Consider the following 50,773-nt stretch of genomic DNA (forward strand, 5'->3'; position numbering starts at 1 on the left):
GCCCCGGTGCGGGGCCCGGCGCCGGACGGGGAGCCAGGGCTGCCAGCCGTCTTGTGGCTATCGCCACCGCGCGGGCCGAGATGTCACCGCCGAGGACGCGCGCTCCGCGATCGGCGGCACCGACCAGCAGGGCGCCGGAGCCGCAGAACGGGTCGACCACCAGGTCGCCGCGCCGGACGCCAGCGATGGCCGCCAGTTGGCGGCCCAGCTCGATCGGCTTCTCGGTCGGGTAACGGCCGGCTAAGCGCGACGCCACCGCCGGCACCGACACCAGATCGCGGCCCGCCAGGGTTCGCGAGCCCGGCTGCAGGCCGACCACCACGTACTCGACCTGATGGCGCAGGCCACTGCCCAAGCCCGGCTGCTGCTTGTCCCAGACCACCAGCCGCTGGCGCGCGAAGCCGGCGGCACGCACTGCGGCCTGCGCGGCGGGTAGTCCGGCCTCGTTGGTGAGCACCATGGCCTGGCCATCGGCGGCCATCCGGCGCCGCGCCATGCCCAGAATCCGGCCGATCTGCGGCCAGCTCAGCGACCCCCGAAACCAGTGGCGTAGGTATTCGCCGCCGTGGCGGTGGACCGTGTCGTAGGGAGGATCCGTCAGGAGTAGGAAGAGGCTGGCGGGTGCCAAGTCCCGGAGCATGTCGCGCGCTGCCAAGCGCCGGACACGCAGCCGCGAGTCCGGCGGTCCGGGGCTAGTGCGTGCTACCCTCGCCGATGGGGGAGATCCCACGTATTTCTCCCTGACTCGATCCCCGCCGGCAGCTCGGCGGCTACCGGGGGGACCGATCGTGCTAACTGAGGTTGTGGGGGTCTTGCGGTGTCCCACCTCCGTCAGGCGACGGGTTCCACCCGCGCGTCGCGCAAGGTCTCACTCGAGCCCGCGCCAACTCACCACGCAAAGTCCCCCGAGCGCGATGGAGGCGAAGCTCCGGTCTACCGATTCCTAGCCGAGGCCGCCCGGGCCGCGGGCTTCACGGAGATCACGCCGTCGCATGTCCATCTCTTCGCCAAGGCTCGGCTGATCCCGCCGACGTCGACGCGTCGCTCGGTAGGGTTCCATGGCTTCGCCACCGAACTGCGGCCGCGCGTCGTGGAGCAGCTCTTGGCGCTATGCGCCCTGCGGCGGCTGACACGATCTCGCAAGGCGCTCGCGGTCCTGCTTTGGGTCGACGGTTGGGATATCCCGATGGACATGCTCAAGGTGGCGCTCCGATCGCCGCTCCCTACTGCACGCTTGTCTCGCTCTGACCGCTCACTCGACCGTGTTGACCGCATCGCGAGACGAAACCTGCCAAGGCTCATGCGCATGCTGCGACCAGGCCGGATGGGTGGCGCTGCGCTGGATGCGGCAGCGGCCTTGGCTCCCGTGCTATGGGCGCTGGTGGACCGGATCGACTCGGTGGCGGGATCGAATCTGGAGCGCCTGGTGGGCTTGCACCGGGGCCGCACCGACGGCCTCCCTGGGGCGAAGCCGTGGCTTACCGGGCGTCCGTCATTCGCCTGGAACGCCATGCTCCGCTATGCCGTTCCATCGCGGGTGCGCCCCTACATCGCGGCGGCGGACCAAGGGACCCTCGATCGATCCCGCCTGCACGCGCGCTTCCTGATCTACGAGCTACCCGCGTTCGCGCGCGGCTTAGAAGCCCGTAAGGGCGTTGGTTTCGGTGGTCTGCGCTTCGTCGCCCAACTCGGCCCGCAACACGCGGCAATGCTGGGATGCATCGCAGTCGTGGCCGACAGCTTCCCGGCGATGTCGCGGCGCTTTGACCTCCTTATCGAAGGCGTGGCGCCGTTCGCCGAACCGCGCGACATCCTCCTGGCGCTGGCTTCGGAATACGCCTCACAACACTGCGACCAAGCCGGCTTGCTGCGCCGACATGGCCTGGACGGTCTCATTGAACGCGGGCTGGCTCGCCGCCTGGAAGGGGTGGATGACCTGCTGACCCGCGCCGAGGCTTTCGCAGCCTGAACCGATGCAGACTTGCCCTTGATGAACCGCTCGGGCTTTCTTAGCGCAGGGTCAGATCCCTAATCACGAGGGCCGGGTGAGGTTACAACGAAGACCTGCTGTGGCTCGTGGGGATACGCGCCGCGCGTGGGACGCCTTTCGAGGACTCCCTGAGCGGGTGGCCCCTGTAGGGCGGCTCGGTCCTGCCTCCAGGCCGGCGCGCACTCACGACCTCCGAGCTGTCGCGTCCCGGTGGCATGATGCCGGCATGGCCGTTGCGTTCCCCCGCCCCGCTTCACCCGCCTTAGAACCCACGGCCGGAGCTTTGCTCGTGCGCCTGGCGCTTGACCTTGGCGCCGAGGAGTGCGGCGGTCCACTGACCGAGGCGGAACGCGTCCTCCTCAACGTCGCCCGCGATCTGCCGCCGACTGAGACCGCCGCTCAGACTGAGGCCCGCCTCAGCATTACCCTCGGGAGCGATCCTCTCGGCGAGCAGCTTCTCCGCTGGCGGTCACCTGCCGACCGACGCCCGGACGGTGCGTTCTACACCCCGGCAGCCATCGTGGAGCCGATGGTGGAGTGGGCGCTCGCGCAAGCGCCGGAGCGGGTCGTGGACGCAGGCTGCGGCAGCGGCAGATTCGCCGCCGAGATTGCACGACGCCGGCCCGCGCTGCCAATCGTCGCGGTCGACCGAGACCCGTTGGCGACGCTTCTCACCCGCGCCGCGCTCGCGGTCTTGGGTGCCGAGCGCCCCGTTGTGCTGCATACCGACTACCTCGGTCTCAAGCTGCCCGCGATACCCGGCCGCACCGCTTGGATTGGGAACCCCCCGTATGTCCGACACCACGACCTTGAGCCTGAGGTCAAGCGTTGGGCTGCGACCGCCGGGGCGGCTCTCGGTCGCCCGGTCTCCAGTCTGTCCGGGCTACATGCGTACTTTTTCCTGGCCACCGCACTCTTTGTCGAGCCGGGGGACGTGGGCACCTTCGTCACCAGCGCGGAGTGGCTCGACATCGGCTACGGCGCCCTGATCCGCCAGCTCCTCATGGACGGCTTGGGCTTGGAGTCTCTCCACGTTTTGGAGCCCACAGCCGTGCCGTTTGCGGACGTAATGACGACGGCTGCGATCGCGTGCTTCCGTGCGGGTGCGCGCCCCGAACGCGTGCGCCTCGAGTCGGTGTCCGATCTCGATGCCCTTGACGGTCTAGATGGTGGCCGCGCACTCCCTCGGGAGCAGCTCGAACTGAACCATCGGTGGACCGGTCTACTCCGCCCGCACGTCGCCCCGGTGTCTGGCCCGACGCTAGGCACCATCGGCCGCGTCAGTCGAGGCGTCGTGACCGGGGCAAACGACTACTTCCTCCTCACCCGCGAACGAGCCGCCAAGCTGGGCATCCTCGAATGGTGCCGGCCTGCGATCACCTCAGCGGTGGAGGTGCTCGACGCTGGTGGGGTGGTCCGTGATGGACCTGACCGGCGCCTCCTGCTTGCGCCTCCGCGCGACGTGGACCGCACGGCTCACCCCGCCTTGGACCGCTATCTCCGGCGGGGAGAGCGCCGGCCGGCGGACGCACCGGCCATTGTTGACCGGTACATCACCTCGCACCGGATTCCGTGGTGGCACCATGGCCGGCTTCGCTCGCCGCCCATTGTGGCTTCCTACATGGCACGCCGACCGCCGGTCTTCGCCCTCAACCCCGACGGCCTTGCCCTCGTGAACATCGCTCACGGGCTCTACCCGTATCGCGAGCTGAGCGAGGAGGAGCTGGGCGCCCTCGTCCTGCACCTGAACGGGCTGCGGGAGAGCTTCCGCGGCCGCGGGCGCACCTACCACGGTGGCCTGGAGAAGTTCGAGCCGCGAGAGATGGAGGCCCTGGTCGTCCCCGACGCCGAGCGGTGGGTTCGATGACAGGGCTGGTGGCACCGTCGGCTTGGGCCGATGAGGAATTGGAGCGGCAGCGACGCGTGGCAATCGCGCAGTTCATCGAGGACCGGATGGCTGAGGGCAGTGCCAGCTATCGCGCCCACTTCGCCGCCAACGTGGTACTCATCGAGCAACTCTTCGCGGACACCGACAACCTACTCGCCTTCGCGGACGGCGCGGCGCTGGCAGCCCTGCCGCCCCTCCTCCAGGTCGCCCGCTACCTGGCCGCGCCAGCGATCAGCGGCGACGACCTAGACACGCTGGCGGGCAGAGCCATCAGTGACCGCCGACGCCTTGACCCTGAGCTGGGCCGCTTGGCGGCGGAGGTGATTTTGGCTGCGGTGGACCCGGAGCGGTTCCCGTGGCTCGTCGAGACGCGACCCCGGCCACCCACCATCGAAGAACGGGGCTTGGCGATACGGTGGACCGCAGGTCTACGGGCGGCGCAGCAGGCGCAGATGGGCCGCCGGAGCGAGTCCGCGGGTCGGCAAGAGGCGGCGGTGCGTGGCCTTCTGGAGGCGCACGGATTCGAGGAGGTGGCACGTCGCCCGATCACGGTAGGGGGCGGTCTAGAGCCGGGCGAGTTCTGTCGGGAGACGCGGGTCGTGGGCCGCAAGTGCGACGTACCCACCCGCCTCCGAGACCGCCGCTTCCTGCTGCTGGAGTGCAAGGTCAGTAACAGCCCGGTGAACAGCGTGAAGCGGCTGAACAATGACGTCCTAGTCAAGGCTGGTGTCTGGCGCCAGGCGTTCGGACGGACGGCCATCACGGCAGCCGTGCTGGCCGGCGTCTACAAGCTCACGAACCTCCGCGACGCGCAGGAGGGCGGCGTGGCCATCTTCTGGGAGCACGACCTCGCGCCTCTCGTGGACTTCCTGCAGCAGACCAGCGCCTGACCGCGGGCCGCCTCCTCGGCCGCGAATCGAAAGTGCTCTCGCCGAGCACGGGGAATCGCCAGGATAGAGAGGGCCTCGTTTGCGCGCCTGCCGCCCGCGCTGGCGCGCGCTTCAAGCTAAGCGTGCAGGACTCGTGGTAACAGCCACGTCCAGCCGCCGGTGGAGGAAAGAAACGATCGTCAAGAGTTCGAGAGCCTCTTCCTCAGTCACGATCCGGAAGCCAACCTTGGGTACATGGGCGGGGAGGTTCCGAAAGTATGAGAATGTGCCCTTCATCATCAAGACAACGCCGCGGTGCTCGCTCCTGTCGTTCTCGGTCGTCAGGGAATTCCACGCGAGCAACGGCGTGCGGTTGTCTTCTATCCCCAGTGCCTGGTCGACAAGCGCGTGGCCATCGACGGTCAGCCCAGTCCGGTCCCGCAGCTTCTGGGCGACGCTCTTTGTCGCCTCAAAGACAGCGTGGAAGTAGTTGCCTTCGAGCAGTTCCGGTCGACAAAACCGTGAGACGTCAGCGGCGATAGCCCGCCTCACCAGTTCCGAACGCAGCTTGCTGGCTCGCTGCTGAGCCTCGGTCAGAGTCGTCGCCGCTGGGACAGCCTCCAGTTTGCCGTCGTCCCGGATTTGTATCCCTGCGAACGCGAGTATCAAGTTGAGCTCGTGGCGTCGATACTCGAACAGGTCGCGATTCTCGCGATACCGCACGGGATCGAGGGCGAGCTGGATGAGCTTTCCGACGCGGCTCCCCGATTTGTCGCGCGTCTGCCCGTCTTGTAGACCAAGAAACAGCCGGTCTCGCTTCGTAATCCCGCCGGGATCTTGGAACCCACATGCCGTAAGCAGGGTTGCGATCTCGCTCCCTGTGAATCCGCCATACGTCTCGCCGAGGATCTTGCTGATCTCCATCAGCTCGTTGTCGCTGAAGGGACGGATGGTCATCGTCGCTCCCGATCAGGTGTCGCGCTCTTTCGCCCTGGGACAGTACGCTCGCCCCGTTTAGACGTGCTCTCTCCCGAGGCTATCCAGCCAAGCGAGGGCAGCGTCCTCGACGACGGATTCGGTGAGCCTATCCGTCATCGCCCTCACCCTCCGCCGTCGCGACGATGCTTATCATTCCCTTGTAGTGCACCGGATCACACTTTTCGATCAGTTCTAGCACCTCGCCCAGCACAGACCTGGTCTCGGAGAGAATCGAGGGGTCGTGCTCGGGTTCAGCGATACTCCCGGAATGGGAGTACGTATGCAGAAAGCGCAGGATGCGCGTCTTCTTCTTCGCATCGAAGTCGACCTCTTCCATTTGCTTGAACAGATCGCCCTGCATAGCTGGGTAGCGGAAGGCCAGGAAGGTTTCAACCAGCCTTCGTGCGAGGTTTGGCATCCCGTAGTACTCCTCAAGCATGACCTGTGCGTCAGCGCGATGGACCTCCGCATGGACCCGCTTGAAGAGATAGTGGTACTCGGACTCGTAGTGCTCGAGAAGGGGATCCATGGGGCCTAGTGAAGCCGTCCGCCGCCCGGCTACGGTATATGCCTTTAGCAGGTAGAAGCGGGCAGGGCGGAGATCCGGATTCTTCTTCTTCTGATTATGCAGGTGATGAAACCAGTACTTGACCAGCCGAAAGAACCCAAAGTTGTGTGTCAGAACGAACAGCTGTCCGGCTCCCTGGGTCCGTTCCTTCATGTATCCGAACGCGGAGAACAGCGAGTTCGCGTCTAGGCTCGACACCGGGTCATCGATCAAGATCACGCTATTCGCCAGGTCAAAAGACCTGTCCTGCAGAGACTTCAGGAAATAAAGGAACGCAATAGCAGTCTTCTCGCTCTCGCTGAGGTCGCCTGCCGGCTGCCCGCCTCTTGTCATCGCATAGCCGGCATCCTTGACGTCCAGGTGGAGCTCGTCGTGACCAAGATAGGAGCGAAGCTCGGCATTGAGTTCTTCGGCTGGCCGTCGGTGCTCGACAATCTCTCGCTCGATGGCCTCGATCCTAGTCTTCAGTATCGGCGGATTATTGCTCACCGCCTGCAGGGCAGACTCGGCGTCCGTCACCGCGTCGCTGAGTAGACGGTACTGTGCGAACGCCTCGGCGGCATAGGATCGCTCGAGTGCCTCGCAAGCTTCTTTGACCTTGTTCGCGAAATCGGTCGTGGTCTCGTTGTGCTTCTCGATGGCTTCATTGACGGCTTGGATAACCCGAATCAGGGCGGCGCGATCTGGGCGGGACGTACCTTGCAGCGCGCTCTCCGACGACATGCGTTCAAACGGGGACTCACGCTTGCGGAGAAGGACCTCGCGCAATACATTGAGGTAGGCCGAAGCCTCCTCGAGCATCCGGCGAGCCTGTGACGTCGCCTCCTGCAGCTCGGGTTCGAGGTGGTCGTACAGTCGGGCCGGGTCCGGGAACAGCACTGCAGCCAGACGCTCGCGCTCTGACTCTACCCGGTTCGCAAGCGCCGCGACTTCGGACTGAAAACTCGCAAAGGCCTCGTTGAAATGGGCTTCTAGCCTGTGAACGCGGGCTGCCGGCAGGGGTTGATCGCAGAACCTGCATTTGTCGGTTTTCCGATCGCCTGAGTGAAGCGCCAGACCCTTCTGGACCCACGCGCCGACTTCCCCATCTCCGACCAGCTCGTCGATGACCTGCGACACCACGGACCGTTGCAGGAGGACCTCGGCTTCGATCGCTAGACCATCGAACTCAGTTACCTGAACAGCAACCCCAGGCACGGTGTCTCTGGGCTGAGCATCTTTCTGCTTTCGCAGTTTTTCCTTGTCATCATCCGGCAGCAGGGCGGCAGCCGCCGACGCCTCGGTCTGTTGCGCGATCGTCTGCTTGAACAGCCTCTTGTCGTAATTGTTGTACTTGGGAGCGTGCGAACTGATCAGGAGTTCCTTGATAACCCTGGCCTTGTTGATGCACAAGTCGTCCAGCGCGTTTTCGGCTCTCGACTTCTCCGTCCGGACCCTCGCCACCTCCTTTTCTGCCCTGACAAGCTCATCTTTAAGCTTCTCGACCTGCTTCTGCTTCTCAACGCTGTCCTCACCGAAATAGTAGATGGGGTCCATTCTTTCGCCAGCCGCGACGATGGTGGAAGCGATGAAGTCCCGGTTGAACACTCGAACCGTCGGCAGGCGTGCAGTCACCAGATCGTGGCCTGAGACTTTCGCGCCGTCGATCTCAAACTCAACATTGCCTTGGGCGACGCCAGAACGCGTCTGAAGATGGCCGAACAAAGAGGAGAGCGTGGTCTTGCCCGAACCATTCCAGCCGTAGATCAGATTGAACTGGCCGAAGGACCGTAGATCCGCTGGCCAGGTGAATTCGCGAAAGACCCGATGCCCTTCGATCTTGCTGATGCGGGTGACCTTCACGGTTCTACCACCAGCAACCGCTCGGCATCCTTCACCCGCACCTCGCCGGAGATGACCTTGGGCAGGAGCGCGTCGCGCTTGAAGCTGCCGCAAGCGGTCGTGCCGACGCCTGAGCTGCCCTGCCTCACGTTCTGCACGCGGTCCTCATCCCACACTCCCCGGTCACCCTCTACGCCTCGCCTGGCGCAATTGGCCGGTGGACCCTGACAGTATGGTCAGGTCCGTTACCTTGCGGCGTGCCATATACAATGCTTGGTCATGGTGGCAACTATGCGTAAATGGGTCTGAGATGCCGAGGGTTGCGCCCTACTACTCCGTCTCTCCGGAAGACCGACAGGTCTACCACGACAAGAGCAACTGCCCCGATGGCGAGCGGATCTTGCCGCAGAACCGACGGTTCGGTACCGACGGCAGGGACCACTGCAAGGAATGCCCGAAGGTTTCCTGACGCTCACAGCAATTGCCGCTCGAACACGAGTTGCCATCTCGGGCCATCCGGCTCGTGTCGGCGACGTGGGACTGGCGGCCCCATCGCGTCCTGTGTCCGCCGCCAGCCGACACCCGCTAGCACCCGGGGAACGGTGGGAGTTGCGGACCTGATACGCTGCAAGGTGCACGCGGAGTACCTCTCTGCGTGCCAAGCCCCCGGACTGGTACGCAGTCGCGGGGGCACTCCAACGGGTTGGCCTACGCCGCTGCCAGGGGTCCCTCTCTCAGCGGCAGCCGGCCGGCCTCCACGAGGTGCACGAACTCAGCGACCAGCTCGGGGTCGAACTGGCTGCCGGCGTAGCGCTTCAGCTCGGCCAATGCCCACTCAACGCTGCGCGCGCTCTGGTAGGGCCGGTCGCTGGTGATGCCGTCGAAGGCGTCCGCCACCCGCACGATGCGGGCCTCGAGCGGGATACGCTCGTGGCGCAGGCCGTCGGGGTAGCCGCTGCCGTCGAAGTTCTCGTGGTGCCAGCGCGCGATGCGGCGGGCGGTCTCGAAGCCCTCGCCCGCCGACAGGATGGCCTCGCCGAAGACGGTGTGCTGGCGCATCAGCTCTCGCTCATCGGCAGTCAGCGGACCGGGCTTGAGCAGGATCCGGTCGGGGATGTGCAGCTTGCCGACGTCGTGCAGCATGGCGGCCCAGCCGATCGCCTCCGCCTCGTCGGGTGCCAGCGCAACCGCCTGCGCCAGGGCCTCGGCCAGCGAGTGCACGCGCTGGATGTGGGCGCCGGTATCGGTGTCCCTGGCCTCGGCCCCCCGCGCCAGCGCCACCATGCCCTGTCGCTCGCGCGCAGCCACCGTCCGCGCCGCGCTGCGCCAACCATCGACGTTGCGGAGGAGCTGATCGAACAGCACGCCGGCAGTCGCGCCAATGCCCACGAAGAACACGCCGCGAATGAGCCAGGCCTCGGGACCCTCGACACTGCCGGGCAACCCCAACCAGGCTGCGGTGGGGCCGAACAGGACCGCCACCAGGACACCGGCCGGCAGGGACCCGCGCAGCCCATACAGGTAGGCGGCGAGCAGGATCGGCACGTAGCCCAGGTGGTTCAACGGGTTTGGCGATCCACCGCTCAGGCGGATGATGAGGAAGCCCGACAGCGCGCTTGCCGCGATGGCGGCGGCGGTCAGCACCGCGCGCGCCACGCCCTCGCGCTGCGCATTCGTAGCGCCAGCGACCGGAGCCACGCTGGTGACCGGAACGACCTGAACGGTTGTTAGCCCCCGCATGCGGCTCACCCTAGCCACGGACGGCGCGCGCGCACACTGGGCCGATGGTCCTACGCTGGTCCTGCGATCAGGCCGCTACCAGTGCCTCAGCAACCGTGACCGCCAGCACGAGTCGGCACGTGGGTACGGCCGGGTTGACTCCTCTCGCCCCGACCAGCTCCAACTCATGCACGGGCCTCGTCAAGCCGCACGATTCGTCCTGTAGGCTGACCGCCATGCAGGCGGATGACGTCATCCGGTCCGAGCGCCTGGATCTGCCGCTCCTGTCGCTGGATCAGCTGGATCACCTGGCGGCAGGCGAAGGCGCAAGCGTCGGCGCAGATCTCCGGGCGATCCTCCCGATTCCGTGGCTCGACGAGGTTCGTTGGCTGGCCGGCATGCGCGCCCAGCAACTCAGGCTCCGGCCCGACGACGCTCCCTGGCTGTTGCGGCCGATCCTCCTGCGCACGACGGAAGGTGCCCTGCAGGCGATCGGCTATCTGAATTTCCACGCCGGCCCCGATGACCGAGGCATGGTGGAGGTCGGCTACACGCTTCTCCCCGACGCGCGAGGCCAGGGTTATGCGATCGAGGCGGTGCGCGCCGCGTTCGACTGGGCGACCAGCGTCCACGGCATTCACGTGTTCCGGGCCAGCGTGGCGCCTGACAACGAGCGCTCCCTCAACCTGATCGGCAAGCTCGGGTTCCGCCAGACAGGGGAGCAGTGGGACGCGGAAGACGGGCTGGAGCTCGTCTTCGAGCTGGAGCGCTGATGCTGTCCATCCGCGACGTGCCGGGCATTGCGGTGGGCCATGCGACCGATGCCGTCGGCGTCACCGGATGCACCGTGGTCCTGGCCGATGGCGGCGCTGTGGCAGGCGTCGAGGTGCGTGGCTCGGCCCCCGGCACCCGCGAGACCGATCTGCTGCGGCCGACCGCGCTCGTCGAGCGAATCCACGCCCTCTGCTTCGCCGGTGGATCGGCGTTCGGGCTCGCCGCCGCCGACGGCGTGATGCGCTACCTGGCCGAGCGCGGAATCGGCTTCGACACCGGGGCACGTCCGGTGCCGATCGTGCCCGCCGCGATCCTGTTCGACCTGTTTGTCGGCTCCCCGAGCGCCACGCCCGGACCCGACGACGGATACGCCGCGGCCCAGGCAGCCGAGCGTAGCGATGCACCGCTGGAGGGCCGGGTTGGCGCGGGCACGGGCGCCACGGTCGGGAAGCTGGCCGGACCGGAGCTGACCAGCCCGGGCGGCGTCGGCAGCGCGGCGATGCGCCTGCCCGATGGCTCGACGATCGGCGCGCTGGTGATCACCAACGCGGTCGGGAACGTGGTCGCCCGCGACGGCCGGATCCTGGCCGGCGTGCGCGACGAGGCGGGTGACTTCGTGGATGCATCGGCCTTGCTCCTCGCCGGTCCACCCCCGGGGCCCGTCCCGCCGTCAGGGACCAACACCACGCTGGCGGTGGTCGCGACCGATGCCACGCTCGACCGTGCGCATTGCAGCCGGCTGGCGGCTCAGGCCCACGACGCGCTGGCGCTGGCCATCTCGCCGGTGCACACGGTGCTCGACGGGGACGCGGTCTTTGCCCTGTCGACCTGCCGCTCCCCTGCGCCGGATGGCCTGGGCGGCCTGTTGAGCCTGGGTGCCGCAGCGGTAGAGACGCTGCGCACGGCGATCGAGCGCAGCGTGACGGTCGACTAGGGCTTGTCCTCCGCGATCGCAGCCTCGAAGGCGGCCTGCTCGTCGGGTGGCATGCCGTACGTGTGGCGCTCTTCCGGGTAGGCCCCCGATCGGACATCGGCGGCGAAGGCGGCCAGCGCCTCGCGGATGACCGTCGCCAGGTCCGCGTAGCGCTTCACGAAGCGCGCGGTGTGCCCCTCGGTCAGGCCCAGCAGGTCGTGGTAGACGAGCACCTGCCCGTCGACTTGCGACCCCGCGCCGATCCCGATGGTCGGAATCTCGAGCGCCTCCGTGATCCGCGCCGCGACCGGCGTGGGCACGGCCTCGAGCACGAGCGAATAGCAGCCTGCCTCCTGCAGGGCCAGCGCATCGGCCAGCATCCTGAGCGCGCGCTCGGCCGTTCGCCCCTGCGCCTTGTAGCCGCCCAGCGCCGTGGCCGACTGGGGTGTCAGGCCCAGGTGGCCCATCACCGGGATCCCGGACTCGACGATGGCCCGCACGCGGGGCAGCATCCGTCCCGCGCCCTCGAGCTTGACGGTGTCGGCGCGACCCTCCTTGACGAAGCGGACCGCATTGCGCACCGCTTCCCGATCCGAGACCTGGTACGAGCCGAACGGCATGTCGCCGACCACCAGCGGCCGCTGTACGGCCGAGGCCACGGCGCGGGTCAAGAAGAGCATCTCGTCCATGGTCACCGGGACCGTCGAGTCGTGTCCGAGGACCACCATCGCGGCGCTGTCGCCGACGAGGACGACGTCGATGCCGGCCGCCTCGGCCAACCGGGCGCCGGCGGCGTCGTAGGCGGTCACCATCGCGATCTTGGCGCCCTGGCGCTTCATCTCCGACAGCTCGGTGATGGCCAGCTTGGCGGGAACCTGGGCTTCGCCGACGTTGGTATGGCTGGTGGTCATTGGCTATGCCTCTGCGTCAAGGAGGACATTGTCTATCAGACGCGTCGATCCGACCACGACCGCTGCCGCCAGGGTCGGTCCGTCCAGGTCTGCCTCGGCCACGTAGTCGACGTGGATTCGCGGCTCAGCGTCGAGCACATCACGGGCGGCGCGCACGGCATCGTTCCCGGACCGATGCGCTGCGAGGCCCGCCTGCAGTGCCCGAGGCAGGATGAGCGCCGCTTGCCTCTCCTCCGGCGAGAGGAACACGTTTCGGCTCGATAGCGCAAGGCCATCCACGTCACGCACGGTCGGACAGGCCACGATCTCGACAGGCAGCTCCAGATCCCGGACGAGTTGCTTGGCGACCGCTACCTGCTGCGCGTCCTTGCGCCCGAAATACGCGCGCTGTGGCTTCACCAGCAGGAAGAGCTTAGTGCAGATCGTGGCGACACCGCGGAAATGCCCGGGTCTTGAGGAGCCCTCCAGGAAGGTGCCGACCTTACCGGGGTCGATCCAGGTGTCGAAGCCATCGGGATACATCTGGTCCGCATCCGGGGCAAAGAGGACATCGACGCCGGCCGCCTCGGCGCTGGCGATGTCGCGGGCCTCGTCGCGCGGGTACCGCTCCAGGTCCTCGCCTCGACCGAACTGGGCAGGGTTCACGAACAGGCTGACCACGACCTGCTCGGATCCTTCGCGCGCCGCGGCAATGAGAGAACGGTGCCCGTCATGAAGGGCGCCCATGGTTGGCACGAGGCCGATGCTGGCCGCGCGCCCAGGCCCCGGATCCAGCGCCGCGCGCAGGTCGGCGATGGTGCGGACGACTTTCACGGGCGGGTCGCCTCGGCCAGCGCCCGGTACAGCGGCACGAGGTCGGGTGCGCGCTCCTCGAGGGCATGCAGGTGCGCCTCGACCGTCGTCCAATCGCCGCGGGCGATCGGTCCGGTCAGGACGAATCCGTTCTCGATGGTGCGGGTCATCAGTGGCAGCAGGGCCTCCGGCGGCGCGTGGCTCTCCTCGAGCAGCCGCGCGGCGGCACGATGGAGGGTCACCAGGAAGTTGCTCGCCATGGCAGCGCCTGCGTGATAGAGCGGCTTGTCGGCATCGGCCAGGTCGAACGGGCGGAGGCCCAAGATCTCCGCCAGCCAGCGAGCAGTCGAGCGGGCCTCGTCGGTTTCGGCGGTTACGGCGGCCCAGGCGCCGTCGAGCTGCTCCGGCCCGCGCTCGCGCGAGAGCGTCTGGAGCGGATGCACGCTGAAACGGCGGGTATGCGGCTCCAGCGCAACCAGCGATGTGGCTCCGGAAACGTGGGCCAGCCATGGGCCGACGGGCACCTCCCGTGCGACCTCGCCAATTGCCGCATCGGGAACGGCCAGCAGCACGAGCTCCGCATCGGCCAAGGGCTCGCGACCGGCATGCACGGTCAGTCCCCGCTCGGTCAGACGCCCGGCGAGAGCGCTGCCGGCCCGCCCCGTGCCGACCACCCGGACCGTGCTGATCATGCATGGGAGTCTGCCACACTGCCCCTCGTGCGCACGCTCACGCTCACCGGGGAGCGGCGGTTGTCGAGCTGCCGTCCCGTGGAGCTAGCCCTCCAGGTAGACCTCGTCCACGAAGCACCAGCGCCAGTCCTCACCCGGCTCCATCGACTCGACTACCGGATGGCCGGCCTCGCGCGCATGGCCCGAGGCGTGCCGGCCCGGCGACTGGTCGCAGCAGCCGACGTGGCCGCAATGCAGGCATCGGCGCAGATGCAGCCAGCGCTCGCCGGCGGCCAGGCACTCCTCGCAGCAGCGGCCCCGGGCCGGGACCGGATGGACGCCGTCGAGGTGGTGGCAGATCGGTTCGGGGCTCACGCCGCGATGGTAACGGTCCGCTCCTCCGCGCCGCGCAGGACGGTCAGCGGCAGGGCGGCGTCCGCGGCCACCGAGCCCATCGCCTCGAACAGGTCGTCGGCGCTCGTCACGGAGCGCCCGGCGGCGGCCACGATCAGGTCACCCTCGGCGATCCCCGCCTCGGCGGCCGGAGAGCCGTCCTCGACCTCTCGCACCAGCAGCCCGTCGCGCTCGTCGAGCCCAACCGCGCGACGCAGCTGCCGCGCCACGTGGGCCGGGGCGAGGCCCAGGCCCAGCCGTCGCCGCTTCGGCTCCTCACCGCGACCCAGGGCCGCAACGCGGTCACGCAGCGCCGCATCGGCGGCGATCGCCTGGTAGAAGCCGCTCCCCAGCCGGTTGGTGTTGATGCCGAGCAGCTTGCCATCGCCATCGACGATCGGGCCGCCCGACGAGCCGGGCAGCAGGGGAGCGGTGTGCTCGACCGCCCCCGCCACACGACGCCCTCGTGGGCCGCGGAACTCGCGTCCGATGCCGGAGACGTAGCCGACCGTGACGCGCAGTCCGTTCCCCGCCGGGTTGCCGATCGCGACAACTGGCGAACCGATCCCAAGTGCGGCCCCGTCCCCCCACGCAATTGCCGGCGCGTCGCCGGTGTCGACCCCGATCACCGCCAGGTCGCCATCGCCATCGGCGCCGAGGACCTTGCCGTCAGCGTCGCGCCCATCGGCGAAGAAGACATGTACCTCGTCGCCATGCAGGTTGTGCGCGTTGGTCAGCACCTTGCCGGATTCGACCACCACGCCCGATCCGCCGCGCCATCGGTTGCCAATGCCGACCGTCGATGCTCCCGCCGTTGATGCGACCGATGCGATCGCCTTACCAAGCTCGTCCATGGGACCCATTGATCTCTACTCCATCTGGTAGCGTGTGACTTGCAATGCGCAAGTTACTCTTCACGGACCGTTTGTCAAGGCCGATGCCGTACGATCCCGTCATGGCAGCGCACGACTCGCCGCTGGCCGCTGCGCTCGAGCGGGTGGGGGACCGATGGAGCCTCCTGCTGGTCGAGGCGCTCCTCCCCGGGCCGCGCCGATTCAACGAGCTGTCGGAGGCCGTGACCGGGATCGCGCCGAACATCCTGGCCGACCGTTTGCGGCGCCTGGAGACGGAGCGGATCGTGTCCGCGACTCCCTACTCGGAGCGGCCGCCCCGCTTCGCCTACGCGCTCACCGACGAAGGCCAGGAGCTGGCCGGCGCCCTGCGCCTCCTCGCTGACTGGGGCTCCCGCGTCTCGCGCGAATCCGAGCCACTACGTCATGCAGCGTGCGGCACGCCAGTCGAAGCGCGCTGGTACTGCCCGACCTGCGACCGCCCGGTCGAGGGCCAAGAGGCCGAGCAGGTCCGCCGGGTGTAACGTCGGCCTTCGACGACGTAAGCCGGGTGCTGTTGCGCCGCAACGGGAGCCAGGAAGCAAGAACTATGGATAGAGAGGCTGGCGTGGGGCCTGGGTCGTCAAGATCCATTGACGACCACCGCGGCGGTTCTGCGAACTGGATCGGCTCGACACTTGTGCTGTTTTTCGCCCTTTTCCTCGCGTCGCTGTTCGTCGCGAGCCGAATCACAAGCGAGATCGGCATTGCCGATCCGGAGCGGGAGCAGTTCGCGCTGCTGCAAAGTCTCCTGTTTGGTGCGGCGATGCTCTTTATCGTCCCGTTCGTCGGGCGACGACTCGGCCAATCGCTGCTCACGTGGCCGGGAATCGTGTTCGTCCTGCCATTCGCTCTCGCCGCGCTGGCGAACTACCTGATCTTCGAGGACGTCCGCTCCGGCTCCTACTTTGAGACCGACCACGCCATGCCCGAGATCTTCATTCCCCTCGCGGTCGTCCTTCTTGCATCGGCGCGCGTGGGGCGTCGAGTCGCAGTTCACCCGACCGCTCGCCGACGCTGGTTCCTGCTCAGCGCGGTGGTCGCGGGCGCTGTGCTCATTCTCGTAGCTATGGCATTCGGCAAGGCAGCGACCGACAGCGGTGACTTCGAGCTGGACTCGCCGGCGACCATCCTGACGCTCGCCATTATCGCGGCCTATGCGGTCTCCGCCATCGTCGGTGATCGGTTGAGAGCTCGCCGTAGGTGACTGACTAGGGACTCTTGATATGTGACTAACGAGTCACATATAGTCCACCCATGGACGAGGAAGTCTTCCGAGCCCTTGCCGACCCCAGCCGGCGTGCCCTCCTCGACGCGCTTCGCGAACGCGACGGGCAGGCGCTCTCGGAACTGGAAGCGGCCCTACCGGGGATGACCCGCTTCGGTGTCATGAAGCACCTGCGCGTGCTCGCCGACGCCGGGCTGATCACGACCCGTCGTGACGGACGCCGGAAGCTTCATTTCCTCAACGCCGTGCCCATCCGGCTCATCTACGACCGCTGGGTGAGCAAATACACCGAGCCCTGGGCGGCGGCACTCACCGGCCTGAAGCACGAATTGGAGACACCGATGGAAAAGGTCTACGAGATCTACATCAAGACCACACCCGAGCGCCTGTGGCAGGCGATCACCGACCCCGATCAGCGGGCGAAGTACAACTTCGGCTCTCGCCAGACCTCCGACTGGACGCCTGGGTCCCGGTTCGAGGCCAGCCATCCCGCCTCACCGACGCTCCTCGGCGAGGGCGAGAACCTCGAGGTCGACCCGCCGCGGCGCCTCGTGCAGAGCATGCGAGCGCTCTGGAGCGAGGAGGTCAAGGACGAGGGCTTCTCGAGGGTCACCTGGGAGATCGAGCCGGTCGGCGACTCGTGCCGCCTGGTGGTCACGCATGATCAGCTGCGCGAAGGCGCTAACGAAGAGCTCTACGGCGGCTGGCCGATGATTCTCTCCGGCCTGAAGACCTGGCTGGAGACCGGTGAGCTGCTCACCACGCCCGGATCGCTGATGTACGCCGAGCCCGCGGAATCGGCTGGCTGACGATGACCGCTGACGATCGTATCCAGCTTCGTCACCCCGACCCGAGCAAGAAGACGGCCCGCCTGGCACCCGACACGTACGCGGTTGCCCGGCGGACCGTCCTCGAAATCGTGCCGGCCAGGGAGCCCGGGATCACTCTCAACGCCTACCTCGAGGCGATGGCGACGCAGCTCCCGAAGGCCGAGGGCTGGGACCGCTCACTCTCCGCGAGCTGGTACGCCATGGCCATGAAGCTCGACCTCGAGGCACGGGGCGAGCTCGAGCGAGTCAAGGCGAGGCCGCCGCAGCGACTCGTCCGCACAGGCCCCGCCGGAGGCACCGATGACCGCGCCTGAGAACGTCTACCAGGTCGAGTTCGCCACCACGCCGGAACGCCTGTGGAGGGCGCTCACCGACCGGGAGGAGACACGCAGACGGGGTCAGTGGCGACGGCCGCCATGTAGCGGCGATCCCTAGAAGGGCTTGAACACCATCAGGTACAGGATGGCGACCAGGCCGATGCCTCCGACCGTCGCGAGCTCGATGGCCCGCGGCGATGCCAGCAAAGCGGCCAGCGCCGCCGGGTCCGCCGGCGGCGGCTCCGTCCCCTTCTTGTCGTAGAGGCCGATGCTCCCGACCGCATGGCGCATCGCGTCGTGATACATCGTGCCGCGGAAGCTCATGTAGCCCCACAGCAGGACCAGGATCGCGAGCGATACCCAGATCCAGCGCTGGCCCCAGTAGTCGCCGACGAAGCCGGCGGCGATGCCGGTCGCAAGCAGGAAGATGACGGCGATGGCCGCGATCGCCACCGCCAGCTTCGACAGGTCGAGCAGCGCCGTGACGCGCGTCGGGTCCGCCTCGCTGCGGACCCGGAGGGCCACGAACATGTTGACCCCGTGTGCCAGCACGAAGACGAATGCGCCCAGAATGTGCGAGAAGACGAGCCACGGCTGCCAGTCCATCGGACCCTCCTACGGTTGCTGCTGGGCCAGGGTCGGCGCCGGCTCTCGCACCAGGTGCCAGGCCTTGAGGCCGATCGTGAACGCCAGCCAGAAGATGATGAGCGCCAGGACCGGGTGCAGCGCGGCTGCCCACGGCAGGTCGGCGCGCACGCTGGGCAGGATCGGCTGGATGAACTGGACCAGCAAGAGCGCGGTGGTCCACCACAGCATCTTCCGCCCGACCCGACCGATCGCGGCCGCGATCAGCAACAGGACCGGTACGAGGTGCAGGATCCATCCCAGGCCGATGTGGGGCTCGAAATCCATCGCGACCCCGAACAGGCCGGTCCCCGCCAGGAAGACCTGCACCAGGATTCCGGCCAGGTAGATCCAGACCAGCGCGAGGAACAGCCAACGGGCTCCGGACACCATCTCGAACCACCCTCCAGCACAGACGATCAGGGTCTCGGGGAACGCGGGCAGATAATACTGTGCCCATGTCCAGTGCCACGCCCCTTCCCGAACCCTGGGCCAGCGTTCGTCAACGGCTCCGTGAGCGCGGGTTGCGCTGGACCCCTCAGCGGCGCGCCGTGGTCGAGGCGCTGGCGGGGAGCGATGGGCACATCACTGGGACCGAGCTGATCGAACGCTGCCGTGCAATCGATCCGGCCACTATCCCGTCGACCGTGTATCGCACGCTGGATGTGCTCGAGGAGCTCGGCCTGGTGCAGCACGGGCATGGTGCCGACGGGCGGGAAGAGTTTCACGTTGGACCCGAAGGGGTGCACGGCCACCTGCATTGCGCCACCTGCGGGGGCCGCTGGGAGATTCGAGCCGGCGCCGCGCGGGCGATCATCGACGGCCTGCGCTCATCCGACGGGTTCGAGGTCGACCTCTCGCACGTGACCGTGGTCGGCCGATGTGCCGACTGTGCAGCGGCTGCCGCGGCTGGCACGTGAGCGACACGACCTTCCTGGGCCTGCCCGCCATGGGAGCCGAGCAGGCTGGCGGCGAACAGCCTAGGGTCGCGATCCTGGGGATCCCGTTCGGGGTGCCGTACCCGTCGCCTGGCCACACGGCCGGCTGCGCCGATGCACCGCAGGCCATCCGCGCTCGTTCCCGGCGCCTCGCCAACTTCGCCGATCACCACGACTTCGACCTCGATGCGCCGATGCTGGTCGGATCGCCTCCGCTGCACATCATGGATGCGGGCGACGTGGATGGCACGGCAGGGGACGGGGCGGGCAACGCGACGCGCGCCGAGTCAGCGGTTCGATCGCTGTTGGCGTCAGGCGCGATCCCGATCGTGCTGGGTGGCGACGATTCCGTCCCGATCCCGGTCCTGCGTGCCTACGCCGGCGGCAACCGACTCACCGTGCTGCAGGTTGATGCGCACCTCGACTTTCGCGACGAGGTCGCCGGCGTGCGGGACGGCTACTCCTCGACGATGCGCCGTGCGGCCGAGATGGACCACGTGGGACGGATCGTGCAGGTCGGGCTGCGCGGAGTCGGCAGCGCCCGCACCTCGGACGTGGCCGCTGCGCGCGCTGCCGGGAACCTGCTCGTCACCGCCCGCGAGCTGCGCGCGCGGGGGGCGGAATGGCTGCTCGGGGAGCTGCCGCTCGGCGCGCCGCTCTTCATCGTCTTCGACCTCGACGGACTCGATCCCTCGGTTGCGCCGGCGGTGAGTGGGGCCTCGCCCGGTGGACTCTCCTACGACGAAGCGGCGGACCTGATCGGCGGCGTGGCGGAACGCTGCACTGTCGTTGGCGCAGCCTTCACCGAGCTTGTGCCGGCGCTCGACGTCAACGGGATATCGGCCCTGGTGGTGGTGAGGATGGTGATGCGCCTGCTCGCCGGCCTCGACCGCAACCGGTGAGAGCCTAGCCGTCGACGAGGGTGCGGCTGAAGAAGTTCAGCATCCAGGCCGAAAAGTCGTCGCGGCACACCCAGACGGGCATGCCGGCCGGAGTGTTGTGGCCCGCCCCCTCGCACCAGTGCAGCTCGATCTCCACTCCCGCCGCAAGGGCATCGTCGTGGAAGGCCTGCGTGCGCGCCGGCAGATCCTCGGTGTCCGCGGTCCCGTGCGACAGCAGGACAGGCAGCCGGGTCAGCTCCGGGATCGCGTCCTGGGCATCCACCGAGCCGAGGTCGATGCCGAAGCGGAGCTGTGCAGCCAGGAAGACCGCCCAGGTGCCTGGGTAGGCCGGGTGGCCGGCGTGCTGCAGCCGCTGCTCGACCTGGTAGCGCATCCGGGTGTGCATCGAGTCGAGCGCCAGCGCCTCGACCCGTGGGTCGTCTACCACCTCGGCGACGGCGGTGGCGGCGCCCATCGAGTTGCCGAGCACCCCGATGTTGGTTGGATGCTTGGTCCGCTCCAGCCAGTCGATCATCGCGCGCAGGTCCTTCTGCTCGAGGACGCCGGCAGTGGTCTGGTCGCCGCTGCTGCGGTGGGTGTTGCGCATGTCGAAGGCGACCAGGTTGAAGGCTCCGTGCAGCCCTTCGCCGTACTCGAGGATGCCGGTCTTGGTTGCCCCGAAGCCGTGCACCAGGACCACCGTCGGCGCCGTCGGACCCGCTCCATCGGCCGAGGGGATGTACCAGCCGGCGAGGCGGATCCCGTCTTCGGTGACGACCTCGTCGCCGGCAAGCGTGCCGGTGTAGGTGCAGTTCTTCTGATCGGTGTTGCGCGTCGCCAGGAGCGCGTCATCGGCGCTGTCGTAGTTGATCGCTTCGTACGTCCACCCGAACAGCTGGTCGGGCGTCCGGCAATCCCGGTGGCTGCCACCCCCCTCCACCAACTGGCGCGAGCCCTCGTAGCCCACGTACGTGGTGTAGGCAAGCCCCGCGACGAGCAACACCCCGAGCAGGCCCAGGATCAGCCTCCGGAATGTCATTACGGGAGGCTATCGCACGTCCAGCGTGGCGTTGCGCCGCGCTGACCGCTCGAGAACGACGAAGAGCGCAAAGGCGGACGCGGCGTAGGCGACCCCGACCAGCGCCTCGATGCCGATTAGCCAGCCGACCTGACCGAGTCCTGCTCCATCCGCCGCCTGGCGGACGGCCTCGACGCCGTGGGTGAAGGGCAGGAGGTTGCCGACCACCTGCATCCAGCCCGGCAGCTCGTTCAGCGGGATGTTCACCCCGCAGAAGAGCAGGATCGCCATGGTGACCAGGTTGGCGCCGAACAGGCCGTCGCGCAGACGGAGCGAGATTGCGCCCTGCAGCGCGCCGATGGCGGTGCACGAGAAGACGGTCACCAGCAATGCGAGCCCCGCCACGAGGATGGATCCGGGCGCGAGCCGCACGCCAAGGAAGACGACCCCCAGTCCAAAGGCATACAGCGACACCAGCAGGCCATTCATGATGAACGGCATGAAGCGACCGGCGAAGACTGCCGCTCGGTTGGCGGGCGTGGCGAGCAGGGCGGGGAGCGTCCCGAACCAGCGCTCGTTGGCGATCGCCATCGTCATACCGAACACGCCTGCCAGCGCCGACACCTGGACCGCGTTGCCGATCGCAAAGTACGCCGGCGACCGGTCGGTGGCGTAGGAGCCCAGCGCGGCGAAGAAGAAGAGTTGGAAGGTCGGGCCGCCGATCACGGTGGGGATGTAGATCGACGGGCGAGCCCAGTTGAAGAGCATCCCGTAGCTCATCCGCCCGCCGTACCAGAAGACGCGCCATGCCGATCGGAGCGTCCCGGGTGCGATGCGCGAGATCGGCGTCGTCAGCGCGGTCATTGCAGCGAAAGGGTTGCGTCGCGCCTGGCCTTGGCCAGCACGAAGACGAGCGTGACGCGGGCGGCGACGTAGTAGACGACGGCCAGGACGAAGCACATCAGGATGGCCAGGATCGGCGGTGCCGTACCGATCGCGGCCCCGCGGATCGCCTCCATCCCCCAGGTCGGCGCCAGCAGCCAGCTGATCGGCTGGACCCAGAACGGGAGCGTTGCGACCGGCACGAGGAGGCCGGCAATGAGCCAGATCGGGTACTCGAGCATGTTGCTGAGCGCATTGGCGTGCCGGTACAGGACGAACGTGGTGGCGATGAGCATGCCCAGCGAGGCGAGCGAGACGATCGCCGCCAGCAGCGACAGCGGCAGGATCAGCGGATAGCTCGCCTGAATCGGCATCCCGAACAGGATGACCCCCCAGGCGAGGGTGGCCACGATCCCGTAGAACCCGAACACCACCGCCCCGAAGGTCTGGCCGACCAGGATGAAGTCGTAGCGCGTGGGAGCGTTGACCAGGAGCTCGAGTGTCCCCTCCCAGCGTTGCCAGGCGATGGCACCGCCGCAGCCGAAGATGGTAGTGCTCCAGACACCCATCATCCCCGCGCCGAGTGCCACATACAGGAGCGTGTGTCCGGCCGTTCCGCCGCCCGACTGGAACAGGAAGAAGGCAAGCGTGGCGAAGATGAGCGGCGCGATGAACGCGTTCAGGATGAAGAACTCGCTGACCAGCAGCATCCGCACGTTGAACCATGTGACGAACCAGACCAAGCGCAGCGTTCGCCCCCAGCTCATCGCACTAACCCACCTGAACAGACGCGGCCCGCGCCGCCCGCGCGTCGTCGTCGCCGGTGGTGGCGATGAGATGAACATAGGCATCCTCGAGGGTCGGCTCGCGGGCGACCACCTTCCCCACCCGCGTGTCGCCGAGGAGCGAGAGGAGGCGCTGGGTGATGTGGGCGCCACGGTCGCTCTGGACGAGGAGGATCTGGCTCTGGTCGCGCTCCTCCACGTTGACGGCGCTGACGTCGTCGTCGCGGCGCAGGCGGTCGATCGCCTCGTCGGTCACGCCGAAGGTCTCGATCTCGACGATGGTCCACTCGGCGATCGCGTCCTTCAGGTCCGCGCCCGTCCCGAGCGCGACGATGCGGCCGGCGTTGATCACCGCGATTCGATCGCAGAGGGCATCGGCCTCGAACATGTAATGGGTGGTCAGGAGCACGGTCTTGCCGGCGTCGACGAGCGACCTCACGGTCTGCCGCAGCTCACGCGCCCCCACCGGATCAAGGCCGATCGAGGGCTCGTCCATGAAGATCACCTCCGGGTCGTGCAAGAGCCCGCGCGCGATGTGGAGGCGTTGGCGCATGCCGCGGCTGTAGCCCTCCACCTTCTCGTTCTCGCGTCCCGTCAGCCCGACGAGCTCCAGCAGGGCGGCGATCCGGCCCTTCTGTTCCGACGGCTCGACTCCGTATAGCTCCGCGAAGTAGCGCAGGTTGTCGAGTCCGCTGACCCGGTCGTACAGCCCGCGGTCCCCGCCGAAGACGTAGCCGATGCGCTGGCGCACGGCGGTCGTATCGCGCACGACGTCGAAGCCCATCACGCTTGCTGTGCCTGAGGTCGGCAACAAGAGCGTGATCAGCATCTTGATCGTCGTCGTCTTGCCGGCTCCGTTCGGCCCCAGCAGGCCGAACAGCTCGCCAGGCCGTACCGCGAAGCTGATGCCCCGCACCGCCTCGACCGTCATCGGCCTGCGGCGCATGACCCCGGTATGAGTCCGGTAGGTGCGCACCAGGTCAATCGCCTCAATGGCCGGAACGTCACCCGCCGCGTCGTGCATCAGAACCAGTCCTTGCGCCTGAAGAAGATGCCAGCGCCGACCATGGCGACCGCCATCACTCCCAGCGCGAAGGGATAGCCGATGGGCCAGCTCAGCTCGGGCATGAAGTCGAAGTTCATGCCGTAGATGCCGGCGATGAGGGTCGGGACCATGAGGATCACGGTAAAGGCGGTGAGTCGCTTCATCACGGCATTGAGGTTGTTGCTGGTGACCGAGAGGTTGGCCTCCAGCGCCGATGCCAGCAGGTCACGCTGCAGGTCGAGCTGGTCGAGCACCCGGATGAGGTGGTCGTACAGGTCCTGAAAGTACGGAGCCGACGCATCGTCGACCAGGGGCAGGTCCCGCCGCAGCAGCGCGTTGGCCACGTCGCGCTGTGGAGAGATGGTGCGCCGCAGCTCGAGCAGCTCGCGCTTCAGACCCAGGATGATGCGCAGCGTGTCGCCGGTCCGTCCCCCCGCCAGGATTCGCTCCTCCAGATCCTCGATCTTGTCGGCGAGTCGATCCAGAAGGGGAAAGAAGCCATCGACGGCGGCATCGAGGATGGCGTACAGCAGCGAGCCCGGCGTCCGGGCGACGGCGTCCGGCCGCTCCCGGAAGCGCCGCTCGACCTCCTCGATGGCCGGCGACGACTGCCATCGGACACTGACGAGGTAGCCAGGTCCCGCGAAGAAGTGGAGCTCACCAAGGTCGAGAAAGCGATCGGCATCGGTCGACTCGAGGACCTCGTAGGTCACGATCATCTGCTGCTCGCCGTAGGTGTCGATCTTCGGGCGCTGCCTGCGCTTCTCGAGGTCCTCCAGGGCCAGCGGATGGACGGAGAACTCCTCGCGGAGCAGCTTCAGGTCATCGGGGGTCGGTGACGCGATGTCGAGCCAGACGACATGCTCGGGCTTCTTCCGCAGGCCATCGATGCTGTCGAAGTCCTTGGCGCTCAGCTCCTGCAGCTCGCCGCCGGGGAGTCGCGCCAGGCAGGTGCGGTTCGACGTCGTGTTCATCGGGCGTGAGTCTACTTGCCGCGGCCTTCAGATCTGCCGCGGGATGAAGGACCAGCGGTGGCCATCCCAGGAGCCATGGAGCAGCTCGCCTGCATCGCTGCGGACGAAGAGGTCGATCCGGTCCGGACCCCAGCTGCAGGCCGCCGGATCCCCGTCGATGCTGACCCCGAGCGACTCCCAGGGTTGCCAGCCGTCCGGCACGTACCAGCGATGCTGGAGCGTCCCGTCGCGCCCTCTCGCGAAGACATCGATCCGATCGGCCCCCCAGCTGCAAGCCGCGGGGCTGCCGGACAGCTCGCCTCCGTGCGCATGGCGCTCGTGCCAGGTGGCTCCGTCCCAGTAGGTGTCCCACATCTGACCATCGCTGCCGATGAAGAAGACCTGTATCTCATCCTCCGCCCAGGTCGTCACCGCCGGGCGCGACCCGACGTCGAGGCCCAACGACTCCCAGTCCTGCATTCGCTCTCCTTTCGGACTCCTGATGGGAGCGCCATGATGGCCCGCCCCCGCCTCCGCCCGCTCCGATGCAGCGCCTATGCTCCCCCCGTGGAGCAGTGGAAGACGATCATCGAGCCGTTCCGGATCAAGAGCGTCGAACCGATCCGCATGACCTCCCTCGAAGAGCGCGAGCGGCACCTCCGCGAGGCCGGGTACAACCTCTTCAACCTGCACGCGGCGGACGTGATCATCGACCTGCTGACCGACTCGGGCACAGGAGCCATGTCGGCCGAGCAGTGGGCGGGGATCCAGCGCGGCGACGAGTCATACGCCGGCTCACCGTCCTGGTTCCGCTTCCTCGAGAGCGTCCAGAGCCTCTTCCCGTTCAAGCACGTCATCCCCACCCACCAGGGCCGCGCCGCGGAGAAGATCCTCTTCTCCGTCATCGGGGGCCCCGGCAAGGCGATCCCCAGCAACACGCACTTTGATACGACACGGGCAAACGTGGAGTTCAGCGGCGCTGAGGCAGTCGACTTCGTGATCGAGGAGGGGCGTCACCCATCGGTCATCCATCCGTTCAAGGGGAACATGGACCTCGACGCCCTGGACGCATTCATCCGCGACCATGGGGTCGCGACCATCCCCGTGGTGATGGTCACCGTCACCAACAACTCGGGCGGCGGGCAGCCGGTCAGCCTCGAGAACCTGCGCGGAGTGCGCGAGATCTGCGACCGATACCACCTGCCACTCTTTCTCGACGCCTGCCGCTTCGCCGAGAACGCCTGGTTCATCAAGCAGCGCGAGGCCGGACAGGCGGACCGATCGATCCCCGACATCGTGCGCGAGATGGCATCCCTGGCCGACGGGATGACGATGTCGGCCAAGAAGGACGCGATCGCGAACATCGGCGGCTGGCTGGCGCTCAACGACGACGGATGGGCCGATGCCGCGCGCAACCTGCTGATCCTGACCGAGGGATTTCCCACGTACGGCGGCCTGGCGGGCCGCGACCTGGAGGCGATCGCGCAGGGGCTGCGCGAGGTGGTGGACGAGGACTACCTGCGCTACCGCATCCGCTCGACGGCCTACCTCGGCGAGGCGCTGGTCGAATCCGGCATCCCGTGCGTGCAGCCGATCGGGGGCCACGCCGTCTACCTGGACGCAGCGGCGCTGCTGCCGCATATCCCTCCGCTGCAGTACCCCGGCCAGGCGCTGGCGATCGCCCTCTACCGAGAAGGTGGAATCCGCGGCTGCGAGATCGGCACGGTGATGTTCGGGATGCACCCCGACGGGACCGAGACCCCCGGACCGATGGAGCTGGTGCGCCTCGCCATCCCACGTCGGGTCTACACCCAGTCGCACATCGACTACGTGATCGAGGTCGTCCGCTCCGTCGCCGCGGACGCCGCCGAGCTGCGCGGCTATCGGATCGCCGAGCAGCCTGCCCAGCTCCGCCATTTCACCGCCCGGTTCGAGCCCGTCTAGCCGTCAGCGCGCCTCGACCTGGCTGACCCACTTCACCCACTCCAGCCCGCGTCGATCCGGAGCCACCAGTCGGCACGGGGCTCCATTGCCGTGTGGCAGCGGCGTGCCGGCCACGGCGGTGGCGAGCAGCGCCGCGCGCGCCTCTCCGAGCGGAAGCTCCGCGTACCAGCCGGTGACCGATCGGATCACCACGCGCGTCGCGCGCCCGCTCACCCCGGCCGCGTACAGGACAGCGTCGAGCGGCACACCTCGCCAGGTCGTGCGCAGCGCCCATCCCGACGTGCAATCCAGGACCGCCTCGCGCTCGACCTCCCCCAGCGATCGGAGGTTCGCGAGTGACAGATCGAGGGGAGCGGCTACAAGGCCGCGAACGGCCAGGCGCCAGGTCGAGGCGTCGATCGCCGCCGTTCCCTCGCCGAAGAAGGTGGTCGCCGGCGGAACGCCGCCGGAGGGCAGCCACCGCGATCCCGTGAATCGGCGCAGCCCGCCCGCCAGCGCATCGAGTGCATTGCTGGCCGCCCAGGCGAGCGCCCCGATCCCTGCCATCGCCACCACCTGCAGCGCTGCGCGCCGCGACAGGACCCTGGCGCGCACCACGCGTTCCTCAGCGGCGGGCCGTGCGCGGCGCCAGATCGGCCGCAATACGCGCCAGCGCCGCGGAAGGAGATGCGCGATCGCGATCGGGACGACTGCCAGCCCGACCAGGACGTGGAAGGTCAGGATCGTCCACGGGCCGATCGACACGATCCTTCCCGAGGCGACCCAGCCAAAGCCTCCAGCCAGCGCCAGCGCGACGGCGACGAAGAGGGCCAGAGAGATGGCGATCGCGCCCCACCGCCCGGCCGCGATCGCTCGTGGAAGGCTGCGCCGCAGCTTGACGACGACCGCGGCGGCGAGCGCCCCGCCGAGGAGGCCGTGGACCACGAATAGCGGAGCTGCGGTCGGCGATCCCGCGCGAAGCGTGACGAGACCGGTGACGACCTGAGCGCCGATCAGGATGGCGAGCAGCCGGTCCAGCGTGGCCGTGCTCATCGGTCCATCTTAGGCGTCCTGGGGTCGGAGACTGGTGAGCGTGCCTGCCCACTCTTGCTGAACGCAATCCTGCCTGGGCTCCGCCTCCCCTGGACCCACCCTCCATACTCCTCACCGATGTTTCCGATCGGTGACGAGAACCTCCCCGGCAGAGGGCTGGCATGGGTCACGGCCGGCCTGATCGCGATCAACGTCGCGGTCTTCATCTTCCTGCAGGAAGCAAGCGCGGATAACTCGTTCACCTACGGCTGGAGCTCGATCGCGCGAGAGATCACCACCGGCGTCGACCTGACCGATGCTGTGCCGGTGGTGATCGGCGGGACCGAGTACCTCATCCCCCAGGCGCCCGGCCCGGATCCGATCTACCTGACGCTCCTGTCGAGCATGTTCATGCACGGCAGCTGGCTCCATCTTGGCGGCAACATGCTCTTCCTCTGGATCTTCGGCGACAACGTCGAGCATCGCGGCGGCCGCTTCCTCTACCTGGTGGCCTACCTGGCTGCCGGCCTCGTGGGCTCGCTCGCGCAGATCCTGAGCGACACCACGTCGCAGATCCCGTCGCTCGGGGCATCGGGCGCCATCTCCGGCGTGCTGGGTGCGTACCTGGTTCTCTTTCCGCGGAACCGCGTGACCGCATTCGTGTTCCGCTTCCTGGTGCAGATCCCGGCGCTGGCGGCCATCGGGATGTGGATCGCGCTGCAGGTGATCTCGAGCCTCGCCGATCCGACGGGGGCGGGTGGGGTGGCCTACATGGCGCACATCGGCGGCTTTACGGCCGGTGTCCTGGCCGGTCTCCTGTTGCGGGCGCGGCCCGATCGCGGTTCTGGTCCCGCCACCGCCGCGTTCTCGTGAGCGGCATCGCCGATCGCGGGCTGTTCGGCCCCGACAGCATCTCCTGGCGGATCGATCGCGAGGTCCTGGTCCTGGCAGGTGGCAGCTGCGCTCTCCTGATGCAGCTCGCTCACCCAGCCGTTGCCGCGGGGGTCGCCGAGCACTCCGACTTTCGAGCCGATCCGTTTGCGCGGCTGCGCCGCACCCTCGCGGCGACGCACGCGGTCGTCTTCGGGACCACGCCGCGCGCCGAGCGCGCGATCCGACGCATGAACGCCATTCATGCATCGGTCGCCGGAGCCGTGCCCGAGACGGGGGAGCCCTACTCGGCGCTCGATCCGGCGCTGCTGCTGTGGGTGCACGCCACGCTCGTGGACACGGCCATCCGTGTCTATGACCGCTTCGTGGCGCCTCTCTCGGCGGACGAGGCGGAGGCCTATCACGCCGAGGCGCGCGAGATCGCCATCCGCCTCGGCGCCTCCGACGCGTCGCTTCCGGGGACGCTGATCGACCTGCGCGCTGAGATGGACCGATTGATCCACGGCGGCGAGGTCAGGGTGACCGCCACCGCTCACAGCCTCGCATCCGCGGTGCTCTACCCGACCCGCTTCCCGCCGCGCCCAGTGTGGGATCTCGCCCACCTCGTCTCGCTCTCGGTGCTGCCGCCCACCATTCGGCGCGGGTACGGCATCACCTGGTCGCGGCGCCGCGATCGCGGGGTCGAGCGGCTCGCATCCGCCAGCAGGCTGCTGCTGCCGTTGGTGCCGGATCTGCTCCGCCATGTCCCTGCGGCCCGATCCGCCGCCCGGCGGCTGACCCGCGCCGGCGCCCCACGGTGACTAGGTGAAGCAGGCTGGGTATGATGCCGGCAGCCCTTTCCCGGCCCCGAAAAGGAACCGCCGTCGCGGCGTGGTTCGAGGACCTCATTGAACCGATTCGCGAAGCTCGCCGTCGCCGCCGCGATCGCAACCTACGTGCTGATCGTCGTCGGCGGGCTGGTGCGCGCCACCGATTCAGGCCTCGGCTGCCCGGATTGGCCGCTCTGCTTCGGCGACTGGGTCCCACCCGCCGACCTGCATGCCTGGATCGAGCACAGCCATCGTCTCGTCGCGGCGCTCGCGGTTGGGCCGCTGGTCGCGGCAGTGGGGCTGATCACCCTGTTCAGTGCGCGGCGCCGCGATCGCCCGCTCCTGGCGGCCGCACTGGTTACGGGCATCCTCGTCATCCTGCAGGCGTGGCTCGGCGGCCAGGTCGTGATCCAGCTACTCCGCGCAGAGTTGGTGACGGCCCATCTGGCGATGGCGCTGACGGTCCTGGCGCTGACGATCGTCATCGCTGATCGCGCCATCAATGGAGCGATGCCGCCAGCAGCCGGCGGGCTGCCGGGCGCGCTGGTGGCGGTCACGGGCCTCGCGGTGTTCGCCCAGATGCTGCTCGGCTCGTGGGTCGCCGGCACGGGCGCCGGCCTTGCATTCCCGGACTTCCCGCTGATGCACGGGCGCCCGTGGCCGTCGACCGCGGCGAACGGAGAGGTCGTCCAGCTCGCGCATCGTGCGCTGGGGGTCGCGGTCGCGCTCTTGGTGGTGTGGACCGCGAGCCGGGTCCGCCGCACCGTCGCAACGCCGCGCACGCGATGGCTCGCGGGCCTCGCCGTGGTATTGGTCCTGGTCCAGATCGCGCTGGGAGCGGCCAACGTGTGGTCACGCCTGTCGGCGCTGTTCGTGGTGCCACACCTCGCCGTCGGGGCCGCCCTGTGGGCCACGATCGTGCTGCTCTACCTGGCGCTCCGACGCTCCCCGGCGCCCGAGGCCTCGACCCAGCGGCCCTCCGCGCTCGACGAGGCAGCGAGCGCCGCCCCATCGTCGAGCCTCGGCGAGTCGCTGCGCGCGTATCTCGCGCTCACCAAGCCGCGCATCATCGAGCTGCTGCTGGTGACGACCATCCCCACCATGGTGCTGGCACAGCGCGGGGTCCCATCGGTGTGGCTGATGGCTGCGGTGGTCCTGGGAGGCTCTCTTGCCGCCGGTGGCGCCAACACCATCAACATGTACCTCGACCGGGACATCGACGACCTGATGCGACGGACCCGGCACCGACCCTTGCCACGCCACGCCGTGACGCCCGGACGCGCCCTGGCCTTCGGGATTGCACTGAGCTTCCTGTCGTTCGTCTGGTTGGCGATCACCGTCAACCTGCTCTCGGCGCTCCTGGCGGCGAGTGCGATCGGCTTCTATGTCTTCGTCTATACCCTGTGGCTGAAGCGATCGACACCGCAGAACATCGTCATCGGTGGCGCGGCCGGCTGCGTTCCGGTCCTCGTCGCCTGGGCAGCGGTGACGGGAACCGTGGAGGTGCCGGCGCTGGTGCTGTTCGCGATCGTCTTCTACTGGACGCCGCCCCATTTCTGGGCGCTGGCCCTCCACTATCGCGGCGACTACGCGGCCGCCAACGTGCCGATGCTGCCGGTGGTGCGTGGCGAGGCCGAGACGGCGCGCCAGATCGTGGTCTACACGATCCTGCTGGTGGTGGTCTCGCTCCTCCTCTTCCCGGCGGCGCGGATGGGGCTCATCTACCTGGTTTCCGCCGTGGTCCTCGGTGCAGGCTTCGTCTGGTATGCGCTGCGGGTCCTGCGCGACACGACCGATGGTCGGGCGGCGATCCGCCTCTTCCGATTCTCGATCAGCTACCTGACGTTGCTGTTCGCGGCCGTGGCCGCCGATTCGTTGCTGCGGCTCGGGCCGGGCTGACGGTCAGTCGGCCGGCGGAGGCAACCCGGCGATTCGGGCATCCTCGCGCGCGTCGGCGCGGGCCGTGCGCCGGTCCTCGGCTCGCACCCAGGCGCCCACCACGAGCCCCATCGCCAGCAGAAAGACGACGTCGCCGCCGACCCACATCAGCATGCCACCCACGCTCTGATCGACAGTCGGGGTCGGCCCCCACGTGCGGAGGTTGGTCAGGTAATGGGGGTAGAGGGCGGCAGGTGCGCTCATCAGGGCGATCCCCAGGAACGAGTTCTGGGGCATGGCCAGGAACAGGTAGAAGAGCCGCACCGGGTGCGGCAGCCGCCATCGGGCAGGGTCGGCGGCCACCACCGGCCACCAGAAGAGGAGCGCGGCACCGAGGAAGGTGACGTGCTGGAGGTCATGCAGCCAGGGGGTCTCGAGGGCCTGGTCGTAGAGTGTGCTGAAGTGCCAGCCCCAGTTGACCGCGGCGAAGAGCACCCACGCCAGCAGCGGGAAAGAGAGCACGGTCACGACCCTGCTGTGCAGCACCGCAAGCAGCGGGCCACGCACCGATGGCGACGCCGCGCGCAGCGCCAGCGTCGCTGGCGCTCCGAGCAGCAGCAGCGGAGCGGCGACCAGCTCGAGCAGCATGTGTTGCAGCATGTGCACGCTGAACAGCGCTCCCTCGTAGGCCTCGATCGGGGAGGTGAGGGCCAGCGCCAGGACAGCCAGGCCGGCGAAGAAGGCGGCGCTTCGCCAGGCGGGATGCGGATGACCGGGGTGCTTGGCGGCCACGCGCCGCAACAGGATCACCCAGGCCGTGGCCGCGATCGCCAGCGGCAGGAGCACGATCGGCTCCAGTCGCCATTCGAGGAGCACCTGCGGAAAGGTGGGCTCCGGTACCGAGCTGCCATGGGCCAATGACGGTGCCGGGATGGCCAAGGCCAGACCTGTCGCGATGAGGGCGCCGAGCCTGCGGTGCATGACCGTCGCATTCTGGACGCCGACGCAGCTGCTCGCAGGTCGGCGGAACCTCCGCGCCCCGTCACGCGTCCGACGCCCATGAAACGAATCGCCCGCCCCGTGCTGCCCGCCGCCCTGGCCCTCTCCCTGCTCGCCGCGTGCTCCTCCGGGTCAGGTGGTTCGAGCGGCCCGATCGCGCACCCATCCGGCGATGACGTGATCCTGCGGGTCGAGTTCGGCGGGGGCATGATTCGCGACTTCCACCTCATCAGCTTTCCCACGTTCACGCTGCTCGGCGATGGCCGCGTCATCGTGCCGGGTGCGCAGATCGACATCTTCCCCCAGCCTGCGCTGCCGGCGGTCAGCGTCCGGAAGCTCACCGAGGACGGCATCCAGACCGTGCTCAAGGAGGTCGCGCGCACTGGCCTCTTCGGCACCAGCGCCGAGTTCCGTGGCGCCGAGAACTTCACGACCGATGCGGGTGACACCATCTTCACGCTGCACGCCGAGGGCAAGGACGTGACGATCACGGTCTACGGGCTCGGGGCGTTCGACGCCCCCGGCAACTACCCCGGCGTCTCGGCGGACGAGCTGGCGGCGAATCAGGCGTTGTCGCGGCTCTCCCAGCAGCTCGGCAACCTCGATGCCATGGTCGCTGCCAGCGCGTGGGCCGACGCCGGCTGGCAACCCTATGAGCCAGAGGCGCTGCGGCTGCTGGTCCGCAACGCGGACGCCGATCCGCCGGACGAGAGTGGAATCGCCAACGCGCTGCTTGACTGGCCGGTCGATTCGGACCCGACCACCTTCGGCGATGCAACGTCCGACGGAGAGCGACGGTGCGGTGTGGTGAGCGGCCAGGAGGCGGAGGACTGGTACGCGGCGCTCGCCGGTGCGAACGGCCTGACTCGCTTCGTGAAGGGCGAGCACAAGTACGAGGTCACGGTCCGCTTCCAGCTGCCGGACGAGCCGTTGGAGTGCCCCATCCCGCCCGTGTGAGCCCCACCTGACCGCGACCGGCGCAGCCGGGGGAGGCTGCGCCGCCCAGGACGCATCGGTACAATACGCCGCGCGTGCCGCCACCCGGGTGGACGTGTCCCGCAAAGGGACCGAGTCGGACGCGGAGCCTCGAGACAAGCCGCGTCCTCGTCCACGATGAGGAGCCTCGAGACGAGCTGATGCCACGACCGATGGCCCGACCGCGGATTCGGGTCCTCCTTCGCGCCGGAGCTTGGCTCGCGCTGGCTCTCCTGGCCGCAGCCTGCGGCATGGTGCCTCCCGAGCCGCACACCGTCGAGGCCAAGGAGGTCTTCTGGCTCTACAACGTGATCCTCGTGATGGGCGGCATCGTCTTCGTCGCCGTCGAGGGCTTCATCGTCTACTCGGTCGTTCGCTATCGCCGTCGCGACGATCGGCTACCGACCCAGGTCCACGGCAACAACCTGGTCGAGCTGATCTGGACCGCGATTCCGACCGTGATCGTGCTCATCCTCTTCGTCCTGTCGACGCTCACCCTCAACTCGATCTCAAAGGCATCCACCCCCGGTGTCACGATCGAGGTGGTGGGCAAGCAGTGGTCGTGGGTCTTCCACTACCTCGACGACGATGGGGATCCGGCGAATGACGTTATCGTCGAGGGCACCGCGCTCAATGGCCTGGTGATGGCCCTTCCAGTCGGGGAGCCGGTGAAGCTCAGGCTGATCTCCAACGACGTCATCCACTCGTTCTTCGTGCCGGCGTTCCTGGTGAAGATCGACGTCGTCCCGCTGCCGGAGGGCAAGCCGCCCAACGAGCTCTCGTTCACGGTCAGCGAGGTGGGGACCTACAGCGGGCAATGCGCGGAATTCTGTGGCCTCCGCCACGCCGACATGACCTTCAGCGTGGAGGCCATGTCGCGCGCCGACTTCGATGCCTGGGTCGCGGCCATTCGCTCCGGTGAGACGCCTGCGCCCTCGGTCCCGGCCGAGGCCACTGTTCTGAAGGTCAGCGCCGATGACACCGCCTTCGACACCAAGGCGCTCGAGGTGGCCGCCGGCCAGACTTTCAAGATCGAATTCGCCAACAACGAGGACGTCGATCACAACGTGGGGATCTGGAAGGGCGGCGAGGAGCTCTTCCGCGGGGAGATCTTCGCCGGCCCCGCGACGAAGACGTATGTCGTCGATGGCCTGACGGCGGGCGAGTACACCTTCATCTGCGACGTCCACCCGCTGCCGGCGATGACCGGCACGCTGACGGTCAAGTAGCGCGAGGCGAGCGAGGAACCGATGGCAACCACGGCCCTGACCCCAACCTCCGAGGGCTACCGCCGTTCGTGGGTGATCGAGTGGTTGACCACGGTCGACCACAAGAAGATCGGGATCCTGTACATCGTAAACTCGTTCGCCTTCTTCTTCGCCGCGGGCATCCTGGCGGTAGTGATGCGCTCAGAGCTGGCGGTGCCGGGACTCCAGTTCCTGGACGAGTCGACCTACAACCAGGCCTTCACGATGCACGGCACGATCATGATCTTCCTGTTCGTGGTGCCGGTCCTGTCCGGCTTCGCGAACTACATCGTGCCGCTCCAGCTGGGCGCGCCCGACATGGCGTTCCCGCGCATCAACGCCCTCAGCTTCTGGTTCCTGCCGCTCGGCGGCCTCCTCATCTTCTCCGGCTACCTGTTCGGTGGTGCGGCGGCGGAGGGCTGGACGCTGTACACCCCACTGAGTGGCAGCACCTACGCGCAGGGGGTGGGGACCGACCTGTGGCTGATCGGGCTGCTGCTGGTGGGCACCGCCTCGATCCTCGGCTCGGTCAACTTCATCGCCACCATCTTCAAGATGCGGGCGCCGGGGATGACCCTCTTCCGGATGCCGATCCTGGTCTGGACGGTGCTGGTGACCGCGACCCTCATCCTGCTCGCCACGCCGGTCTTTGCGGCGGGCATGATCGCCCTCTTCATCGACCGCAACTACGGCGGCAGCTTCTTCGACCCGACCACCGGCGGCAACCCGATCCTGTGGCAGCACCTCTTCTGGTTCTTCGGCCATCCCGAGGTGTACATCGTCATCCTGCCGGCGATGGGCGTGGTGAGCGAGATCCTGCCGGTCTTCACCCGGCGCCCGCTCTTCGGATACCGAGCCTTCGTGTTCGCCACGATCGCCATCGGCCTGCTGAGCTTCAGCGTGTGGGCGCATCACATGTTCACGACCGGGCAGGTCTTCCTGCCGTTCTTCAGCTTCATGACCGCCCTGATCGCGGTGCCCACCGGCGTGAAGATGTTCAACTGGCTGGCGACGCTGTGGCGCGGCTCGATCATCCTGGCCACGCCGATGCTCTTTGCGCTCGGCTTCCTGTCGATGTTCCTGATCGGCGGGATCAGCGGCGTGATGCTCTCCGCCCCGCCGATCGACTTCCACCTGCAGGACACCTACTTCGTGGTCGCGCACCTGCACTACGTCTTCTTTGGCGGCAGCGTCTTCGGTGTCTTTGCGGCGACCTACTACTGGTTCCCCAAGATGACGGGCCGACGCCTGAACGAGCCGCTCGGCAAGGTCCACTTCTGGATGCATTTCATCGGCTTCAACCTCGCCTTCTTCCCGCAGCACATCCTCGGCATCCAGGGGATGCCGCGTCGCGTCGCCGACTACTCACCCGATGCCGGCTGGACGCTGCTGAACCTGGCGTCGACGGCGGGATCGTTCCTGATCGCCGCAAGCGTGCTGCCGTTCCTGGTGAACGTGGTCGCCACCTTCATCAACGGCGAGCGGGTGGGGGACGACCCTTGGGAGGGGAACACGCTGGAATGGGCCACCAGCTCGCCGCCGCCGCCCTACAACTTCGACACGCTGCCGCCGATCCGCAGCGAGCGACCGGTCTTCGACCTTCGTCACAAGCACGACGTCGAGCACGTCACCGCTGCGAAGGTGGAGGACCAGTGACCGTCCAGGTCCCGACCAGCATGAGCGCGGACATCACCACTCACACCGAGCTGGCGCACCGCAAGGCGGGGATGCCGACCCCGCTGGTCGGGATGCTGCTCTTCATCGCCAGCGAGGTGATGTTCTTCGGCGGGCTCTTTGCCTCCTATTTCAACGCCCGCGCGGTCCACATCGGGGAGTGGGGGCCGCCGACCGGGGCGCCGGAGCTGGAGATCCTGCCGATCGCCCTTCCGATCACGATCATCCTGGTGGCTTCGAGCTTCGCGATGCAGTTCGGGGTATGGGCGATCCGTCGCGGCGACCAGCGCGCGATGCGCAACTGGACGCTGCTCACCCTGGTACTGGGGGTGATCTTCCTGATCGGGCAGATCTACGACTACACCACGCTGGGCTTCGGGATCAGCGACGGGGCGTTCGGGACCGTCTTCTACACGCTCACCGGATTCCACGGCGCGCACGTCTTCGGCGGGGCGGTCGGTCTCACCATCCTGGCGGCGCGAGCGTCCCAGGGCCAGTTCAGCAAGCAGAACCACGTGGCGGTCGAGGCGATCAGCTTCTACTGGCATTTCGTGGACGTGGTCTGGATTGCCCTCTTCAGCACGCTGTACTTCCTGCGTTAGGAGGCTGATCGAGTGACGGACGCCGCCTTCGGATATCTGCTGTTGGCGATCGGCATCACCTTCGTGCTGGGCGTCGTGTACGCCATCACCAGCCACGTCAGCGTTTCCACGGTGAGGCCCAGGCCGCCGCGTGGCGTCCATCTGCCGAACCCGAGCGCGCTGCCCGTGATCCTGGCCGTGGGCGGGGCGCTGCTGGGCGCCGGCCTTGCATTCCGCACCGACGACCAACTCGCCAATCCCTTCCTGGCGATCCCCGGCCTGCTCATCTTCCTGTACGCAGTGGTGGCCTGGGTGCGTGCTGCCGGCCGCGAGTGGGACGAGGTCGAGCGCGGGCCGCATGATGACACCGCCGGGCATTGACGCGTCCATGACTGCTACGACCGGCGAACCGATCGGCCGAGCCGCGCGGCGGGGCGGCGCGGGTCGCCTTCCGCGCTGGTATTACGCCGCCGCAGCGATCGCTCCATTCCTGATCCTCGCCGTCTGGGGCACGGTCCTGTTGGCCGGGCGCGCCCCCGCGCTGGCCCGGGTCGGCGAGCCGGCACCGGCGTTTGTGCTAGCCGATCTCGACGGGAATCCGCTGAGCCTCAGCGACCTGCGCGGACGCCCGGTGATCGTCAACTTCTGGGCGAGCGACTGCGCTCCGTGCATCGATGAGTTCCCGCTGCTGTCGTCAACAGTCGCGGCCCACAAGGACGACGGGCTGGCGGTGGTGGGGATCGTGGTCGGCGATACCTCGGAGGCGGCGCGCGACTTCCTGGCGCGCATGGGAGCGACCTGGCCATCGGCGATGGACCCCGGCGACGCGGTCGCCAGGCAATACGGCATCATCGGGCCACCCGACTCCTTCTTCATCAACCGCGACGGGATCGTGGTGAGCCGCCGCATCGGCCCGCTCAACGCTGCCGAGATGGAGCGCAGGCTGGCAGGCATCCTGGGAGAGGAGTGATGGTCATGGAACCGAACGTCCCGGCCACGGCGGAGGAGACGGGGCTGGTGCTCGACACGACCCACGATCTGCATGGCGATCACCTCGACCCGCAGGTCCAGGTCGTGCGCCAGAACGTCCGTGTCGCCCTCCTGCCGCTCGCGATCATTGCGTTCACCCTGATCGCGTTCATCGCGGCGGCGTGGACCTTCCTGACCGCCCTGCCGCCATCCTGACGCCGCTGCCCCGACTCGCGCTCAGGAGGGCGTGGCGGCGAGAGCCTCCGGGTAGCGCTTCGCGACGTAGTCCTCGAGGATCTCCAGGAAGCGCGGCACGATGTCGTCGCCGCGCAGCGTCGTGCGCAGCTGCCCGTCGACGAAGACGGGCGCCACCGGCTCCTCGAAGGTGCCCGGCAGGCTGATCCCGATATCCGCGTGCTTGCTCTCGCCGGGTCCGTTCACCACGCAGCCCATGACCGCCACCCGCAGCTCCTCGACGCCGGGGTGCGTGCGGCCCCAGACGGGCATCTGGTCGCGCAGGTAGGCGCCGATGTCGCGGGCCATCTCCTGGAAGAAGGTCGAGGTGGTCCGGCCGCAGCCCGGGCAGGCGCTGACCTGCGGAGTGAAGCTGCGCAGCCCGAGCGATTGCAGCACCTGCTGCGCAATTTGCACCTCCTCGGTGCGGTCGCCGCCGGGCGAGGGCGTCAGGCTGACCCGGATCGTGTCGCCGATCCCGCGCTGCAGGAGGATCGCCAGCCCGGCGGTGGACGAGATGATGCCTCGCGATCCCATCCCCGCCTCGGTGAGGCCCAGGTGCAGCGGGTAGTCGCACCGCTCCGCAAGTCGCCCGTAGACCTCGACCAGGTCCTGCACGCCGGACACCTTGGCGGAGATGATGATGCGGTCGTGCCCCAGCCCGGTCTCCTCGGCCAGCCGCGCCGAGCGCAACGCCGACTCGAGCATGGCGTCGATCATCACGTCGCGCGACTCACGCGGCTCAGGCAGCGCGGCATTGGCGTCCATCAGCTCGGTCAGCAGCTGCTGGTCGAGCGAGCCCCAGTTCACGCCGATGCGCACCGGCTTGCCGTTGGCGATCGCCACTTCCACGATCTGGCTGAACTGCTGGTCGTGCCGCTTGGTGCCGACGTTGCCCGGGTTGATGCGGTACTTGGCCAGTGCGGCCGCGCAGGCCGGGTATTTCGTCAGCAGCAGGTGGCCGTTGTAGTGGAAGTCCCCGATCAGCGGGACCCCCACACCCAGCCCGTCGAGCTTCTCGCGGATGATGGGCACGGCCTGTGCTGCCGCGTCGTTGTTGACCGTGACGCGCACCAGCTCCGACCCGGCGTGCGCCAGCTGGGCGACCTGGATCGCGGTGGCATCCGCATCCGCTGTGTCGGTGTTCGTCATGGACTGCACCACGATCGGATGTCCGGAGCCGATCAGCACCCCGCCGACGTCCACGCTCACGGTCTGGCGACGATCGATCATGGCCCGAGTGTACTCAGGATCGTGGCGCGGCCGCCCCGACGGCGGCATCGGGCCGTTCGACGACTTCGCTAGACTGAATTCATGACCGCGACCGTTCCGCCCAGCACGGGCACGCCTGAAACTGACGCTACCAATACCCGCCGCCACAAGCTCGCGATCATCGGATCCGGGCCCGCCGGACTGACCGCTGCCATCTACGCCGCCCGGGCGAACCTCGAGCCGATGGTCTTCGCCGGCAACACGCCGCTCGGCCAGCTGATGATCACCTCGGACGTGGAGAACTACCCCGGATTCCCCGGCGGCGTGCAGGGGCCTGAGCTGATGCAGCTATTCCGGGACCAGGCCGAGCGCTTCGGGAGCAAGCTCCTGGACCGGGACGTGACCCGCGTGGACTTCAGCCAGCGTCCGCATCGGCTCTGGGTGGGCGACGACGAGTACCAGGCCGATGCCGTGATCGTCGCAACCGGCGCCTCCGCGCTATGGCTCGGCCTCGAGTCCGAGGAGCAGTTCCGGGGACGCGGCGTGAGCGCCTGCGCAACGTGCGACGGGTTCTTCTTTCGCGATCGCGAGATCGCGGTGGTGGGCGGTGGCGACACCGCCCTGGAGGAGGCGCTCTTCCTGACCCGCTTCGCATCTAAGGTGACCATGCTGGTCCGGCGTGAAGCGTTCCGCGGAAGCAAGATCATGCAGGACCGCGCCTTCGCGCACCCCAAGGTCGACGTGCGCTGGAACACCGAGGTGACCGATGTGCGCGGCGAGATGACCGTCAACGAGCTCGGGCTGCGGGACACGGTCACGGGCGAGGCATCGAATTTTCCAGTCCAGGGGCTCTTCATCGCCATCGGCTACAAGCCGAACACCGATCTCTTTGCCGGCCAGCTTGACCTCAACGAGCGCGGCTACTGCGTCGTCGATGCCGGCACGCGGACCAAGGTCGAGGGCGTCTTCGTGGCGGGCGACGTTCACGATCACCTGTACCGCCAGGCGGTTACAGCCGCGGGTGACGGTTGCCGGGCCGCGATCGATGCCGAGCGCTGGCTCGAATCGGTGGGACAGATCGAGGCCTCGACCGCGACCAACTGGTAGCCGCCCCGGCTACTCCAGCAGCGAAGCGGCCAGCTCGGGAGTGACGCCTTCGCGGCCGGCGTCGGCAAGGTGCTGGAGGGTCGTGCGCCAGCGAGGATCGGCGGCGAAGGCGATCTGCAGCTCGCGACGCCCACCCTCGACGTCGCCCGCCGCGGCCAGCTCCACGCCCCGCCAAAAGGCGAGCTCGTAGGCGTCGGGCGACATCTGCCGCGCAAGCTCATAGCGCTCGGCCGTGCTGCTGCCAGCCTCCGCGGCATCTCCCTCTTCGTCCATCAGGTCGTACGCCAGCTGCATGGTGACGATCCGCCGCAGCTCGGGGACCGGGTCGGGGTGATCCTCGATGCGCAGGTCCATGAGCCGTCCGCGCCAGGCAGCGGGCTGCAGGTCGGCCTTGACGACCATGATGGCCGCCGACTGGCGACCGCGGACATCGCCGCCCTCCGCCTCGGCCGCCTCCATGGCCCGTAGCAGGCGCTCGACGAATGGAACCTCCAGGGCCACGGCGCTCTCGTAGGCGGCGGCCATCGCGGGCCAGCAGCTGGAGCGCTCGAGCAGGTTTCCCTGCACGGTGAAGCCGTCGCCCAAGAGGTGTCCGCAGGCCGGGATGCAGTCGGCTCCGGTATGTGCGGACACTCGTCCCTGGCTGTCGACCACGCCGAGCTGGCGGACGTGTGCCTGTTCATCGCCCGGCACCAGTGCCGCAACCACCGCATCGGCTGCCTGGCCGGCGCGCAGCATCTCGAGCCCCATCGGGCCGAAGCTGACATTGACCGATGCCTGGGTGGCGATCGCGCCGACCCCCGCCTCGAGCCACGGGACGGTCGCGCCAACGCCGAGGTAGTGCGACTGGACGGCGACCCCGAAGCGCCCGGTCACCGGATCGCGGGCGACGATGCTGTAGGTCACGGGCGCAGGGTAGCGACCTCGACAGCCACCTGTACACTCCATCGATTCCGCATCGACCACAAGGAGGAGGCATGAACGCATTCATCGTCGAGCTGCCGAACCGGCCGGGGAGCGTGGCCATGATCGCCGAGGCGGTAGCCGAGCGCGGGATCAACATCACCGGGTTCGCCGGCGCCACCTCGGGTGAGCTCGGATCGGTCTCGTTCACCACCGACGACGAGTCGGGAACGCGGACCGCCCTGGGGGAGAAGGGCTGGGTCTACCGCGAGGTGCCGATGGTGACCTTCAGCCTCGAGCATCGTCCGGGGACCCTGGCCGCGGCCGCGCGCCGGCTTGCCGACGCGGGGATCAACATCGAGACGGTGTTCGTCGCAGGCATGGACGGCGACAAGGTGAGCGTCGCATTCGGAGTCGACGACCCCGAGGCCGCACAGCGGGCGCTCGGCTAGGCCCGCCGCCTGCCGATCAGTGGCTCTCGCGCGGACCGAGGGCCTGCCGGCCGACGTCTGGAAGGTCGGTGACGAAGCCCCACAGGCCGTAGGCGGCCAGCTGCTGCATGCGGACCGGGTCGTTCACGACGTAGCAGCCCATCAGCCGACCATACGCGGTGGCCAGCGAGAGGATCGGCTCGGGATCGAGTCCGAGGTCGCCCTCCCATGGGTGGACGGCCGCATGGCCGTGCTCGACGGCGTAGATCAACGCGGCTTCGATCGGCTGCGACGGGACCAGCAGGTATCCGGTCGCAAGCTCGGGATCGAGCGCCCGCGCCTCGTCGATGATCCGCTCGTCGAAGCTGATCAGGCTCACCGCCCCGGCGGCGCGCACCCGCGAGCCGCGCAGCCCCTCGATCGCCGGAGCCGTCGCGGCGCGTGCCTTGACCTCGACCACCAGCCCGATGCCGTCAGGCAGCCATTCGAGCACCTCGGCGAAGGTGGGGACGGTGAGCCCCTTGCCGCGGAACGGGAACGACCCGTCTGGCGCCTCGAAGCGGCAACCGGCGTCGGCCGCGCCCAGCTGCTTCAGCGTCATCGAGCTGATGGACCCGGTGAGGTCGGTGGTGCGCTCCAGCGTCTCGTCGTGCACCAGTGCCAGCTCCCCGTCGGCGGTCAGGTGCACGTCGAGCTCGATCGCGTCGGCGCCCATATCGACCGCACGGCGATAGGCCTCCATCGTGTTCTCCGGGGCGACGGCGGAGGCGCCACGGTGTGCCACGATCAATGTCATGGCGTCTCTCCCGGCGGAACGATCGCCGGTTCCAGGGGCGTGGCCAGAGGCGACTCGGCATCGGGCTCCCTGCCCTCAGGGACTCTCCGCACGATGAGAAAGCCGACAACCATCAGCACCAGCAGGGACAGGATCGCGATCCGGTACGCGTCGCGGCCGAGCGCAGGCTGCAGGAGACCGATGATCGCCCCATACACGAGCGGGCCGATCACGGCGCTCGCCTTCCCAGCCAAGCCATAGAGGCCGAACATCTCGCCGATTTGCGCGGGGGGCGCCAGCCGCAGCAGCAGCAGGCGATCCGTCACCGCTACGCCGCCCAACCCGGAGCCGAGGATCGCGCCGGCGAGTAGAAACGGCAGCCGCTCCAGCGTCAGGCCGACGATCAGCAGGCCGACAGTCCACGAGCCAAGCACCCACATCAGCGTGCGCTTCGGCCCGATCCGATCGGCGAGCACGCCCCAGCCGAAGGAGGCGACGACTGCGGCGACGGTCAGACCGATCAGTACGAAGCGCGATTCAGTTTGGCTGAAGCCGATGGCGTTGATGGCGAACAGGCTCATCACCGCGATCGCCGTGTTGATCGGGTCCGTGTAGAAGAAGCGACCAACGATGAAGCGCATGAGTCCTGGGAAGCGCCGAGCGTTGCGGATCGTGTCGGCCACTTGTGACCACGAACGGAGCGCGTTGCCAGCCCGGAAGGGGATGCCGCGCGTCCTGCGCTCATGGACGATGGCAAAGATCGGGATCGCGAAGATTGCGAAGAGCGAGCCAATGAGCAGGAAGCTGGCAGCCGTCGTCTCTCCGTCGTCAGTGACTGTCAGGCCGAAAAGGAGCCCGGAGACGATCGTCCCAACGTAACCGAGCGCAACGCCAACCCCTGAGAGGCGGCCGAGCATCCCCGGACGGGCGACGTCCGGCAGCATGGCGTCGTAATAGATCAGCGCCGCCTGGAACCCGAAGTTGGCGATCGCGAAGAACAGCAAACCGAGGCCGATGTTGACAAAGCCAATGAACAGGGTAGGTGCGACGCACATGACCGTGAAAACGAGCAGGTATCGCTTCCGGCCACCGGTGCGGTCGGACATCGCCCCGAGCGCTGGCGAGACGATCGCGTTGACCGCTACCGAAAGGCTCAGTGCCAGGGTGAAGAGGAATGTGCCGGTCGCTTCGCCAAGGAAGCGAGTCGCCCACGGGCCCATCGCGAAGCTGACGATGGCGAACGAGAAGATCGTGTTGGCGAAGTCGTAGAGGGCCCACGAGAGGCCCTCGAGGGCACTCCCGGAGCGGGTCAGGCCGCCCAGTCCGCGCCACCACGCAGTGGGGGCGAGGCTGGTCACGCGCCGGTGGCGGGACGATTCACGCGCGGATCATAACGACCCTGTACCCTTCGCCCCGGCGAATCGCGAACCTCAGCCCATTCGAGGTGATCCGTTGTCCATGGCTGCCACCGCGCCGCTCCCGAACGGGCCCGTGCGAGAGCTCCACCCGACCGGCATCTTCGCCGCGGTGGGGCGCTTTGACTATCGGTTGCGGCGCTGGCTGCCGATCGTGGGGCTGGCGATCGTGATTGGCATCAACATCTGGGCGGCCACCTCGGGCGGGTCGCTGATCCAGGGCGGTTGGGATATCGCCGGCTCGGAGGAGCAGCGCGCCTCCGCGATCATCGCGGATCGCTTCGGCAGCGAAGCGACCACCATGCTGGTGGTCTATGAAGCCCCCGACGGCAATGCCGCCTCGCCTGAATTCCAGGCCACGGTCGCGGCGTCCCTGACTCGCGTCGCGGATGACCCCGCGGTGACGAAGATCCAGACGTATGCCGACACCGGCGCGCCCGCGCTGCTGAGCAAGGATGGCACCCACACGATGGCTGCGGTCTTCCTCGACAAGGGCATCGAGGAGGCGGTGGACGATGCCGGTCGGCTCGCCGACAAGGTCCAGCGCCCCGCTGGCGTCGAGGTGTGGGTGACCGGCATCCCGCAGGTCTACCACGAGTTCAACGCCAAGATCGAGGAGGACCTGTTCCAGGCCGAGGCGATCAGCCTGCCGATCGCCCTGCTGATCCTTCTCGCCGTGTTCGGCACGCTGGTCGGAGCGGCACTGCCGCTGGTGATCGCTGGCCTGGCCATGCCGACCGCGTTCGCCGCAATCAGCCTCCTGGCCAACGTCACCGAGATGAGCATCTTCGTCACCAATATCGCGACCATGATCGGCCTGGCGCTGGCGATCGACTACTCGCTCTTCATGGTCAGCCGCTTCCGCGAGGAGCTCCGCCACCACGACGTCGAGATCGCCCTGGAGCGGATGATGGGCAGCGTCGGCAAGGCGGTGGCGGTGTCGGGAATCGCGGTCGCGGTCGGCCTCTCCTCGCTGGTCGTCTTCGACGCCGCGGCACTCCGCAGCATGGGGATCGGTGGGATCCTCACCGTCGTATCGACCCTCGTCTTCGGGCTGACCGTGCTCCCGGCGCTGCTGGCCCTGCTCGGCCCGAGCGTCAACCGGCTGCGCGTCCCGCTGCCTCGCTTCCTGCGCCTGGTCGAGGAGGACGCGGACGAGGCCGACCGCCGCCAGGGGCACGGCGTGTGGGCATGGATCGCGGCGCGCGTCATGCGTCGGTCGCTGATCGTGGCGCTGCCGGTGCTGGCGGTCCTGCTGATCGCAGGCTCGCCCTTCGTGGGGATCCAGCTCTCCACTGGGCAGAATCTCACCGACCTTCCGCGGATCCCGGCCCGCACCGGGTTCGAGGTGATCGCCGACGAGTTCCCCGGCGGCGAGAACGATCCGATCACGATTGTCGTCACCCGGCCGGGCGAGGACACGGGCGGCACTCTGTCCGCCGAGCGACAGGCTGAGGTGGCCGCCTACGAGGACCGGGTCAAGGCGCTTGGGCTGGTGACACAGGTCGAGAGCGTCCTGACGCCACCGCCGGGGACCATCGCAGACGACTACCACGCCCTGCTGGCCCTGCCACCCGACCAGCGACCGGAGGCGGCGCGGCCGGCTCTGGCGGAGTACATCTCGGGTTGGCTCGCCGGCGATACCGTCAAGCTTCGCGTCTTCTCGAACGCCGTCCCCGACTCCGAGGAGGGTCGCGCGCTCGTCGGCGAGGTTCGTAAGGTCGAGCCGCCGCCGGGAGCGCAGGCCCTGACTGCCGGATTGCCCTCACGCTCGGCCGACTTCATGACCAGCTTCCGCGCATCGGTCCCGGTCGCGATCCTGATCGTCGTGCTCGTGACGACGGTGGTCCTGTTGCTGACCTTCGGATCGGTCTTCCTGCCGATCAAGGCGGTGCTCATGAGCCTGATCAGCGTCAGCGCCAGCTTTGGGGCGCTGGTCTGGATCTTCCAGGACGGGAACCTGTCCGGCCTGCTCGGCTTCGAGACCTCTCACACCATCGGCGCCTGGCAGCCGATCATCATGTTCGCAATCCTGTTCGGCCTGTCGATGGACTACGAGGTGCTCCTCCTAGCGCGCATCCGGGAGCGCTACCTGGCGACCGGTAACAACACGAGGGCCGTCGCCGAGGGGATCGGGCTCACCGGCGGCATGATCACCGGCGCGGCACTGATCATGGTCGCCGTCTTCGCCGCCTTCGCGATGTCGAGCATCACGTCGATCAAGTCGCTGGGCGTGACCATGTCGCTGGCCGTGCTCATCGACGCCACCATCGTCCGCGGGCTGCTGGTCCCCGCCTTCATGCGGATCATGGGTAGCGTCAACTGGTGGGCACCCGCCTGGCTGCAGCGGGCGGTTGCCCGGCTTGGCCTGTACGAGGTCGGCTCGCCCGTGGTCGACGTCACCGCTCGGTGACCGATCCCCGCCGGCGGCGCCTCGACCGGTTGACCGACCGCTGGCGAGCGCGCCATGAGGCCCGCGTGGCGTCCGAGGGGCGGCCGCGCGCAGACCCCGAGCGGGAGACTCGCGCCCTGGCATTCTTCCCGTGGAGGACGCAATCGGCCGCTGAATATGCGGCGACCCATGGAGCGGCGATGGTGGGCTACACGTACGACGCCTATTCCTACGCGGATCCACTGTTAGAGGCATGGCTGCTTGAGCTCGGGGAGCTCCTTCGCACGCGGGGAAGCCCCTCCTGATGCCTCCCCCCTGGGCGACAGAGATGGTGCGCACCGTGTGCGCGGCCGCGGGTGTCGTAGAGCCTGCGATGCGGTGGCGGCAGGCACTGCGATCGGCGTCCTCCGGCGTGACGCGACGCTCGACGGGCAGCATCTCGGTCACGGCCGGAGCCGATCCGGTGGACCAGCGGCTCACCCTGCTCCACGAACTGGCCCACTGGCTCGGGCCGGCGCCCCGCAGCAGGCGCGGGCGCGTCGCGCATCACGATGCGCGGTTCTACGCCGCCGCGTTCGACCTGTACCGGAGCCACGGCATCCCCGACGACGAGATCCTGGCCCGCGAGGGCGGCCGCTACCCGAGCGCGCTGCGCCACGCCCGAGCGCTGGGGATCCCCGGAGCGGATGTTGCGTGGCTCAGCCGTCGGGAGGCCCTGCGCGAGCGCGCACGCCTGCGCGCTCCGGTACGTGTGCTCGTGGAAGAGCACACCATCCGACTGGTCCGCGACGGGCGCTGGACCCGGTGCGGCATCTGCGGCGTGCGGGTGGTGGGGCCGACCCTCGCCCGGCTCCGGCGGCGTGCCGGCCGTCATGTCCTGCTCAGCGCGGGCTAGGAGGCCGCCGATGGACACAGCGCTGCCACTCACCGGCATCCGGGTGCTGGACTGCTCGCGGGTCTATGCAGGGCCGATCGCCAGCATGCTCCTCGGGGACCTGGGAGCGGAGGTCTGGAAGCTCGAGCCGCCGAGCGGCGACGAGACGCGCGGCTGGGGACCGCCGTACTGGGGCGACCCGGCCGGCCGCCGCAGCGCGTACTTCGCATCGGTCAACCGCAACAAGCGCAGCCTGGTGGTGAACCTCAAGACCGATGCGGGCCGAGCCCTGCTCGACCGCCTGGCTGCCACGTGCGACGTCCTCCTGCACAACTACCAGCCGTCGGTCGCCGCCGATCTCGGCCTGCATGCAGATCGCCTTCGCTCCGCGCATCCACACCTGGTAGTGGCGACGATCGGCGGCTTTCCGGGGGATGGCGACGCCAGTGAGCGGCCGGCCTACGACCTGGTGGCGCAGGCGTTCAGCGGCCTGATGTCGGTCACCGGCGACCCGTACGGCGGCCCGATGAAGGTCGGCGTCGCGCTGCTCGACCTGACCGCGGGGTTGCAGGCTGCGATCGCGGCGCTGGCGGGGCTGGTGGCCCGGGAGCGCGGCCGCGCCGACGGGTTGCACGCATCGGTCAGCCTGATCGAGTCAGGCGTCGCCAGCCTGACCAACGTGCTTGGGCATCACCTGGCAACCGGGGAGGAACCGCGCCGCTGGGGGACCGGGCACCCCGACATCGTGCCGTACCAGGTCTTCGCGGCGCGCGACGGCCACCTGGTCGTGGCCGTCGGCAACGATGCGCAGTTCGAGCGCCTGCTCACCGTGCTCGAGCTGGAGCCTGACCCGCGCTTTGCCAGCAACCATGATCGGCTCATCACGCGCGACGAGCTGGTTCCTGCGCTGGCCATGCGCATCGGCGATTGGTCGCGCGACGAGCTCGTCGCCGCCCTCACCGAGGCCGATGTGCCGGCCGGTCCGGTCAACTCGGTCAGCGAGGCGCTGGCAGCCATGGAGGCGGCGCATGACGGCGAGTGGACGCAGGCCGCTGATGGCATGCGGCTTGCCCCGGCCCCGATCCGAATCGACGGGCGGCGGCTGCCACTGCGAGCCGCGCCGCCGCGGTTGGGCGAGGACACGAACGAGATCCTGGCGGAGGTCGGGCTGAGTTCGGACGAGATCGCCGCACTGCGAGCCGAGGGTGCGATCCGCTGAAGGGGCCTAGTGGACGCCCAACCCCTGTGACCAGAGCCACTCGCGCAGCGTGACGCCTGCGTCGTGCACCGCCGCGGCCGTGGCGAGTCCCACGTAGCGGTAATGCCACGGCTCATAGCTGTAGCAGCTCACTGCGCTCGTCCCCGGCAGATAGCTCATCACCCAGCCGAACTTCCAGGCGTTGGCCTTGAGCCACGCACCTTCGGTCGAGGTTGCCCAATCGGCGTAGGTCCAGGGCGAAGCCCCACCGACCGACCGAAAGTCGATGGCGGTGCCGAGCTGATGCTCGGAATGCCCCGGGCGAGCCGATGTCCTGAGGGCTCCGCTGTAGCCCACCTGGCGCACCCAGCCATTGAAGGTGAGCACCTGCCCCTGGTATGAACGGTAGGCCGATTGAACCGCCAGCCGCGCCCCATCGGATATCGCCGCGTCGAACATGGTGCGAAGGTCCTGGAGGGCGATCGCGCGAATGAAGTGCGAGCCGTTCAGGCCGGCCTGCGAGGTGTCGACCAGGTCCCCGGGCGCATAGCCGCTCGGCAGCCGGAAGACCGTGTCGAGGACCGTGGTTCCCCAGTCAGCAAACGCGATCCGCGCTGCCGGCAGGTCGAGATAGTCGCAGGTGGGGAGCGGGGGGATCGGTGCCTCCAGGTCGTCCAGCGCGATGCCCATGGCGGTCCCGTGGACCCAGTAGCCCTGCCAGACGCCGGCATTGACCAGCAGGAAGCCGACGTCATCCATGACGCGATACTCGGTGGCCGTCGCCGACGACGGCGAGCTCAGCGTCGAGCGCCTGATCGCGGTCCAGTCCGCGGTCGAGTCGCCGAACCTGTAGCCGGTGTACGTGCCGGCCTCGAACCTGACGCGGTCGCTGGTGGACACCGTCCAGCTCGTCAGGGGCAGCGCGTTGCCAGCCAGGTCGTGCACCAGGCTACTCAGCGTGACCGTGTACCTGGCGGCGAATGACAGCGTTGCCTCCGGGACGAGGGTCGCGATGCGGCCCGTCGGGTCGAGGCTGACGATCGAACCCTGCACCGTGCCTGCTGCATCGGAGAACTGGAAGGCTGCCCGGTCCACGCCACGCACCGGCTCGCTGAACGTGACGGTGATGCCCGACGCATCCAGCACACCGCCCGCAGGCGGGTCCTGGAGGGAGATGCCCGGAGCGGTCACATCGGGAGTTGGCTCGGCACTCGGGCTCGCGGTCGGCTCGACCGACGGGCTCGCGGCCGGGCTGGGCGTCGGCGCCAGGCTGCAGGACGTGCCGGCGATCACGAGAAGCAGGCTGGCGGCAGCGAGCGGGAGCTTGGACATCAGGCGCCAATTGTGGGACATCGTGGCCGAGGCGGACCGAGCCATGAGCGGCGTGGTGAACGAAAGACCTAGCCGCTGTATGACAAATGGAGCCTCGGCGCCGCTCGTGATTTGGTATCCTCCTCGGCCGGGGGCGCATCACGATTGGGCACGAGGCGAGAGCGTCCAGTCGCCGGCAGGGGGCCGGGGGCGCAGCGGAGCTGTCATACGCGGGAGTCTCGCTCGGCGCGTAAGCGCGCCACGTCGGACCATGCGTACCGAGGGGCGGGCGTTCTCCGCGCGATCTTCCTGACCCTGATCGGGTTTGCGGTGCTCGCGGCGGCTTTGGCCTCCGCGCCCCGTGTAGATGCCGCCACCAGGACCTGGGACGGCGGTGGCGCCGACAACAACTGGTCGACTCCTGCCAATTGGTCAGCTGACACCCTGCCGGTACCTGGGGACACGGTCACCTTCAACGGCACGAGCACCAAGAACGCCATCGTCGATGTGGCGGTCACCGTCGCTATCTTCCAGGTGAATGCTGGCTACACCGGCACGGTGACGCAGAGCAATACGCTCACCCTCACGACCTCGTACACCCAGTCCGCTGGCACATTCATCGGCGGTGGCGCGGCCATCACCGTCAGCGGTGGTTTCACCGTGAATGCCGGTGGAGCCTTCACCAGCACAACCGGAACCTTGACGGTGAACGGCGCGGTCACGCTGGCCGCCGGTGTCTTCACCCATAACGGTGGGAGCGTGGTCTTCTCGACCAGCAACGTCACATTGAACCTGGGCGGGGCTGCCACCTTCAACAACGTCCAGTTCCTGTCCGGCACCAAGACGATCAGCGCTGGCAACACCCTGTCCGTGGTCGGTGCGCTGACCTTGACTGGAGGGTCGGTGAACACCGGCACGCTGGCGGCCCAGGGGGACATCAGCTCCGCCAGTGGCTTCACCGGCGGCGGCACCGCCACGCTGCTGATCAACGGCGCCGGGGCGCAGCTGTGGACCGGCGCAGCGAGCGCCACCAGCAACCTGCCGATCGTCGACATCGACAAGCCGTCAGGCACGCTGACGATGACCGGCACGTTCCGGACCACGCGAAACTGGACGTGGACGTCCGGCGCCGTGGCCGCCTCCGGCAGCACCGTCACGTTCGCGGGCACCCTGACGGTGAGCGGCTCCCACACCCTCGACGCCGTCGAGATCAGGGGCACGGTCACCATCGCGGCCGGCACCACCCTGACCGCCACCGGCGCGCT

At 68.3% G+C, this 50,773-nt stretch carries 54 protein-coding genes; 29 read left to right on the forward strand and 25 right to left on the reverse strand.

The window, feature by feature from the left end:
* The coding region (locus WEB29_02270; protein MEX2135774.1) for a DNA methyltransferase at positions 1-628 on the reverse strand (628 nt) is incomplete at its 3' end.
* 558 nt (positions 629-1,186) lie between these two features.
* Between WEB29_02270 and WEB29_02275 the strand changes: the two genes are divergently transcribed.
* The 3 genes from WEB29_02275 to WEB29_02285 all read left to right on the forward strand — a co-directional run bounded on the left by WEB29_02275 (position 1,187) and on the right by WEB29_02285 (position 4,768).
* Positions 1,187-1,969 (forward strand): hypothetical protein, encoded by a 783-nt coding sequence (locus WEB29_02275; protein MEX2135775.1) that lies wholly within the window; start codon positions 1,187-1,189, stop codon positions 1,967-1,969.
* 310 nt (positions 1,970-2,279) lie between these two features.
* Entirely contained in the window at positions 2,280-3,857 is a 1,578-nt protein-coding gene (locus tag WEB29_02280) for a methyltransferase (GenBank protein ID MEX2135776.1), read from the forward strand.
* Complete coding sequence (locus WEB29_02285) at positions 3,854-4,768, forward strand: XamI family restriction endonuclease (protein ID MEX2135777.1); 915 nt, start codon at positions 3,854-3,856, stop codon at positions 4,766-4,768. Before WEB29_02280 ends, WEB29_02285 begins: the two co-directional genes overlap by 4 nt.
* A gap of 111 nt (positions 4,769-4,879) precedes the next feature.
* Here the strand turns inward: WEB29_02285 and WEB29_02290 are convergent, their stop codons facing one another.
* The 4 genes from WEB29_02290 to WEB29_02305 form a co-directional block, all read right to left on the reverse strand.
* Entirely contained in the window at positions 4,880-5,704 is an 825-nt protein-coding gene (locus WEB29_02290; GenBank protein MEX2135778.1) for a TIGR02391 family protein, read from the reverse strand.
* Positions 5,705-5,831: 127 nt separating this feature from the next.
* A complete protein-coding gene (locus WEB29_02295; GenBank protein MEX2135779.1) occupies positions 5,832-8,135 on the reverse strand; it encodes an AAA family ATPase in 2,304 nt (767 codons plus the stop codon).
* Positions 8,132-8,272 carry a hypothetical protein gene (locus WEB29_02300; GenBank protein ID MEX2135780.1) on the reverse strand — a complete coding sequence of 47 codons (141 nt, stop codon included), beginning with the start codon at positions 8,270-8,272 and terminating at the stop codon, positions 8,132-8,134. Before WEB29_02300 ends, WEB29_02295 begins: the two co-directional genes overlap by 4 nt.
* Before the next feature lie 550 nt (positions 8,273-8,822).
* Positions 8,823-9,854, reverse strand: coding sequence for an HD-GYP domain-containing protein (locus tag WEB29_02305; GenBank protein ID MEX2135781.1), 1,032 nt, complete (start codon positions 9,852-9,854; stop codon positions 8,823-8,825).
* Positions 9,855-10,069: 215 nt separating this feature from the next.
* Between WEB29_02305 and WEB29_02310 the strand changes: the two genes are divergently transcribed.
* Positions 10,070-10,606 carry a GNAT family N-acetyltransferase gene (locus tag WEB29_02310; protein MEX2135782.1) on the forward strand — a complete coding sequence of 179 codons (537 nt, stop codon included), beginning with the start codon at positions 10,070-10,072 and terminating at the stop codon, positions 10,604-10,606.
* Positions 10,606-11,541, forward strand: coding sequence for a P1 family peptidase (locus WEB29_02315; GenBank protein ID MEX2135783.1), 936 nt, complete (start codon positions 10,606-10,608; stop codon positions 11,539-11,541). The genes WEB29_02310 and WEB29_02315 overlap by 1 nt, the downstream gene beginning before the upstream one ends.
* Here WEB29_02315 and panB read toward each other — a convergent pair.
* The 5 genes from panB to WEB29_02340 form a co-directional block, all read right to left on the reverse strand.
* Positions 11,538-12,431: a 3-methyl-2-oxobutanoate hydroxymethyltransferase gene (gene panB / locus WEB29_02320; protein ID MEX2135784.1), complete on the reverse strand. Its 894-nt coding sequence runs from the start codon at positions 12,429-12,431 to the stop codon at positions 11,538-11,540. The two genes, WEB29_02315 and panB, sit on opposite strands and share 4 nt — an antisense overlap.
* Positions 12,432-12,434: 3 nt before the next feature.
* A complete protein-coding gene (panC, locus tag WEB29_02325; protein MEX2135785.1) occupies positions 12,435-13,244 on the reverse strand; it encodes a pantoate--beta-alanine ligase in 810 nt (269 codons plus the stop codon).
* Positions 13,241-13,915: a DUF2520 domain-containing protein gene (locus tag WEB29_02330; protein MEX2135786.1), complete on the reverse strand. Its 675-nt coding sequence runs from the start codon at positions 13,913-13,915 to the stop codon at positions 13,241-13,243. Before WEB29_02330 ends, panC begins: the two co-directional genes overlap by 4 nt.
* An 84-nt stretch (positions 13,916-13,999) precedes the next feature.
* Positions 14,000-14,269, reverse strand: coding sequence for a UBP-type zinc finger domain-containing protein (locus WEB29_02335; GenBank protein MEX2135787.1), 270 nt, complete (start codon positions 14,267-14,269; stop codon positions 14,000-14,002).
* Positions 14,266-15,141 (reverse strand): trypsin-like peptidase domain-containing protein, encoded by an 876-nt coding sequence (locus WEB29_02340; GenBank protein MEX2135788.1) that lies wholly within the window; start codon positions 15,139-15,141, stop codon positions 14,266-14,268. The genes WEB29_02335 and WEB29_02340 overlap by 4 nt, the downstream gene beginning before the upstream one ends.
* Positions 15,142-15,242: 101 nt before the next feature.
* Here WEB29_02340 and WEB29_02345 point away from each other — a divergent pair, with 101 nt between their 5' ends.
* From WEB29_02345 to WEB29_02360, 4 genes are all read left to right on the forward strand, one after another.
* Positions 15,243-15,662 carry a helix-turn-helix domain-containing protein gene (locus WEB29_02345; protein MEX2135789.1) on the forward strand — a complete coding sequence of 140 codons (420 nt, stop codon included), beginning with the start codon at positions 15,243-15,245 and terminating at the stop codon, positions 15,660-15,662.
* 155 nt (positions 15,663-15,817) lie between these two features.
* Positions 15,818-16,384: a hypothetical protein gene (locus WEB29_02350; GenBank protein ID MEX2135790.1), complete on the forward strand. Its 567-nt coding sequence runs from the start codon at positions 15,818-15,820 to the stop codon at positions 16,382-16,384.
* 50 nt (positions 16,385-16,434) lie between these two features.
* Positions 16,435-17,214 carry an SRPBCC domain-containing protein gene (locus WEB29_02355; GenBank protein ID MEX2135791.1) on the forward strand — a complete coding sequence of 260 codons (780 nt, stop codon included), beginning with the start codon at positions 16,435-16,437 and terminating at the stop codon, positions 17,212-17,214.
* A 2-nt stretch (positions 17,215-17,216) separates the two neighbouring features.
* Positions 17,217-17,549, forward strand: coding sequence for a hypothetical protein (locus WEB29_02360; protein ID MEX2135792.1), 333 nt, complete (start codon positions 17,217-17,219; stop codon positions 17,547-17,549).
* 117 nt (positions 17,550-17,666) lie between these two features.
* Here WEB29_02360 and WEB29_02365 read toward each other — a convergent pair whose 3' ends face one another.
* Both WEB29_02365 and WEB29_02370 read right to left on the reverse strand, forming a co-directional pair.
* The gene (locus WEB29_02365) at positions 17,667-18,158 is read right to left on the reverse strand and encodes a hypothetical protein (protein ID MEX2135793.1); all 492 of its coding nucleotides are present in this window, start codon (positions 18,156-18,158) and stop codon (positions 17,667-17,669) included.
* Between the two features lie 9 nt (positions 18,159-18,167).
* On the reverse strand, positions 18,168-18,569 hold the full coding sequence (locus tag WEB29_02370; GenBank protein MEX2135794.1) for a DUF6220 domain-containing protein: 402 nt from the start codon (positions 18,567-18,569) through the stop codon (positions 18,168-18,170).
* 65 nt (positions 18,570-18,634) lie between these two features.
* On the opposite strand from WEB29_02370, the gene WEB29_02375 reads away from it, so the two are divergent.
* The gene (locus WEB29_02375; protein MEX2135795.1) at positions 18,635-19,096 is read left to right on the forward strand and encodes a Fur family transcriptional regulator; all 462 of its coding nucleotides are present in this window, start codon (positions 18,635-18,637) and stop codon (positions 19,094-19,096) included.
* Positions 19,093-20,016 carry an arginase family protein gene (locus WEB29_02380; protein ID MEX2135796.1) on the forward strand — a complete coding sequence of 308 codons (924 nt, stop codon included), beginning with the start codon at positions 19,093-19,095 and terminating at the stop codon, positions 20,014-20,016. Before WEB29_02375 ends, WEB29_02380 begins: the two co-directional genes overlap by 4 nt.
* A 4-nt stretch (positions 20,017-20,020) precedes the next feature.
* Here the strand turns inward: WEB29_02380 and WEB29_02385 are convergent, their stop codons facing one another.
* The 6 genes from WEB29_02385 to WEB29_02410 are packed head-to-tail and all read right to left on the reverse strand — an operon-like array spanning position 20,021 to position 25,158.
* Complete coding sequence (locus tag WEB29_02385; protein MEX2135797.1) at positions 20,021-21,034, reverse strand: alpha/beta hydrolase; 1,014 nt, start codon at positions 21,032-21,034, stop codon at positions 20,021-20,023.
* A 9-nt stretch (positions 21,035-21,043) separates the two neighbouring features.
* Positions 21,044-21,877: an ABC transporter permease gene (locus WEB29_02390; GenBank protein ID MEX2135798.1), complete on the reverse strand. Its 834-nt coding sequence runs from the start codon at positions 21,875-21,877 to the stop codon at positions 21,044-21,046.
* Positions 21,874-22,662, reverse strand: coding sequence for an ABC transporter permease (locus WEB29_02395; protein ID MEX2135799.1), 789 nt, complete (start codon positions 22,660-22,662; stop codon positions 21,874-21,876). The genes WEB29_02390 and WEB29_02395 overlap by 4 nt, the downstream gene beginning before the upstream one ends.
* 4 nt (positions 22,663-22,666) lie before the next feature.
* Entirely contained in the window at positions 22,667-23,704 is a 1,038-nt protein-coding gene (locus tag WEB29_02400; GenBank protein ID MEX2135800.1) for an ABC transporter ATP-binding protein, read from the reverse strand.
* Positions 23,704-24,699 (reverse strand): magnesium/cobalt transporter CorA, encoded by a 996-nt coding sequence (gene corA / locus WEB29_02405; GenBank protein MEX2135801.1) that lies wholly within the window; start codon positions 24,697-24,699, stop codon positions 23,704-23,706. The genes WEB29_02400 and corA overlap by 1 nt, the downstream gene beginning before the upstream one ends.
* Positions 24,700-24,726: 27 nt before the next feature.
* Positions 24,727-25,158 (reverse strand): hypothetical protein, encoded by a 432-nt coding sequence (locus WEB29_02410; GenBank protein ID MEX2135802.1) that lies wholly within the window; start codon positions 25,156-25,158, stop codon positions 24,727-24,729.
* An 87-nt stretch (positions 25,159-25,245) separates the two neighbouring features.
* Between WEB29_02410 and WEB29_02415 the strand changes: the two genes are divergently transcribed.
* A complete protein-coding gene (locus tag WEB29_02415) occupies positions 25,246-26,622 on the forward strand; it encodes a tryptophanase (protein ID MEX2135803.1) in 1,377 nt (458 codons plus the stop codon).
* A 3-nt stretch (positions 26,623-26,625) separates the two neighbouring features.
* On the opposite strand, the gene WEB29_02420 is transcribed toward WEB29_02415, so the two are convergent.
* Positions 26,626-27,654 (reverse strand): molybdopterin-dependent oxidoreductase, encoded by a 1,029-nt coding sequence (locus tag WEB29_02420; GenBank protein MEX2135804.1) that lies wholly within the window; start codon positions 27,652-27,654, stop codon positions 26,626-26,628.
* Positions 27,655-27,771: 117 nt separating this feature from the next.
* Between WEB29_02420 and WEB29_02425 the strand changes: the two genes are divergently transcribed.
* The 3 genes from WEB29_02425 to WEB29_02435 all read left to right on the forward strand — a co-directional run bounded on the left by WEB29_02425 (position 27,772) and on the right by WEB29_02435 (position 31,232).
* Positions 27,772-28,506: a rhomboid family intramembrane serine protease gene (locus WEB29_02425; protein MEX2135805.1), complete on the forward strand. Its 735-nt coding sequence runs from the start codon at positions 27,772-27,774 to the stop codon at positions 28,504-28,506.
* The gene (locus WEB29_02430) at positions 28,503-29,324 is read left to right on the forward strand and encodes an oxygenase MpaB family protein (GenBank protein MEX2135806.1); all 822 of its coding nucleotides are present in this window, start codon (positions 28,503-28,505) and stop codon (positions 29,322-29,324) included. The genes WEB29_02425 and WEB29_02430 overlap by 4 nt, the downstream gene beginning before the upstream one ends.
* Positions 29,325-29,411: 87 nt before the next feature.
* Positions 29,412-31,232, forward strand: a complete 1,821-nt coding sequence (locus WEB29_02435) for a heme o synthase (protein ID MEX2135807.1) — start codon at positions 29,412-29,414, stop codon at positions 31,230-31,232.
* Positions 31,233-31,235: 3 nt separating this feature from the next.
* Here the strand turns inward: WEB29_02435 and WEB29_02440 are convergent, their stop codons facing one another.
* Positions 31,236-32,192: a cytochrome c oxidase assembly protein gene (locus WEB29_02440; GenBank protein MEX2135808.1), complete on the reverse strand. Its 957-nt coding sequence runs from the start codon at positions 32,190-32,192 to the stop codon at positions 31,236-31,238.
* 78 nt (positions 32,193-32,270) lie between these two features.
* Between WEB29_02440 and WEB29_02445 the strand changes: the two genes are divergently transcribed.
* The 7 genes from WEB29_02445 (at position 32,271) to WEB29_02475 (ending at position 37,872) form a co-directional block, all read left to right on the forward strand.
* Positions 32,271-33,167 (forward strand): hypothetical protein, encoded by an 897-nt coding sequence (locus tag WEB29_02445; protein MEX2135809.1) that lies wholly within the window; start codon positions 32,271-32,273, stop codon positions 33,165-33,167.
* A 179-nt stretch (positions 33,168-33,346) separates the two neighbouring features.
* Positions 33,347-34,414 (forward strand): cytochrome c oxidase subunit II, encoded by a 1,068-nt coding sequence (coxB, locus tag WEB29_02450; protein MEX2135810.1) that lies wholly within the window; start codon positions 33,347-33,349, stop codon positions 34,412-34,414.
* 21 nt (positions 34,415-34,435) lie between these two features.
* Entirely contained in the window at positions 34,436-36,088 is a 1,653-nt protein-coding gene (ctaD, locus tag WEB29_02455; GenBank protein ID MEX2135811.1) for a cytochrome c oxidase subunit I, read from the forward strand.
* Positions 36,085-36,708, forward strand: coding sequence for a cytochrome c oxidase subunit 3 (locus WEB29_02460; GenBank protein ID MEX2135812.1), 624 nt, complete (start codon positions 36,085-36,087; stop codon positions 36,706-36,708). The genes ctaD and WEB29_02460 overlap by 4 nt, the downstream gene beginning before the upstream one ends.
* 12 nt (positions 36,709-36,720) lie before the next feature.
* Positions 36,721-37,068, forward strand: coding sequence for a hypothetical protein (locus WEB29_02465; GenBank protein MEX2135813.1), 348 nt, complete (start codon positions 36,721-36,723; stop codon positions 37,066-37,068).
* A gap of 7 nt (positions 37,069-37,075) precedes the next feature.
* Positions 37,076-37,657: a TlpA disulfide reductase family protein gene (locus tag WEB29_02470; GenBank protein MEX2135814.1), complete on the forward strand. Its 582-nt coding sequence runs from the start codon at positions 37,076-37,078 to the stop codon at positions 37,655-37,657.
* Positions 37,658-37,662: 5 nt separating this feature from the next.
* Positions 37,663-37,872 (forward strand): hypothetical protein, encoded by a 210-nt coding sequence (locus WEB29_02475; protein MEX2135815.1) that lies wholly within the window; start codon positions 37,663-37,665, stop codon positions 37,870-37,872.
* Positions 37,873-37,893: 21 nt separating this feature from the next.
* Here the strand turns inward: WEB29_02475 and ispG are convergent, their stop codons facing one another.
* A complete protein-coding gene (ispG, locus tag WEB29_02480; GenBank protein ID MEX2135816.1) occupies positions 37,894-39,123 on the reverse strand; it encodes a flavodoxin-dependent (E)-4-hydroxy-3-methylbut-2-enyl-diphosphate synthase in 1,230 nt (409 codons plus the stop codon).
* Positions 39,124-39,204: 81 nt separating this feature from the next.
* Between ispG and trxB the strand changes: the two genes are divergently transcribed.
* Positions 39,205-40,209, forward strand: coding sequence for a thioredoxin-disulfide reductase (gene trxB, locus WEB29_02485; protein ID MEX2135817.1), 1,005 nt, complete (start codon positions 39,205-39,207; stop codon positions 40,207-40,209).
* Between the two features lie 9 nt (positions 40,210-40,218).
* On the opposite strand, the gene WEB29_02490 is transcribed toward trxB, so the two are convergent.
* Positions 40,219-41,115 (reverse strand): DUF1028 domain-containing protein, encoded by an 897-nt coding sequence (locus WEB29_02490; GenBank protein ID MEX2135818.1) that lies wholly within the window; start codon positions 41,113-41,115, stop codon positions 40,219-40,221.
* Positions 41,116-41,186: 71 nt separating this feature from the next.
* Here WEB29_02490 and WEB29_02495 point away from each other — a divergent pair, with 71 nt between their 5' ends.
* A complete protein-coding gene (locus WEB29_02495; protein MEX2135819.1) occupies positions 41,187-41,564 on the forward strand; it encodes an ACT domain-containing protein in 378 nt (125 codons plus the stop codon).
* Between the two features lie 16 nt (positions 41,565-41,580).
* Here WEB29_02495 and WEB29_02500 read toward each other — a convergent pair whose 3' ends face one another.
* Entirely contained in the window at positions 41,581-42,339 is a 759-nt protein-coding gene (locus WEB29_02500; GenBank protein MEX2135820.1) for a glycerophosphodiester phosphodiesterase family protein, read from the reverse strand.
* Entirely contained in the window at positions 42,336-43,676 is a 1,341-nt protein-coding gene (locus WEB29_02505; protein ID MEX2135821.1) for an MFS transporter, read from the reverse strand. Before WEB29_02505 ends, WEB29_02500 begins: the two co-directional genes overlap by 4 nt.
* 100 nt (positions 43,677-43,776) lie before the next feature.
* On the opposite strand from WEB29_02505, the gene WEB29_02510 reads away from it, so the two are divergent.
* The 4 genes from WEB29_02510 (at position 43,777) to WEB29_02525 (ending at position 48,218) form a co-directional block, all read left to right on the forward strand.
* A complete protein-coding gene (locus tag WEB29_02510; protein MEX2135822.1) occupies positions 43,777-46,146 on the forward strand; it encodes an MMPL family transporter in 2,370 nt (789 codons plus the stop codon).
* Positions 46,143-46,430, forward strand: a complete 288-nt coding sequence (locus WEB29_02515) for a hypothetical protein (protein MEX2135823.1) — start codon at positions 46,143-46,145, stop codon at positions 46,428-46,430. The genes WEB29_02510 and WEB29_02515 overlap by 4 nt, the downstream gene beginning before the upstream one ends.
* Positions 46,431-46,537: 107 nt before the next feature.
* The gene (locus WEB29_02520) at positions 46,538-47,020 is read left to right on the forward strand and encodes a hypothetical protein (GenBank protein MEX2135824.1); all 483 of its coding nucleotides are present in this window, start codon (positions 46,538-46,540) and stop codon (positions 47,018-47,020) included.
* A gap of 10 nt (positions 47,021-47,030) precedes the next feature.
* Entirely contained in the window at positions 47,031-48,218 is a 1,188-nt protein-coding gene (locus tag WEB29_02525) for a CaiB/BaiF CoA-transferase family protein (GenBank protein MEX2135825.1), read from the forward strand.
* Positions 48,219-48,224: 6 nt separating this feature from the next.
* Here WEB29_02525 and WEB29_02530 read toward each other — a convergent pair whose 3' ends face one another.
* Entirely contained in the window at positions 48,225-49,529 is a 1,305-nt protein-coding gene (locus WEB29_02530; GenBank protein ID MEX2135826.1) for a D-alanyl-D-alanine carboxypeptidase family protein, read from the reverse strand.
* 309 nt (positions 49,530-49,838) lie between these two features.
* On the opposite strand from WEB29_02530, the gene WEB29_02535 reads away from it, so the two are divergent.
* The coding region (locus WEB29_02535) for a hypothetical protein (protein ID MEX2135827.1) at positions 49,839-50,773 on the forward strand (935 nt) is incomplete at its 3' end.

The sequence above is a fragment of the Chloroflexota bacterium genome (assembly GCA_040902225.1).
Taxonomy (GTDB): domain Bacteria; phylum Chloroflexota; class Limnocylindria; order QHBO01; family QHBO01; genus CF-167.

Bases quoted from the DNA above. Each gene is read 5' to 3' on its own strand.
- corA (MEX2135801.1), bottom strand. From the start codon at position 24,699: ATGAACACGACGTCGAACCGCACCTGCCTGGCGCGACTCCCCGGCGGC.
- WEB29_02495 (MEX2135819.1), top strand. From the start codon at position 41,187: ATGAACGCATTCATCGTCGAGCTGCCGAACCGGCCGGGGAGCGTGGCC.
- WEB29_02340 (MEX2135788.1), bottom strand. From the start codon at position 15,141: ATGGACGAGCTTGGTAAGGCGATCGCATCGGTCGCATCAACGGCGGGA.
- WEB29_02500 (MEX2135820.1), bottom strand. From the start codon at position 42,339: ATGACATTGATCGTGGCACACCGTGGCGCCTCCGCCGTCGCCCCGGAG.
- WEB29_02315 (MEX2135783.1), top strand. From the start codon at position 10,606: ATGCTGTCCATCCGCGACGTGCCGGGCATTGCGGTGGGCCATGCGACC.
- WEB29_02475 (MEX2135815.1), top strand. From the start codon at position 37,663: ATGGAACCGAACGTCCCGGCCACGGCGGAGGAGACGGGGCTGGTGCTC.
- WEB29_02330 (MEX2135786.1), bottom strand. From the start codon at position 13,915: ATGATCAGCACGGTCCGGGTGGTCGGCACGGGGCGGGCCGGCAGCGCT.
- WEB29_02385 (MEX2135797.1), bottom strand. From the start codon at position 21,034: ATGACATTCCGGAGGCTGATCCTGGGCCTGCTCGGGGTGTTGCTCGTC.
- WEB29_02445 (MEX2135809.1), top strand. From the start codon at position 32,271: ATGAAACGAATCGCCCGCCCCGTGCTGCCCGCCGCCCTGGCCCTCTCC.
- trxB (MEX2135817.1), top strand. From the start codon at position 39,205: ATGACCGCGACCGTTCCGCCCAGCACGGGCACGCCTGAAACTGACGCT.
- WEB29_02375 (MEX2135795.1), top strand. From the start codon at position 18,635: ATGTCCAGTGCCACGCCCCTTCCCGAACCCTGGGCCAGCGTTCGTCAA.
- WEB29_02345 (MEX2135789.1), top strand. From the start codon at position 15,243: ATGGCAGCGCACGACTCGCCGCTGGCCGCTGCGCTCGAGCGGGTGGGG.
- WEB29_02390 (MEX2135798.1), bottom strand. From the start codon at position 21,877: ATGACCGCGCTGACGACGCCGATCTCGCGCATCGCACCCGGGACGCTC.
- WEB29_02440 (MEX2135808.1), bottom strand. From the start codon at position 32,192: ATGCACCGCAGGCTCGGCGCCCTCATCGCGACAGGTCTGGCCTTGGCC.
- WEB29_02290 (MEX2135778.1), bottom strand. From the start codon at position 5,704: ATGACCATCCGTCCCTTCAGCGACAACGAGCTGATGGAGATCAGCAAG.
- WEB29_02400 (MEX2135800.1), bottom strand. From the start codon at position 23,704: ATGCACGACGCGGCGGGTGACGTTCCGGCCATTGAGGCGATTGACCTG.
- coxB (MEX2135810.1), top strand. From the start codon at position 33,347: ATGCCACGACCGATGGCCCGACCGCGGATTCGGGTCCTCCTTCGCGCC.
- WEB29_02360 (MEX2135792.1), top strand. From the start codon at position 17,217: ATGACCGCTGACGATCGTATCCAGCTTCGTCACCCCGACCCGAGCAAG.
- WEB29_02355 (MEX2135791.1), top strand. From the start codon at position 16,435: ATGGACGAGGAAGTCTTCCGAGCCCTTGCCGACCCCAGCCGGCGTGCC.
- ispG (MEX2135816.1), bottom strand. From the start codon at position 39,123: ATGATCGATCGTCGCCAGACCGTGAGCGTGGACGTCGGCGGGGTGCTG.
- WEB29_02425 (MEX2135805.1), top strand. From the start codon at position 27,772: ATGTTTCCGATCGGTGACGAGAACCTCCCCGGCAGAGGGCTGGCATGG.
- WEB29_02470 (MEX2135814.1), top strand. From the start codon at position 37,076: ATGACTGCTACGACCGGCGAACCGATCGGCCGAGCCGCGCGGCGGGGC.
- WEB29_02525 (MEX2135825.1), top strand. From the start codon at position 47,031: ATGGACACAGCGCTGCCACTCACCGGCATCCGGGTGCTGGACTGCTCG.
- WEB29_02370 (MEX2135794.1), bottom strand. From the start codon at position 18,569: ATGGTGTCCGGAGCCCGTTGGCTGTTCCTCGCGCTGGTCTGGATCTAC.
- WEB29_02420 (MEX2135804.1), bottom strand. From the start codon at position 27,654: ATGAGCACGGCCACGCTGGACCGGCTGCTCGCCATCCTGATCGGCGCT.
- WEB29_02510 (MEX2135822.1), top strand. From the start codon at position 43,777: ATGGCTGCCACCGCGCCGCTCCCGAACGGGCCCGTGCGAGAGCTCCAC.
- WEB29_02275 (MEX2135775.1), top strand. From the start codon at position 1,187: ATGGACATGCTCAAGGTGGCGCTCCGATCGCCGCTCCCTACTGCACGC.
- WEB29_02310 (MEX2135782.1), top strand. From the start codon at position 10,070: ATGCAGGCGGATGACGTCATCCGGTCCGAGCGCCTGGATCTGCCGCTC.
- WEB29_02530 (MEX2135826.1), bottom strand. From the start codon at position 49,529: ATGTCCAAGCTCCCGCTCGCTGCCGCCAGCCTGCTTCTCGTGATCGCC.
- WEB29_02305 (MEX2135781.1), bottom strand. From the start codon at position 9,854: ATGCGGGGGCTAACAACCGTTCAGGTCGTTCCGGTCACCAGCGTGGCT.
- WEB29_02365 (MEX2135793.1), bottom strand. From the start codon at position 18,158: ATGGACTGGCAGCCGTGGCTCGTCTTCTCGCACATTCTGGGCGCATTC.
- WEB29_02410 (MEX2135802.1), bottom strand. From the start codon at position 25,158: ATGCAGGACTGGGAGTCGTTGGGCCTCGACGTCGGGTCGCGCCCGGCG.
- WEB29_02395 (MEX2135799.1), bottom strand. From the start codon at position 22,662: ATGAGCTGGGGGCGAACGCTGCGCTTGGTCTGGTTCGTCACATGGTTC.
- panB (MEX2135784.1), bottom strand. From the start codon at position 12,431: ATGACCACCAGCCATACCAACGTCGGCGAAGCCCAGGTTCCCGCCAAG.
- WEB29_02285 (MEX2135777.1), top strand. From the start codon at position 3,854: ATGACAGGGCTGGTGGCACCGTCGGCTTGGGCCGATGAGGAATTGGAG.
- ctaD (MEX2135811.1), top strand. From the start codon at position 34,436: ATGGCAACCACGGCCCTGACCCCAACCTCCGAGGGCTACCGCCGTTCG.